The organism is Sanguibacter sp. TS_SC_8, assembly GCF_055361235.1.
This window is the reverse complement of sequence record NZ_CM143955.1, coordinates 2340356-2397542: the sequence shown is the minus strand read 5'-3', so window position 1 is coordinate 2397542 and position 57187 is coordinate 2340356. Positions and strand designations below refer to the sequence as shown.

Sequence of the window (57187 nt, the reverse complement as noted above, 5' to 3'; positions counted from 1 at the left end):
ATCGCTCGCAACCCTGCGGCGCTGGTGCGCCAACCGCGCATCGAGCGGACCGAGGCGCGGCACCTGTCCATGGTGGAGGTGTCCGCGCTACTGGAGTGTGCGCGGGGAACCCGGTACTACCCGCTGCTGCGTCTGGTCGCGACGACGGGGTTGCGTAAGGGCGAGGCGCTGGCGCTCACGTGGGACGCGGTCGACCTGGAGCGGGGTGAGCTCCTCGTGCGGGCCACACTGACCCGGGTCGAAGGCCAGCTCGTAGTCTCCGCGCCCAAGACTGCGCAGTCGCGGCGGGTGCTGCCCTTGGCGCCGGCGGAGGTTGCGATGCTCGCCGCGCACCGCGAGCACCAGGCGGCAGAACTATCCGGCGCTGGTGAGGCCCGGCAACAGGGCGGCTTCGTCTTCACCACGGAGTCCGGAGAGCCGATGGACCCGCGCAACGTCCTGCGCGCCATGACGACCGCGGCGGCGAAAGCCGGGTTGAGCGACGTCAACGTGCACACCCTTCGCCATTCTGCGGCGACGGCGTGGCTGGAGGCGGGTGTGAACGTCAAGGCGGTCAGCGCACTGCTGGGCCATGCGGACATCCGGATCACGGCCGACGTCTACGGCCATGTCTCCGAGGCGGTCTCGCGCTCCGCGATGGTCGTCCTCTCCGACAGCCTGCACGACCCTGCGCGGGACTAGAGAGACCGCCCCGAACGTCATCTGCGCGGCTCAGACGCGGTGCGTCATCGACGTGGCTATATGACGCGGGAGGCAGTGCGCCCCGTGGACAGGCTCAGTCGCCTTCGAAGGGGACGTCCATCTCTGGTGCGATCTCAACGTGCCATCCACACGTCACCCAAGCGCCAATTTATCCACAGAGCCCTGTTGTTCGGCCTTCTGAGAGCACCGGTGCGTGAGGCGCCCTGGGCGTGGGCGCCACCCGCACCAGGGCGCCTCGCGGTAGGGCGATGAGCGGCAGGTGGGTGACCGGACCTGGACCTACGTGCTTGGCACCCATGTCGCGGTGGTGGGGTCCCATGTCTGGCCGATGCTGTCTGCGTTCATGGCCGGGTCGAGCATCGCCGCGACGAGCTTGACGGCGGCTGCCGTGGTCGCGACGTCTGCGCTGGGCGGTGTCTGGCGTGCCAGCGGCGGGTAGGTGCTCTCCCAAGCCTCGGGCACGGTGAAGTGGGTGCGAGCTGGCAGGTGCCGGATGGCGCGCTCGGCGCGGATTGCCTCGTGCAGCGCGGTTCCGTCGATGCGCTGGGTGCGGGCGAAGATGACCAGGTCGACGAGGTCACGTGGGCGGCTTGAGCCTCGGCCGTTCCCGTAGGTCGTCTCGGTTGCGCAGACCTTGTCGGCGATGTGGTCGACGACTGGGTACAGCCGCACCAGAGGAGCCGCGATCCCGGGGAGGGTCAGCGGCGGATTCGAGGGCTCGACGTCGGGGACGGTGGTCATGAGAGAGCCGGTGACCAGGTCCACGCCGAACGCGTCCACCTTGGAGTTGCCGCAGTAGGCCTCGATGGCGACCCGGGCGCCGTTGACGTAGGGCTGTTGGTCGGTGCCGCCGGCCTCGCGGACGGAGAGCACGACGAAGCGGAAATGGTCCACCATGTCGGGGGTGAGTGTGGCGCGCAGCGCGTCGACGGCGTCGTCGAGGTCGCCCAGGCTGTGCATGAGGTCGATGTCTTTGCTGTGGCGGGCATCGTGGACGCGTACGAGGACGGCGGTTCCGCCCTTGAGGACCCACGGTGAATCCGGTTCGGCGAACACCCTGGCCAGGAAGCGGGAGAAGACGAACCGCCGGACGTACTCGCTGGCTGGTCGCCCGGAGTCGCGAGCTGCCGCGCGGGCGCGCTCAGTGACCGCCTGCCACAGGGCTCGACCTGAGGTGTACGCCTGCTCCGTCACTGGTCCACCCTCGTGTCGGTTCGCGTCAGCCTCTCGACCAGCGCCGCCCCGCTCGGCTCGCCGCGGCGGGCTGCGGCATTCTCGAGCGCCACCGCGAGTGTGCGGTGATCGGTGAGTCCGAGGCGCAGGGCATCGGCGGCGACAGTGGCGACGTGGTCGTCGTCGTGCCCGACGGCGAGCAGGTCCGCGATCGTGCGGGCCGCGGTCGTGACCGGGAGCCCGGAGGCGATGGTGACCTCGGATGCCTCGAGGACGGCGCGGCGCACCCGGACCCCGACGCGCCGGGACTGGAAGCGTTCGGGCAGGAGGAACTCGTGCTCATCGGCGAGGAGATCGCCGAGTCCGTGCAGCTGGGCTGCGGAGCCGTGGGAGACGACGCCAGCGCTGGGTAGGTCCGCGAGTCGCTCCTGGACCGAGCGGGCCGGCTGGAGGGCGAGCCACGCGGACCGCAGCGGGAGGAGATGGTCGCCCTGAACCGAGGGGGATGCGTAGACCCCGTACTCGAGCCGGTCGAGCAGGCCAACCTCGACCATCCGTGACAGCTGCATGCGAGACAGCCCCCGCGCCTGCGCCTGGGCAGCCGTGAATAGTCCCCACTGGGCCGCGGCGAGGTCGTTTGCTCGCACAATCACCGCCGTTCGCATGTTGCAACTGTAACAGTCAGAGTGTTACAGAAGAAGAGCCTGCCGCGACTCGCGGGTTAGCGGCAGGAACGTGTGGATGGGATCGGGCGCGGGCGGTCGGCCTCTCCCGCAGCCCTTCGAAAGACCCCGCAGGCCGGGTGCCTGCTCTCCGGCCAGTACTGTTCACCACCCAGATCCACCCCCGTCCAGGGAAGTCTTTGAAATCCGGTAGGGGTACAGGTAGGGGTACGAGACCCCCGAGCAACGCAAAAGACCGCCTCGAATTCCTCCGAGACGGCCTCTGACCTGCGGTGATGCTGGTGGGCGATACTGGGATCGAACCAGTGACCTCTTCCGTGTCAGGGAAGCGCGCTACCGCTGCGCCAATCGCCCATGTGAAATTAGACTGCGAGGTGGAGACGGGATTCGAACCCGTGTGGACGGCTTTGCAGGCCGCTGCCTCGCCTCTCGGCCACTCCACCGTTCGAGATCGATCGTCCGGCTTACGCCTGACAACTTCTCTCCGAGCGGACGACGGGATTTGAACCCGCGACCCTCACCTTGGCAAGGTGATGCTCTACCACTGAGCTACGTCCGCACGCTCACGAAGGCGCTGGCATCTCTCCAGCGTTTTCGGCGCGTCACAGACTCTAATGGAACTTTGCCGTCGGCGTCCAACTGGCCTCTGCCTGCCCGAGAGTTGCCGCGGAAACCTGCGGAAGCGCACCGTTGGTGCGTGGGTGATCCAGCGGTCGGTAGCGTTGAGGGGTGGACGGATACGCGCGTTTTGCAGGCGTCGAGGCTGGCAGGCCGGTCGAGATGGTTGATTTGCTGACCGACCCGGAGGTGATCACCCGCGGGGGCGTCTGGTTCGTCGTCGCGGAGTTCGCGGGACCTGCCCGAGCGTGGCGGTTCACCGACGTGACGCGCGCTGCCGCCCTCGGGCCGAAGGCAGCCTCACCCGGCGTGACTCCCACCTGGGTCGGCCCGGACCCGTCACGGTGGGTCACGTCGCTCTCCCGGACCGGATACACCGCCGCGGTGTCCACCGTGCGGGACTACATCCGCGACGGCGAGGTCTACCAGGCCAACATCTGCCGGGTGCTCAGTGCCCCCTTGCCGCGCTCGGCGGACGGCGACGAGCCCGACCCCAGCGCCCTTGCCCGAATCCTCGCGGCCGGCAACCCCGCCCCGTACCAGGGCGTCATCCATGTCCCCCGCGCCCCCCGCGTGGAGGGCGAGGACGAGTCTCCCGTCCTCGACCCGGTGTGGGTCGTCACTGCCTCACCCGAGCTCTTCCTCCGGGTCGACGGCCTCATGGGGGAGGGGCCGGCCACCATCACGTCCGGACCGATCAAGGGCACCGCGTCGACGGTCGCGGGCCTCGCGCCCAAGGACGAGGCGGAGAACATCATGATCACCGACCTGGTCCGCAACGACCTGCAACGCATCTGCGTCCCGGGGACGGTCGCCGTGACCGGACTGCTTGAGGTGGAGCAGCACCCCGGCCTGGTCCACCTCGTCTCCACCGTCACCGGCGAGCTGCTCCCGGGTGTCACGGCCGCGCCCGACGCCTGGCGCACCATTCTGGGCGCGACGTTCCCGCCGGCGTCGGTCTCCGGGGCGCCGAAGTCCTCCGCCCTGCGCATCATCGACGAGCTCGAGACCGCCCCGCGTGGTCCCTATTGCGGCGCGGTCGGCTGGATCGACGCCGACCGCGGCACGGCGGAGCTCGCCGTGGGCATCCGGACGTTCTGGTGGAGCGAGGACGCCGCCCCGGGCGCCGTGCCCGACGCCGCCGTCGGGCACCTGCGCTTCGGCACCGGTGCGGGCATCACCTGGGGCAGCGACCCGCAGGGGGAGTGGGAGGAGACCGAGCTCAAGGCCGCCCGGTTGATCGCCCTGGCCTCAGCGGACACACTGGGGCCATGACTGTGGTGATCTGGAAGGACGGGCGCTTCCTGACGCCTGAGGAGCCCGCGCTCAGCGCCGTCGACCATGGGGTCACGGTCGGGGACGGGCTCTTCGAGACCTGCGCAATCTACGACGGCCAGGCCTTCGCGCTCAGCCGGCACCTGCGCCGGCTGGCCCGCTCCGCGGCCGGCCTGGGCCTGGTGGCGCCCGACGAGGCCATGGTGCGCGACGGCGTCGGGAAGGTGCTGGAACGGGCGGCGGGGCAGGCCGGGCGGCTGCGGATCACGGTGACCGCCGGGGCGGCGCCGCTCGGGTCGATGCGGGGCGGGGGCCCGCTGTCGGTCATCGTCGCCGCCGGGCCGGTCGGGCCCGCGGTGGTGACCAACCGTGTGGTGCGTCTGCCGTGGGTGCGCAACGAGCGGTCGGCCGTCGCGGGGCTCAAGACCACCTCCTACGCCGAGAACGTCGTCGGCTTCGCCTACGCCGCCGAGCGCGGCGCGGACGAGGGGCTGCTGGCCAACACCGTCGGCGCGCTGTGCGAGGGGACCGCCTCGAACGTCTTCGTCGAGCGTGACGGCGAGCTGCTGACCCCGCACCTGAGCACCGGTCCGCTCGCAGGCATCACCCGGGAGCTCCTGCTCGAGTGGGGTGCCCAGGAGGGCCTGCCCGTGCGCGAGGCGCACCCCGACGAGCTCCCCTTCACCGTGCTCGACGACGTGGGGTCCGGGGGCGTGCACCTCGCACTGGCCGGCAGCATCCGCAACGTCGTCCCGGTCGTCGCCCTCGACGGCCACGAGTGTGCGCCGGGTCCGCTGTCCCTGGCTGCGCACGAGCTGTTCACGCGGCGCGCGGGCGAGCAGATCGACCCCTGACGAGCCCCGGTTCGCTTCTGAGGGTGGATTACGGTTACGATCTTCCACGGATACCGCACACGCGGAGTTCACTGGTACGAACGGTGCTGGTGAGCGTTCGCGTGAGGTGTTCGCCAATCGGGCGATTGGCGCAGTGGTAGCGCGCTTCGTTCACACCGAAGAGGTCACTGGTTCGAACCCAGTATCGCCCACCAGTAGTACCGCAGGTCAGAGGCCGTTTCTGGAAGATGCAGAGACGGCCTTTTGCGTGTCCGAGAGGGTCCGTACCCCAACTCGTACCCCAACTGACTCACACCCGGTGGCGATGATGGTCCTACTCCCCGGCTGCGATCGGGGTTGGCGAGGACGCTGCGTCGTCATCGGATCGATGCCGCAGGGGAAGCACCTTGCCGAGTGCGGTCATGGCTCCGACCGCCGTCCGGCGAGACACGTGGGAGTACGTGTCGCCGGTGATCTGCACCCCGGCGTGGCCGAGCATGTCGCTGACGGCCTTGAGATGGATGCCACCGTCGAGCATGGTGGTGGCTGCCGAGTGCCGGAGTGTGTGGAGGGTGACCTTCGCCGGCAGACCAGCCGCGGCCGCTGCCACCTTGAACGCCCGCAAGGAGTTGCGAGGATCCATCGGGCCACCGAACTCGGTGGTGAACACGAACCCGCTGTCCTCCCACCTGTTGCGGGCGAGCATCCGGTCCTTGCGCTGCTGACGACGAGCAGTCTCCAGCTCGGCCATCAGCTCCGGTGCCGGATAGAGCACCCGGGCAGACGTTGCCGACTTCGGGGACGAGGTCTTGAGCTCGCCACCCAGCCGGTACAGCGTCCGGCAGATGGTGACCGTCCCCATGGCGAAGTCGATGTCCTCCCACCGCAGACCCAGGGCTTCGCCCTTGCGTGTGCCAGTCGCCGCGATGAAGGCGAAGAGCGTCCAGTACCGAGAGCTCTCCGCGGTGACGAGGAGCAGCGCCACCTGCTCGGGGGACATGAAGAGCGACTCCGTGCGCTGAGCGGTCGGAGTCTTCACCGCGTGGACCGGGTTCTTCCCGAGCAGCCCGTCGCGTACTGCCCCCTCGATGCAGACCCGCAGGACTTGGAAGCACCTGACGATGCTCGAGTCGGAGAGCACTCGCACCTCCTCTGTGACCGTCGGCGACACCTTCACGGTCCGCATCTTGGCGCGCAGCTCGAGCACCCAGCCGTCGATGGCGGACGGCTTGATCCGGTCGAGGCGCATCTGCCCGAGGTTGGTCGGTGCGATGTGCTTGCGGATCAGTGAGGCGTAGAGGGCTTTCGTGTTCTCCTTCCGACTGCTGGCCGCCAGCGCGGTCTCCACCCATTGCAGCGCCCACTTCTCCAGCGTGATGGAGGCATCGCTGGCCGGCTGACCGTCCTCCAGGCGCGCTTGGATCTCCTTGAGCTTGGTTCTGACTGCACCCTTCGTCTTGCCGTAGACGGACGTGCGCTTGAAGGTGCCGGTTGCGGGGTGGGACTGCTGCACGAACCGGTGACACCTGACTTGTGGTGCCTGTGGGCACTGCTGGGAGGATGTTGACCATGCCCAGACCCCATCCCAGGGAGTTCCGCGACGACGTCGTGGCGATCGCCCGGCGCGGCGAGGCTCCGATCTCACAGATCGCCAAGGACTTCGGTATCTCAGATTCGTGCCCGCGGAACTGGCTCCAGGCCGCGGACGTCGAGGCCAGCAAGCGTCCTGGTGTGACCGTGTCGGAGTCTGCCGAGTTGTGTGAGGCCAAGGAACGTGTTCGGTTGTCGGAGCAGGAGAACGAGGCGCTGCGCCGAGCGGCGGCGTACGTCGCTCAGGTCCATCTGCCGGGAAGATGAGCTACCCGCTGGTCCGTGACCATGCCGCTGAAGGGATCCCCGTCACGGCGACCTGCCAGGTCCTCAACCTATCCAGAGCGCCCTGCTACCGGTGGCTGGCCACCCGGTGCCCGCAGCCCTTGTCGTGGCAGGAGCCGCGCGTCTCCTGCGACCGGACCGGCTGTGGCCGGTGTCCGGGCGCGCGAGTGTGGAGCTTCAGGGAGCGGTGTGCGGCTCGGCGTCGAGCGTTTCTTCCTCGTTCGGTTCGTCGGTGGCTCCTGCCTTGCGCCTGGCGCGGCGGCGTTCGATGGCAGGCTGTACGCGGTTGTCCCACATGGGTTTTCCGTAACGCCGCGCGGCGACCACGACGGCGATAGTTGCGGTGACGATGGTGACACCTATGAGGATCGCTCGGTCGCTGGGGTTTGGGTGGCAATTGGGGTCTTGTTCGGCTGGTTCGTACTCGTACTCGGCGCCGGAGGGCGTGGGGTCGTTACAGGGTCCGACGGGTGCTGCGGTAGCGGCCGGTTTCGGGGGCGCCGTCTCGTCGACGTCGTCCAGGTCGAGATCGTAGAGGTGCTGGCGCAGGTACCGAAGGGTGGCGTCCTTGTCGGCGACGAACTCGTTGTCGTACCGGCTGTCCGCCCACGAGGTCTTGCCCGTGGCGCGGATCCGCAGTTCTCCGCCTGTGATCGTGTACGTGCGGGACTCGCTGGAGTTCTTGCCCTCGTAGTACGTCTGCGTGGTGAAGCCCTCGTTCAATTCGAGCACTTGCCTACGCACGTGTTCCGTCAGCCTCATGGTGTCCCACCGCTCGTTGCCGTCCCCCACCCGGGGTGCAGTTATCCTACGGTCTGCGCCGCACCAGGGGGGGGCAAGGTGGAGGGGTCAAGTTGCTGGCCACCGGGGCGCCGAGCACTCCAGGCAGTGTCACCACCTGCGCGCCGTCCTTACCCGGCGGGCGTGGAGGAGGAGTCAGTAGGGCGCGATAGGTTCTCGGTCACGACAGGAGAACACATGCCCACGGTCAAGCAACGCGCCCAGCAGTTCAAGCAGCCTCGAGGGGGCTTCATCAACCCGAAGGCGATGACAGTGGTCCAGCTCGAGGACGACCACTCCTCACCTCTGGACCTCAATCGCGAGAACATACACGCCTCGCTCGTGGGCATGGCCGTGGATTACCTCGTGCGACTGTCCCTGGGAACGGCTCCGCGCGAGGTATTCGCCTACTCCCTATTCGGGGCGCGGAGCCTTGGCGAGGAGATCCTTGCCAGCGCCGAGGCAGAGGTGGAGACGCTGACGGCGGGCGTAGTGAACGACGCTGCGATCGTGGTGGCGTGCAGGCTGTCGGGGTACGACGTGGCCTACCGGTCGACGTCGGTTCCGTACAACCCAGACACGGTGACTACCCCGGATGCAGTCACAACGAGGCACATCGCGGTCATGGTCGAGCGTTCGCTCGAGTTCTTCCGCGAGCATGGGCCGATCACCCTCTCCGGGTTCACGTTCCGGGGTGCGTTCACCGACGTCGCCGTCAACGGCGACGGGGACTACTTGACGGCGGACACGTTGTGGGACTTCAAGGTGTCCGTCAGTGGGCCGACGAAGGACCACACCCTGCAGCTGCTGATGTACCTCCTCATGGGGCAGCGCTCGGGACAGGTGGAGTTCGAGTCCGTCACCGACCTGGGGGTGTTCAACCCGCGTCTGAACACCGTCTACCGAGTGGCGGTGGCTGACGTCCTAGTTGACGTGATTGCTGAGGTGGCTCGCGACGTGATCGGCTACGAGTAGGGCGAAGGGTGAAGGTAGCCGGCGCTGCGCCGCGGAGTGCGTGCGGACCGGGTGTTGGATGGCACTCCCTGAGTCGGCTGAGCGGCCGTTCTTTGGGGTGGACAAGCCGCAGGGCCGAGCCGCTCGCGAACGACGAGCTCAGTTCACGTCCGCTCGAGCGTGTCACGGCGCTGTGCACCACGACGCTTCTCAAGCTGTCGGGGACGTCGACCTCCATAGCCCGGGGCGAGCAGCGGGCTCAACCGTCACCCTGTTGCCTTTCGTTTCGTTCGAGTTACACTGGTTCCATGAGCATGCTCCTGGAACACACGGTGCTGCCCCCGGCGGCTGGATCGACATTGCCCGACCTGTCGGCGGCGCTAGAGAAAGCTAGTTCGTCCTCGCTCGTGGGGCCGGACGGGGCGCAGATCGCCTTGCCCGACGAGGTGTTCGAGGTGCTGCGCGATGCTGTGCGCGCGATGGCTCATGGTCAGGCGATCACGTTGGCTCCTCACGACACCGTCATGACGACTCAGGGCGCGGCTGAGTTCCTCGGGATATCGCGCCCAACTCTGGTGCGGCTGCTGACTGCCGGGGAGATTCCATTCACACAGCCCAACCGGCATCGACGAGTTCGCCTCTCGGACCTGGTCGAGTATCAGGCTCGGTCACGACATGAGCGCCGCGAGATCCTGGCCGATCTCTCGCGCGATGCCACTGCTGACGGGGCCAGCGGCGGCGGGTTCGAGACGACTCGCTAAGCGATGACCTTCCCCGTTGTCCTAGACGCCTGCGTCCTGGTCCCTCACCCGTTGTTCGACACGTTGTTGCGCTTGGCCGACGTCGGCCTCTTTCGTCCTCTGTGGTCGGACCAGATCCTCGTGGAGGTCGAGCGGACCCTGACGGGGAAGCGCGGGCTGAGTGCCCAGAAGGTGCGACACCGGGTCCGGCAGATGGCCCGCGCGTTCCCGGATGCCATAGTCGAAGGCTACGAAGACCTGATTCCGGCGATGACCAACGATCCCAAGGACCGCCACGTCCTCGCGGCGGCGGTCCGGTCAGGGGCGAGCCTGATTGTGACGGCCAACCTGAAGGACTTCCCGCCGAGCTCGATGCACGAGTACGAGATCGAGGCGGTCCACCCCGACGCGTTCCTGCTTGACCAACTTGCCCTAGATCCCGAGCTGGTCTTGGGGGCATTGCGTCAGCAGCGGGCCGACTACACGGACCCGACGCTGTCGGTCCCGGAGTTCTATCAGACGTTCATGGCGACCGTCCCCGGGTTCGCCCAGGCGGCAGAATCGCTCGAGCGCGGTCCCCAACGTGAAGCCCTGGCTGGGGCCGAGAGACCGTCGCTGGCGCAGTTGCCGCTACCGCTGGAAGCCGTCGCTGGCGATGAGGTGCACGCGGCGTTCTTCCCCGAGGGGGAACCTGACCCCTCAACTGCCCTCGGTGCGGCCTTCATGTGGTGGGTGGCCTTGCTCGACATGGACAACTACCAGACTGTCCTGGAGGACCTCACCTGGCACTCTCCGGCGTGGGACGGTTTCACACATGCGCGCGAGGAACTCGAGGGCTGGGCGTTGGCGCAGAACGTCCACGCGAACGTGGAGCGGCCCGACCAGGTGGCGTACGTTAAGTTCATCCCTGACTCTGGCGTCAGCGCGAGACTGTTTGCGGATGCGGTCCTGCCCGACGTGCAGATCCTGACGTTGGTCCGCTGTGATGACGGCTGGTGGCGAGTTTGGGGACTTTCACGCAATCGCATGCCCAGCTACGAAGAGGTCACCGGAACCGCGGCATCAAGTTGATGCTGGACGCGCAACTGCGGAGCCACAACTCGATCCTGGCGAGCAAGTTCAAGCCTTGCAGCAGTACCTGCCATTGGGCCCCAAGATGGGCAGGTGTTCTACATCCAGAAGCAGATCCGCCAACGGTCTCCGTCCACCCCCGTATCCCTGGTAGGCATCATGGAATACATCCTTGTCCTTCAGTGGCCGGCCGCTTCAGAGGCCGACTACGACGCTCTCATCGCGATGGAGGAGGCCCTAGAGACTGATCTCGCCGAGGCTCATGGCTACGTCGACGGTCACGACTTTGGCTCTGGGGAGATGAACCTCTTTGTCCACACGGATCTACCCCTCGCAGCCTTCCGGGACGCGCAGGCACTGCTTAGCGCTGGTTCGCGCTGGTCAGCCGTGCGAGCTGCGTACCGGTCGACCGATGGGGATGAGTACTCGGTCGTCTGGCCCGCGACGCTTCAGGACTTCTCGGTCTCGTGATACGTCGTCTACTGGTTGTCGTTATCGGCCTGCTTCTGGCTTGGGTCGGTCTCGCGAGTGCGGCTGAGGCGTCGGCCGTCGTCCCTGGCGTTCACGGACCGAGCTACACCTACGATGCTCCGAACTACTTCGCAGTTGAGAACGACACCGCGCCCGGGCGTGGCCCGCCTGTCGCGATCCACAACCCCAGCCATCCCTTCACCGTCGACTCAGGGCTGAGCGGTGTTTCGGCGCGCTCGGGTGGAGCCGCACCCCGCGCGACCGCCAGGACCGCTACCACCTACGACGCTGCTGCCATGTTCGCGCGGAGTGCACAGGCCTGGGGGACGACCGCTGAGTCAGCTCGGCTGACTGACGGGGACCTTTTATCGCCTCAGCGGACGCATGTTGCCGCAAAGACCGAGGCGACTATAGCGCAGGCTTCGCTCCCTCAAGAGGCAGCAGGCGGGCGCGCAACGGAATCACAGTCTGATGAGGTCGGATGAGGTGGACCCGCAGTCAGAGCGCCACTGGACTGGTGAAATTCACCGACAAGACCGGAGTCGAACGATTCACAATCACACAAGGAAGCGCCCGGACACCTGGGAGCGGGGGTCCGCACGTAGAGATCAGGAATTTGGACGGCACGAGAATCGACCCCTTCGGAAATCTTGTGACACGCAAGCCCAGAAAATCACACGCCCATCGTGTGGGATTGGTGAACATCATGTCTGACTACTGGGAGATCCCAGGGTTCGAAGGACTCTACCTCGAAGACAGTTGGGTTCTCAGTGTCGTAGCCCAGCCGGGGGTCCTCGAACTTGTCGTGGACCTAGTGCTGCACGAATACCATCCGTCCTGCAGGCCCCCGTCTGCTGATGAGCAGTATTGCTATCGTCGCGGAGTTGTGCGATTTGAAAGCGTTTCTAAGCTCACATGGGAGGAACAGGGAGGTGTGCCATCAATCGACGCGGCAGGCGAAATTGACTATGGCTCCATCGATGCACTTCGGTCCACTGAAAATGGCTATCTGCTCGAAGGAGGCTTCGGCCGAGTTGCGGTTTCGTCCGTGGCGCCCGTGGTCGAGTTCGTGCCCTGAATTTCGTTCGAAATCAATCCTGATCTATCTGGCCGTGACATTAAGTTCCGACAGGAGGTCGTCGTTCTGGTTCGCGCAAGGAAAGCTACCGACGACACCTTCGACGAGTGTCGCGGTGAGCCGTGAATGCCCTCTCTGGCAACCCGGCTCTTCAGGATCGCGGTGAGAGGAGCGTGCAACAGGATGGATGGGATCGCACGGATGTTCGCGCCGGCTATCTCGATGGTTCGATTTTCTCGGGTTGTTGTTGAGGACCTCATAGTTCTGGAAGGGATCCTGCGTCCTTCCCGGGGTCCTTGCGTGCGAGGAGTTGGTCCATCGCGCCGACGTGGGCTACGCGGATGGGTGCGATGGGGTGGCGGTAGATCTCGGCGGTGACCATGACGGATCGATGCCCGAGGGTGTCGGAGATGTCCTCGAGCCGCATGCCGGCTGCGGACATGAGGCTTGCTGCTGCGTGGCGCAGGAGGTGGGGATGGACATGCCCAATGCCGGCGCGCTTGGCCACTGAAGAGAGCGCCCGGCGGACGTTCGACGGGTCGAGCGGCTCGCCTTCCTCGTTGGCAAAGACGAGCTGCAGCGGGTTGAAGTTCCGTTTGGAACTGGCCCCTCGTTCCAGTTCTTGAAGTTCCTTCTGTTCGCGAAACGCACTGACGGCGGACTGAGGGAGTCCCAGCGTTCGCACGCTTGTGGGTGTCTTGGGCTTCGTGAGTCGCATCGTCTTGTCGATCCGCTGCAGGCTCGCGACGATGTCGACCGTCGGGACGTCGTCGTCGAGGTGAAGCGCCAACCACTTCAATGCGGCCGCTTCCCAGGGGCGCAGTCCGAGCAGTAGGGAGATGCGGAACAGGTTGCCGAGCCGTGAGGTGCGAGCAGCACGGAGCAGTGCTTGGGCTTCCTCGGGGGTGAGCCCTGCCCGGGTTGCGGTGGGCCCCTCGGGTGTCTCCACGAGCGAGGCGGCGTTGCGGACGACGAGCCCTCGGCGTTCGGCGAACTTCAGGACGCGCCGGGTGAGGTTGAGGGCTTGGCGCATGCTGGCGGCGGAGCGGCCTTTGACGGCCATCTTGTCGAGGGCGAGCTCGACGTCGTCGGGTCGGATGTCGAGGAGCTTCATCTGCCCCAGGACCGGCAAGACGTGCACCGTCAGCAGGGTCGTGTAGTTGTGTTCGGTGTTCTCGCTCAGTGAGCTTGAGAGTCCCCGCGCGAGCCAGAGGCTGGTTGCTTCGGCGAACGTCGTCGAGCGGGTGGAGAGGTCGACGTGAGCATCCCGGATGGAGCGGAGCTCCTTGAGCTTGCCGGCGACCTCGGCACGGGTGCGGCCTTGGACGGAGGTGCGTCGCCGATGGCCCCTTGAGTCGAGTCCGGTCTCGACTCGGGCGACCCAGCGATTCTTGCTGGCGTCGTAGAAGATTGCGCCGTCTCCACCAGCACGTTTTTGCGTACCCATGACTTGTACCTGGTCTCTAGCAGGTCAGAAACTGGTCTAGATTCCGGCCATCCCTTCTAGGGACCCTACTAGGGACCCAAGGATCCCGGATAGAGCGTGAATCAGGGTTGACAACCGTGGACGTTCATGTATAAAAACTAGCGCTCGACCTGCGATGACGTTGCTTGGGATCGAGACAGGCCAACACTATCGGCAACCCTGGGGGTCAAGAGGTCAAGGGGTCGCAGGTTCAAGTCCCGTGATCAGGGCCGACGTTCGGTGCGGGCCGGTTGGGCACGCTGAGTGGGCGCGCGGATGGGTCCGTCTGGTCGAGCCGGTGAACATCGACCCCGCCGAGGAAACTCCGGAGCGCAGACGTGCAGGGTGCTCAACATCGGTCACTATTGTGACGCCGTCGACGCCATGGCCTCGTACCCCAACTCATACCCCAACTGGTACCCCAACGGGCGGGGTTCGGAGCGATTCGCAGGTGTCCAGAAGTGAGGCGTAGCGCCATTTCCGAACACCTGCGAACCGCGTTGAACCGGCAAAACTTCGTTCACACCGAAGAGGTCACTGGTTCGAACCCAGTATCGCCCACAGTTGTTGATGCAGTTCAGAAGTGAAGAGACCGGCGAGCTACAGTCGCTGCACGCCGCGGTGGCGCCAGAACGCCTTCTCCGCCTCGACGGCGAGGAACTTGGCGCTCCCCAGGCCGAGGATCGCCGTCCAGGACGCCCATCCGAGCCCCTCGCTCGCAAAGACCTCTTGCAGCGGCGGGGCGTAGGTGAAGGCTAGCTGCAGCACGACCAGCACGCCGGTGACGAGCAGCGCGACCCGGTTGCCGGTGAACGCTTCGGCGTTGAGGGCGGACCGGGTGAAGTGACGGACGTTGAACAGGTACAGCATCTCGCCCACGACGAGCACGTTGACAGCCGCCGTCCGGGCCGTCTCGATCGAGCTGCCCCGTGAGACCTCCCACTCGAAGGCGACCAGGGTGATGACCGTCATCAGGACGCTCACGTAGGCGACCCGCAACGCGAGCGGCCGGGTGATCAGGGGCTCCTTCGGCGCTCGCGGTGGCTGCTGCATGACGCCGGGCTCGGCTGGCTCGAAGGCCAGTGCCAGCGCCAATGTTACTGCGGTCACCATATTCACCCACAGGATCTGGCCGACGGTGACCGGCATCGTCAGCCCGAGCAGCAGCGCGACGAGGATCAGACCCGCCTCGCCACCGTTGGTGGGCAGGATGAACAGCAGCGACTTCTTGATGTTGTCGAACACCACGCGGCCCTGCCTGACGGCGCGGGCGATGGTCGCGAAGTTGTCGTCAGTCAGGACCAGGTCGGAGGCCTCCCGTGCGGCGTCGGTGCCGCGGCGCCCCATCGCCACGCCGATGTCCGCGGCCTTGAGTGCGGGTGCATCGTTGACGCCGTCGCCGGTCATCGCGACGTAGTTGCCGCGGGCCTGCAACGCGGTCATCAGGCGCATCTTGTGCTCCGGGCTGGCCCGAGCGATGACGTCGCTGTGGGCGGCGGCCACCTGCAGCGCCTCGTCGTCCATGGCCTCGATGGTCTCGCCGGTGAGCGCCACCTCGGCGTGCAGGCCCAGCTCCCGGCCGATCGCCGCCGCAGTGACCGCGTGATCGCCGGTGATCATCTTGACCCGGATCCCGGCGGCCTGGCACTCGTCGACCGCCGTGACCGCCTCGGTGCGCGGCGGGTCGAGCAGGCCGACCATCCCCAGCAGCTCGAACCGGGGCAGCCGCTCGAGGTCGAGGTGGTCGGTGTCGGGGGCGACGTCGGCCCGGGCCAGCGCGAGGACCCGCTCGCCCTCGGAGGCGGCGCGGGCGATGCGGTCGTGCCAGTCCTCGTGACCGGCCATCCCACACAGGTCGAGGACCCGCTCCGGCGCGCCCTTGAGGAAGACGAGCGCATGCCCGTGGTGGTCGTGGTGCAGGGTGGCCATGAACCTGTTCTCGGACTCGAACGGGACCTCGTCGACCCGGGGGAGGTCAGCCGGTGCGTCGTGCTGGTCGAGACCTGCCTTGAGCGCCAGCGTCACCAGCGCCCCCTCGGTGGGGTCTCCGGCCACGCTCCAGGAGTCGTCGTCGTGGTGGTGCAGCACCGCGTCGTTGCACAGCAGGCCCGCGGTGGCCAGCCGCTGCAGCGGGGCGTGCTCCCGCGAGTCCACCACGCCGTCGCCGTCAGTGAACCCGCCGTCGGGCACGTACCCGACACCGCTGCAGGTGAGGTCACCTGCAGGGAGCATCACGCGTACCGCGGTCATCTCGTTGCGCGTGAGCGTCCCGGTCTTGTCCGAGCAGATCACCGTGACCGACCCGAGGGTCTCCACCGCCGGGAGCCGCCGGACGATCGCCGCGTTGCTGGCCATCGCGCGGGTGCCGATCGCGAGCACGATCGTGATGATCGCCGGCAGACCCTCGGGGATCGCGGCCACCGCCAGCCCCACGACCACGAGGAACGCCTCCAGCAGGTCCATCCCGCCGACGAACCGGACGTAGACGAACGCCAGCGCCGCGACGATGAGGATGAATCCGGTGATCTGGCGTGCGAACTGGTCCAGCCGCCTGGTCAGCGGCGTCGCCAGCGACGCCGCCTCACCGACCAGCGCACCGATCTGGCCCACCTCGGTGTCGGTCCCGGTCGCGACGACGAGGCCGCGGGCCTGCCCGTAGACGACCAGGGTCCCGGAGTAGACGAGGCAGGTCCGGTCACCGAGGCTCGCGTCCTCCGCCGTGGCGTCGACGGTCTTCTCGACGGGGACGGACTCCCCGGTCAGCGCCGATTCCTCGATGCGGAGGTTGTGCACGCGCAGCAGCCGGAGGTCCGCCGGCACGCGGTCACCGGACTCGAGCAGCACGACGTCGCCAGGGACGAGGTCGGAGGACTCGACCTGCTGTCGGGAACCCTCGCGCAGGACGGTGGCGTGGCTGGCGAGCATGGCCCGCACAGCCTCCAGTGCGCTCTCGGCCTTGCCCTCCTGGACGAACCCGATGATCGCGTTGATGACGACCACACCGAAGATCACCGCGGAGTCCAGGTAGTCCTGCAGGAGGGCGGTGACTGTGCCGGAGACGATCAGCACGAGGATCAAGGGGTTGTTGAGCTGGGCCAGCGCCCGGGCCAGCGGACTGCGCCGTCGGGCCTTCGGAAGCCGGTTGGGCCCGTGCTCCTCGAGGCGGCGGCGAACCTCGTCCGCGCCGAGCCCGGTAGCGGCGTCGGTCTGCCAGAGCTCCACGACCTGCTCGACCGTGCGCGCGTGCCAGGCCACGGCGGACGTACCTGTCGGGGGAGGTATGCCGGGGGTGATCGCCATGGTGTCGCCTCCTCGCGGGTACCTCCACCCTGCGGTGACCGGCGGCGCCGGCATAGGGCCAGAAGTCCCTCCTGCGGTCCCGACCTGCACTGGCATACTGGGCAGCACCACGATCGATGACTCCCGACACTCTCGCCCTTGTCCACGGAGGCCGGATGAGCGACCATCTCGACTCTCGCCCAGCGGACCACGACAAGCCCGCCGACTTCGGCTGACCTGGCGATGGAGAGCACCTTTCAGGTCACCGCGGCGGTGCTGGCTGTCGCCGCGGCGGTGGGCCTGATCGCCAACCGTGCCCGGCAGCCCCTCATCGTCGCCTTCATCGCGGTCGGGGTGATCGTCGGTCCGTCGGCGCTCGGCTGGGTCGAGGACAACGAGCCGCTGGAGCTCTTCGCTCAGATGGGCATCGCGGTCCTGCTCTTCCTCGTCGGTCTCCGCCTGGACCTCCATCTGGTCCGCACGACCGGTCGGGTCGCGGTGATCACCGGGCTCGGCCAGGTGGTCTTCACCTCGGTGATCGGATACGCGCTCGCGGTGCTGCTCGGCATGGAGCCGGTGACCGCGTTGTACGTCGCGGTCGCTCTGACCTTCTCCTCGACGATCATCATCGTCAAGCTGCTCTCAGACAAACGCGAGATCGATGAGCTGCACGGTCGGATCGCTCTCGGGTTCCTCATCGTGCAAGACATCGTGGTCGTGCTGCTGATGATCGTCCTGGGATCCTTCGGGGGAGAGGACGAGGGATCCGTGGGCCTCCGGATCGCCCTCGTCGCCGCGCAGGGTGTGAGCCTTCTCGTGGTGCTGGCGATGCTCATGCGGTGGGTGCTACCACCCCTGATGGCGCTCGTTGCGCGCTCCCAGGAGCTGTTGATCGTCTTCGCGGTGGCCTGGGCGGTGTCCGTCGCCGCCCTCGGTGACTGGCTCGGCTTCTCCATCGAGGTCGGTGCGTTCCTCGCGGGCTTCGCGCTGGCGTCGACGCCGTACCGTGAGTCGCTGGCCTCCTCGCTCACGGGCCTGCGTGACTTCCTGCTGCTGTTCTTCTTCATCGAGCTCGGCTCCCAGCTGGACTTCGCGGAGATCGGGTCGCAGATACCGGCCACCATCGCGCTCTCAGCGTTTGTGCTGATCGGCAACCCGCTCATCGTGCTGGTGATCATGGGGCTCATGGGCTACCCGAAGCGCGTCTCGTTCCTCGCCGGACTGGCGGTCGCGCAGATCAGCGAGTTCTCTCTGATCCTCGTCGCGCTCGGGCTGAGCCTCGGCCACATCGGCAACGAGGCCGTCGGACTCGTGACTCTGGTCGGCATGGTCACCATCGGCACCTCCACCTACCTGATCATCTACTCCCACCAGATCTTCGAGCGGCTCGCACCGCTGCTCAGCGTCTTCGAACGCAGGCATCCCCTCGATGCCCCGCCGCCCGAACACCCGCCCGTCGACGTGATCGTCTACGGCTACGGTCGGTACGGGCGACACATCGTCCGGCGGCTCGCTGCCGACGGGCAGCGTGTCCTCGTGGTCGACTGGGATCCGTTCGCCCGGATCGACCCCTCCCTCGAGACATCGGGGCTCGTTCGCATCGTCTTTGGTGATGCCGAGGACCCGGAGTTCCCTGCGAGCCTCCCGCTGGCGTCGGCGAGGTGGGTGGTCAGCACCATCCCGCGGGTCGACGTCACGCGCGTGCTCGCCGCGGCGCTGAAGCGCCGGCACTTCCCCGGCAGGCTCGCCGTCACCGCGCACACCGATGCCGAGGCCGCGTCTCTGGCACAGGAGGCGGCGGCCGGGCGGGTGGACCTCGTGCTCCACCCCTTCGACGACGCCGCCGAGCAGGCTGCCCGGGCACTGAAGCCGAAGGCGTGACCCCGAGAACCTCCGGTGGTCATCCGATGCGGATGATCCCCAGGACGGCCGAGCAGGCCCAGGATGGCCCCATCGCGGGTCGATCGCGGGTGGACATGGCGAGATGATCTGGGCGATCTTGGTGCTGCTGGGGGTGCCGCGCTGGGTGTGCGCTACAGGACCTGAACGGCGGACCGGGGCCATGCGCCGACGGGGCCCTCAGACCCAAGGGTCGTAGTTGAAGACGTCCGGGTCGTAGCCCTGGTACATGTTCTCCAGGTTGTCCGGGACGATGTGGGCCAGTCCCTTGGTGTCGACGACGAGATCCCGGTCGAGCTCCCTCGCCGTGAACTCCCACCCCACGGGCAGCAGCAACCGCTCGGCGAGCCTGGGGAGGTCTGACTCGGTCAGCGTGTCGTCGATGTGGTTCGTGTAGGTCTGCATCACCCACGTGATGCCGTCCGGGGACCGCAGGAGGAACACGAGGCTGCCCGCGTCGTACTCGTAGACGGAGACGCGACGGATCTGCATCGGTGCGTAGGCCATGCCCGACTGGCCTAGAGCAGGGTCGAAAGTCGCCGGCATGGTCATCTTCGCGACGCAGTTGAAGGCCAGCCCCTGGAACTCCGCGGGCTCGCCGACCAGGTCGACCTGCAGGTGGTCCTGCATCCAGAACCGACGGGGGTTCTTCCAGACCATGTCCGCGCCGGTCTCCTCACGCAGGACGTCGACATCGATGGACTCGAACTGATCAGCCGGGCACCGGTTGAGGCCCGTGGTGTTGTAGACGACGGCCTCGTAGCCTCCCGGCTTGCCCCTGAGGAAGAACAGCTCCCCCTGGGGATAGGCGCGGGCGTCGTCGATACGGCACAGGGTCTCGGTCATGGTGTGTCCTCTCGAGGGTGTTCTTCGGTTCCGCGACGGTTCGTGCGGAGGGGGATGACCGGCACCGGACCGCCGGGCTCCGGCCCGGCTGCGGCAGCCGCCTGCCCGTAGCGCCTGGCCAGAGGCCCGGCGCTGAGGCCGTGGACGACGACGCTGAGCAAGACCGTGACCGCGACGAGCGCCACGGCTTCGTCAGCGACTGCCCCGAGGGCTTCCAGGGCGAGGAGGGCGAACACGAGCGAGGCCAGTCCGCGTGGACCGAACCAGCCGACGAACAGGACGGTGCTGCGGTCCAGCTTCGTCCCGATGAGGGCCAGCGCCACCGGCAGCATGCGCACGAGTGTCAGGCTGAGGACGGCGTACACGACCGTGAGGACGTCGATGCGCTCCAGCATGATGGGGACGGCGATCGCACCGAAAGCCAGCCACACCAGCAAGGAGACCACGGCGCCTGTCTGCTCGAGGTACAGCAGCTCGGCCGGCGCTCGGCGCCCCGCGAGCGCCCCGAACGCCAGACCGCCGCAGAAGGCCGCCACAAACCCGTTGCCCTGCAGCGCCAGTGCGGCGGCGTAGGCGAGCAGGGCCAAGGCCAGGACTGCGATCCCAGCAAAGTCGTCGGCGGCGATGCCGCGTCGACGCGCCCGGCGGAGCACCCAGCCGCCTGCCCCGCCCACGGCGACCCCGACCGCCACCCCGATGAGCAGGTCGACAGCAGCGCGACCCGCACCTTCGTCGCTCTCGAGGCCCGCGACGGCTGCAGCGCCGGCGATCGCGACCATGACGACCGGGGTGGCGATGCCGTCGTTGAGTCCGCTCTCGACCGTGATGAGCTGTCGGATCCGGGAGGGCACGACGGGGTTGGTCACCACGGGCACGCCGAGGGCGGCGTCCGTGGGGGCCAGTGCCGCGCCGACGAACAACGCCAACCACATGCCCATCCCGGGGAAGAGCCATGCCGCCAGCCCCCAGCCGAGAAGGACCGACAGGGGAAGGCCGACGAGGAGGAGCCGCGCGAAGCGGCCGGCGTCGCGCCGCAGCTGCTGCGCGGGGAGCCCGGCTGCGTCGGAGAACAGCAACCACACCAGGGTGACCTCGAGCAGCGGAAGCAGGGTCTCCGGTGCGGACGGGCGGTCGATCAGACCGAGTCCGGCGACGCAAGCGCCGAGGGCGACGAAGATGATGGGCGCAGTCAGGTTGGCCGCTTCGAGCCGCTTCGACACGAGCCCCCAGCCGAACAGGGCGGCGGCGACCACGAGGAGAACTGTGACGTCCATGCCGCGCTCAGGAGACGGCCGTCAGCGGGGGTGGGTTCCACCGACCGTCCAGGGCTTCGGGCCTGGGCGCGTACAGGCGCATGCAGAGGCTGAACGCTCCAGCCGGGGTGGGCAGCCAGTTGGGTGTGCGGTCCTCGTCCGGAGCGTCCACCTGCACGTGGAGGGTGAGCGTCCCGTCCGCGTCGTAGACGAGCGGGTCCCGGTCGCCCAGGGCGAACCGGTTGAGGGAGTTCGCGACCTGGTAGCCGTCCGCGTCGTAGAGGGTCACCGACCAGAACGCGTCGGCCGGCGGCAGTGCGTCGGCTGCGAAGCGGAGCACGTACCGACGCGCACCGGTTGCCGGGTGCCCGTCGGCGTCGGCGATCTGCAGCGGGTAGATGGCGTCCTCGGGCGCGTTGGCCCCCAGGCCGATCATCGCCACGATCGCGCGCTTGAGGTAGGAGTTGCCGTAGACGCCCATCGTGTCGGTGTTCATGGTCCAGCCGTTGGCGACCCGGGCCATGGTCGGGACCAGAGTGTGCAGTCGGTCCAGCGCTTCCTCGGGCACCGAGGCCAGAGCTGCGACTGTGTCCTGCGTCAGCGCGCCCGGGTCGAAGGGGAGCCCCGGGACGATCCCGATCCGGGCGATGCGCTCGAGGACCGACCAGTCCGTCAGCGCGGGACGGTGGACACCCATCAGGCGGGCGCCCAGCTCGAAGAAGTCAGCCGTGGTCATGGCGTTGACCTGGTGCAGCGGCTCCGTCTCCATGTCCACGTCTGGATCCACCGCGGCCCGCACCGCGGCCTGCCCAGCGCCCCCCGTTCCCCACGCGTCCAGGGGCACCACGGCGAATCCGTCCTGGATGTCGTGGACCGCCGCATAGTCGTCCGGGCCGTTGGTCTGGGTCCGGCCGATGACCCACACGGTCGGGGTGGGCGCGGCGATCGCGCGGACTCCGTCCGGAAGGGTGCCGGACCATCCCGGCGGGGTCACGGCCCAGTGCGCTGCGCGGGTGCCCGACGTGCGCCACCCCGGTGCGGCGAAGGCGTTGCTCCACATGTCGTACATGGCGAGCCCGTAGTAGCGGCCGCGGGTGTCCGGAGCGGTGACCACGACCGGTCCGTGCGACAGGTCGAGCCATGCCACGGAGTACAAGGTGTCGAAGTTGGGTCGCACGACGGCCCGGAAGTCGGCGGTCGGGAACGCACGGACGTGGGTGAAGGTGTTCATCGGGCCGTGTCCGGGGAGCGTGCCCGGCGGAGCGTTCGTCATCTGCCGGCGCGTGGTCTCCATGGTCACCAGCGGGTAGAGGTAGGCGTAGGCCTCCACCCCGAGCAGGTGGGGGTCGAAGGGGCTCGCCGTGGTGGCTGCTGTGGTCATGGCGCCCGCTCCTGTCGACTCCGGACACCCGCCGACGGGGCCCGATTCGACGGTAGGACCGCCCCCGGGGCAGCGCCTCATCCGGGCAGGGTGATGCCCTCGCACGTCCCGTCGCGCATCGTGCTGAGTGAAGACTCTCCAGGAGGCGGAAACCATGACACGTGACTTCGCAGGCAAGATCGAGCTGGACATCCGGGACTCGGTCCCGGACTGGGCGCCGTACCTGGCGCCGAAGGCACCGGCGGGCGCACCCAACGTGGTCTTCGTGGTGTGGGACGACGTGGGCTACGGCACGATGGACTGCTTCGGCGGCCCGGTGCGCACCCCCACGATGAGCCGCATCGCCGAGCAGGGGGTGCGGTACTCGAACTTCCACACGACCGCGCTCTGCTCACCCACCCGCGCCTCCCTGCTCACCGGCCGCAACGCGACGTCCAACGGGATGGCGACCATCGCGGAGTTCAGCTCGGGGTTCCCTGGGATCTCCACCCGCATCCCCTTCGAGAACGGCTTCCTCTCGGAGGTGCTGGCGGAGAACGGCTACAACACGTACTGCGTGGGCAAGTGGCACCTCACCCCGGGGGAGGAGACCGGCATGGCCGCATGGAAGAAGCGCTGGCCGCTGGGTCGAGGGTTCGAGCGCTTCTACGGCTTCCTGGGCGGGGAGTCCTCCGGGTGGTACCCCGACCTGGTCCACGACAACCATCCGACGGAGCCCCCGGCCACGCCGGAGGAGGGGTATCACATCGCCAAGGACCTCTCCGACAAGGCGATCCAGTTCATCCGTGACGCCAAGGTCGTCGAACCCGAGAAGCCGTTCTTCCTCTACTTCTCCCTCGACGCCGCTCACGCCCCGCACCACGTCTTCCAGGAGTGGGCGGACAAGTACAAGGGTGTCTTCGACGACGGCTACGAGGCGATCCGCGACAGGATCCTCACCCGCCAGAAGGAGCTGGGCCTCCTGCCCCAGGACACCGAGCTCTCCGGCATCAATCCGCATGGGGAGCCGGGCGTCACCGGGCCTGACGGCCAGCCCTGGCCGATGCTCGACACGGTCCGACCCTGGGATTCGCTCAGTGCCGACGAGAAGCGCCTCTTCGTCCGGATGGCAGAGGTGTTCGCGGGCTACGTGGAGTACACCGACGACCAGGTGGGTCGCGTGATCGACTTCCTGGAGTCCTCGGGAGAGCTGGACAACACGATCGTCGTGGTGATCTCGGACAACGGCGCCAGCGGCGAGGGCGGTCCCAACGGGACGTTCAACGAGTGGCGGTTCTTCAACGGGGTGCCCACGCCGCCTGAGCTGACCCTGCAGCACATCGACGAGCTCGGGGGGACGCAGTCCTACAACCACTACAACACCGGGTGGGCGTGGGCCTTCGACACCCCGTTCCCGTACTGGAAGCGCTGGGCGGGCTACGAGGGCGGCGTCGCGGACATGTGCCTGGTCTCCTGGCCGGCGAAGGTCGCGGCGGACGCCACGCCGCGCTCGCAGTACGTGCACGCGGTCGACGTCGTCCCCACGATCTACGACCTGCTCGGCATCACCCCTCCCGACACGCTCAACGGTTTCCAGCAGAGCGCCATCGAGGGTGAGAGCTTCGCAGCCTCGTTGACCGACCCCGGTGCGGCCGGGAAGCGGACGCAGTTCTACGCGATGCTGGGGCAGCGGGCGCTCTACGAGGACGGCTGGCTGGCCTGCACCGTGCATCCCCCACTCAGCGGGTGGGGCAAGTTCGACCAGGACGTCTGGGAGATCTACCACGTCCAGGTCGACCGGTCCCAGTCCGTCGACCTCGCCGGACCTGAGCACGAGCGGCTCGAGCGCATGAAGGCACGCTGGTTCGAGCTCGCCGAGCAGTACAACGGCCTCCCCCTCGACGACCGGACCGCCCTCGAACAGACCCTCGCCGAGCGTCCCAGCGGCTCGCCCGCACGTGACCGATACGTCTACTACCCCGACTGTGCCCCGGTACCTGAGCAGTCTGCGGTCCTCATCAGCGGCAGGTCGTACACGATCGCTGCCGGTGTGCACATCCAGACACCGGATGCGGAGGGCGTCATCTTCGCCCACGGCGGTATGGCTGGGGGGCACAGCCTCTATCTCCAGGACCGGCGCCTCAACTACGCGTTCAACTGGGTGGGCACCACCGTGCAGACGATCACCGCCGACCGCGACCTAGCGCCGGGCGCCCACGTCCTCACGGCCGAGTTCGTCGCCGAGGGGCGCAGTGAGGACCCGATGATGGCCGGGGCCAAGGGCACCTTGACCCTGTACGTCGACGGCGACGTCGTGGGCAGTGACGTGATCGTCACCCAGCCCGGGTTGTTCTGCGCGGTCGGTGACGGCCTGTGCGTGGGCCGCGACGACGCCTCGCCGGTGACACCGGTGTACACCGCCCCCTTCACCTTCACAGGAGGAATCATCGACAAGGTGGTCGTCGACGTGTCCGGTGAACGCTACGTCGACCACGAGGCGCAGGTCCGTGGCTGGTTCCTGCTCGACTGAGGGAGCGCCATGACGAATCTGACAGCAGCGCGGGCATTCCACGTCATGTCCAAGCCCACCGGCGCGATCTGCAACCTCGACTGCGAGTACTGCTTCTTCCTCTCCAAGGACGTGCTCTATCCCGGGAGCCGCTTCCGGATGGACCCGAGCGTGCACGAGGCGTACGTCCGCCAGCTCCTCGCCGCCCATCGCGGCGTCGAGGAGGTGGTGGTCGCCTTCCAGGGCGGGGAACCGACGATGATGGGGCTCGACTTCTTCCGCCGCACCCTCGAGCTCGAGGAGCAGTACGCCGCCCCCGGTCAGCGGATCCTCAACACGGTCCAGACCAACGCCACCCTGCTCAACGACGAGTGGGCGGAGTTCTTCCGCGAGAACGACTTCCTGGTCGGGGTCTCCATCGACGGACCCAGGGAGATGCACGACGCCTACCGGGTCGACAAGGGCGGCAAGCCCACGTTCGACCGGGTGATCCGCGGCCTGGAGGCGCTCAAGCGGCACGAGGTGGACTGGAACGTGCTGACGACCGTGAACGCGGCCAACGGCGACCACGGCCGCGAGGTCTACCAGTTCCTCCGCGATGATCTCGGCGCCTCCTTCGTGCAGCTCATCCCGATCGTCGAGCGCGTCACCGCGGACCTCCTCGAGGCATCCGAGACGGGCTGGGGTGACCGTCGCGGGAAGCGCCGGCTGTACCGGCAGGAGGGGAACCTCGTCACCCACCGCACCGTCGGGGCCGAGCAGTACGGACGCTTCCTCATCGACGTCTTCGAGGAGTGGGCGCGGCACGATGTCGGTGACGTCTTCGTGTCGATGTTCGACACAGCGCTCGCGCACTGGATGGGGATGGACCAGGCCGGCCTGTGCGTCCATGCGCGCACGTGCGGGGACGCCGTCGCCCTGGAGCACACCGGTGACCTGTACTCCTGCGACCACTACGTCGAACCCGGTTACCTGCTGGGCAACATCACCGAGGGGCGCACACTGCTGCAGATGGTCGACTCGCCGCAGCAGCGCGCCTTCGGATCGGCGAAGCTCGCCACCTTGCCGGACTACTGCCGCAGGTGTGACGTGCGTTTCGCCTGCAACGGCGGCTGCCCCAAGGACCGTTTCATCAGCACCCCCGACGGCGAGCCCGGTCTGCACTACCTCTGCGAGGGGTACCAGCTCTTCTTCCGCCACGTCGACGAACCGATGCGCCTCATGGCCGGGTTCCTGCGGCAGGGGAGAGACGCGGTGTCGTTGCGTGACTGGTACGCCACCGCCGACGCGAAGCGCGACCCAGGTGCGGCGTGCACCTGTGACAGCGGGGTCGCGTGGGGAGCCTGTCACGGAGACTGACGGGCCATATCTATTGACTTTCGATCGTTTAGTATCGATGATCGATTTATGAGTCGTGTCGTGACGGTCCTGCTTCGCGCGCTGCTGGTGGTCCTGTTCGGTGGAGTGGTGCTGGCCCAGGTGCTCACCCCGGTGCAGGCGACCTGGGTGGGCGAGGACTTCCCTGAGGTCGCCCACCTTGTCGTTCCCTACTCCGCGGCGGCGATCCTTGCGCTCGTCTGTGTCCAGGTGGCGCTGGTCGCGGTCTGGCGACTGCTGTCGATGGTGACCGGTGATCAGATCTTCAGCGTGCGCGCGCTGACGTGGGTGGACGTCATCCTCGGTGCCACAGCGGTGGCGACCTCCCTGGCGACCGCTGTGACGATCCACCTGCTCGCTGTCGTGCGGACCGGGGGACCGGGCGAGCTCCTCGGACTGCTGGGCACTGTCGCAGCGGGCAGCGCCATGGTCCTCACCATGGTGGTCATGCGCGGGCTGCTGACGTCGGCGATCTCCTTTCGCGGTGAGCTCGCCGAGGTGATCTAGGACTCCACAGCCTTGATGATCTTCTCGTCGCCCTCGTTGACGGCCTTGACCACGGCGTCGTAGTCTCCCTTGTCGATCGCCTTGCGCACCTTCTTGGTCGCCTTCGCGACTTCGTGGTCCACGCGGTCCAGGTACAGGTCGTCGACGACCGCGACGATGGCAGACGATCCTGCCGGCAGCCACTCTTCCGCGTCGACCCCGATCGCTTTCTCCTGGTGGCGTTTCGCGATGGCACCGGCGCCGGCGCCGATCCCAGCGCCGATCACGGTGGCCGCCAGCAGCGGGGGAGCGAACAACCCGACCACGAGCCCCCCGATGGCGCCCAGTGCACTGCCTCCACCCACGAGGCCTCCACCGTGCTCCTTGACCGTGACCTCACCTGACTCATCGCGGGACAGGACCACCGCAGCCACGACGGCCGTGTCGTCCATGCCCTTGATCAGGGTGAAGTCCTCCGCCGCTGCCGACGCGTCGCCGCCGTAGGCGGCAACCAGCAATGTGTAGTTCGGATCCATCATCATGCATCCTTCCCGTGGACTGGCCGGGCCCGATCTGGACGGGCGAGGCCCTCATCACGTCCAGTCTGGCTCCGGGGCCGGCCCGCGGACATCACTCGCTCTGGGTGAGGCAGCGGCGCGCCAGCGGCTCAACACTGAAGACGTGATCCTTCGACGCCCCGCATACGCCCTGGCCGGTTCGGCCGTCCTGCTGACATCACTGGCGCTCGCCGGCTGCGGTGGAGACGGTGGAGACGGTGGTGACGATGCGCCCCCCGCGGTGTGCTCCTCGGTCGACTCGCTCAAGACGTCGGTCGCGAATCTCAAGGATCTGGACATCGACCAGGGTGCTCTGACGACGCTGCAGGACGACGTCGACCAGATCCAGTCGGACCTGAGCCAGGTCAAGAAGGACGCCCAGGACGAGTTCGGCGACGAGGTGGACGCCGTCGACCAGGCTGTCTCGTCCGTCGGTCAGAGCCTCGACACGGCGGCTGCGACCCCCTCGGTGGCGACGCTGTCGGCCGTCGGTACCGCCATCCAGGAGCTGGGCACGACGCTGACGGCCCTTGAGGATGCCGTCTCGAGCACCTGCTGACCGTCGATGGCGTCCGATGCAGCGACCTGACCACGGCAGACCCGGCGGATCGACGATCACCCACCCCGCGCGCTGGGTGCTCGGACAGGTGGACGGGACGGGCTGGTTCGCCACCCGGATGACGTGGCACCTGGCGGACGGGTCGACCGCGCACTGGGCCTCCCGGTTGGCGCGCCGACGTGGATGGATCGAGATCCGGGATGCGGCCGGGCAGGTGACCCGGATCGTCGCTTCGGAGCCGACGACCGCGCGTCGGCTGGCTCGCGTCAACTGGGTCGCGGGGATCGCGTTCATCCTGGGAGGTTCGCTGTTTGCCCTCGGCGCCGTGCTCGCGAACCAGGACATCGGCAGTGTCCGTGACGAGGATCTGGTCTACCTCGTCGGGGGCGTCTGGTTCAGCGTGGGTGGCTACGCCTCTGTCGTCCAGGCGTCGAATGCCCCGAGCGACATCGACGAGCACGGATCGTTGCGGTCGGTGTCGTGGCGATGGTGGGCGTGGCGGCCTCGGCAGATCGGCTGGGTCAGCGCCGCGGTGCTGTTCGTCGGCACCGTGTTCTTCGGCGTCAGCCTGGTCGCCGCTTACGCCTCGGACCTGACGGCGCGTCAGTCCAACGGTTGGATCTGGCTGCCGGACATGATCGGGTGCGTGTGCTTCCTCGTCTCGGGACACCTGGCCCTCCTCGAGGTCTGCCACGGCCACCCCGGCGTCCGGTTCGACGAACTCGGCTGGTGGGTCGTCGCGGTCAACCAGCTGGGATCGCTGGTGTTCTTCCTCGCCGGACTCGCGGCCTTCACCCGTCCGGCGACCTCCGCGGCGGTCAACCTCAACCTCGTCGACTGGGGCACGTTCGCCGGTGCGGTGTGCTTCGTCCTCGGGGGCGCCCTCCAGCTGGTCGAACGCCCGGGCGTCAGCTCGGCCTAGCCCGCAGCTGCTCCCGAAGGCACCCACCCACATTCACCCCTGGGGGGTGAGCCGCGGTGCGCGCTCGCGGCATGAACTGGAAGGGTCCTCCGTCCCCGGTCGATGAGTAGATGGAGAGTGGACATGTGTCGTTGGCTCGCGTACTCCGGTTCCCCGGTGCTCCTGGAGGACCTTCTCTTCAAGCCTGAGAACTCGCTCGTGGTCCAGAGCAGGCATTCACGTCTGGGTGCGGAGACGATCAACGGTGACGGCTTCGGTGTGGGCTGGTACGGCGCCCAGGAGGTGCCAGGCATCTACAGCAGCACCGAGCCGGCGTGGAACGACCGCAACTTGCGAGAGCTCTCGGCGCACGCATCCGGCGGACGCGTCTTCGCACACATCCGTGCCTCGACCGGCACCGCTGTCCAGCAGACCAACTGTCATCCGTTCCGGCACGGCCGCTGGCTCTGGATGCACAACGGTGCCATTACGGGCTTTCCGTCGGTCAAGCGTGACCTCGCGCTGACGGTCGCCCCGAGCCTGTTCCCAGACATCGAGGGGTCGACGGACTCCGAGCTCTTCTTCTTCCTCGCCCTGACGTTCGGGCTCGCCGACGATCCCCCCGGCGCGGTGGCTCGGGCCGTCGGTCTGATCGAGGAGACGGGTCACCGTCACGGGATCCAGCACCCGATCCAGATGACCGTGGCCACCACCGACGGAGACACCACCTGGGCGTTCCGCTATTCCAGCGAAGGCAGGTCCCGGTCGCTGTTCCACAACGAGGACGTCGAGACCCTCCGGCTCCAGTACCCCGACCACCCAGTGCTCCAGCAGCTGTCCGAGGACGCGCGGCTGGTGGTGTCCGAACCGCTCGGGGACCTGCGGGGAGCCTGGCGGGAGGTGCCGGAGTCCACGTGCCTCACGGTCCACGGTGGTCACGAGACGCTCCACGACTTCGTGCCTGCAGGTGCTGGGGAGCGATGAGCGGCGCCGTACGGGTCAGCTCCGGCGCTGTCCGCCGGAGCGTGACCTCTTCGGCGGGCCGCCGCTACGGGCCGGGCCGGGGCCACCCGACGCCGGACGGCCACCCGGCGCCTGAACACTCGGGGAAGGGGCCTCGTCCGACGCCCCCGACGCCCGGGCCGAGCGGACGGCCTGACCGGCCCCCGTCTTCGACGATGGCCGCACGAACGCGGCAGCCTCACCCACGAGCCGCCTGATGGCGGCTGCCCCGACGGACACGGGCTGGGGCTTCGCGCTGATCTTCGCGAGCCGGATGAGGTCGCGCATCTCGCCGTGCTGCTCGGGGAGGATGATCGTGACGACGTCGCCCCCGAGCCCGGCGCGCGCGGTGCGGCCCGACCGGTGCAGGTACGCCTTGTGCTCCGTGGGAGGGTCCACGTGAACGACGAGGTCGATCTCGTCGACGTGGATCCCGCGCGCAGCGATGTCGGTGGCGACGAGCACCCGCACCGCCCCCGAGGAGAACGCCGCGAGGTTGCGCTCGCGGGCGTTCTGGGCGAGGTTGCCGTGCAGCTCCACCGCGGGGATGCCCTGCGCGGTGAGGTTCTTCGCTAGGTTCTTGGCCTCGTGCTTGGTGCGCGTGAACAGCACCCGGCGTCCAAGACCCGCGGCCAGCTCGGCGATGACGGCGTTCTTCTCGGCGGCGTCGCGCACGGCGAAGATGTGGTGGGTCATGGCGGCCACCGGAGACTCGGCGCTGTCGACGGAGTGGGTCGCCGGCCGGTCGAGATAGCGGTCGACGAGCTGGTCGACACCGTTGTCCAAGGTGGCGCTGAACAGCATGAACTGGCCACGCCGCGGGGTCTTGTCCACGATGCGCCGGACGCTGGGCAAGAACCCGAGCTCGGCCATGTGGTCGGCCTCGTCGAGGACGGTGATCTCGATGGAGTCCAGCGTGAGGACCTTCTGCTTGAGCAGGTCCTCGAGACGGCCGGGACAGGCGATGACGATGTCGACGCCGCCGTTGAGCGCGGAGACCTGACGGTTCTGCGAGACACCGCCGAAGATCACCGTGGTGACCAGGCCGAGAGCCCGGGCGAGCGGCTCCACGGTGGCGTTGATCTGGTTGGCGAGCTCGCGCGTGGGGCACAGCACGAGACCGCGCGGACGGCGGACCGGACGCTTGGTGCTTGATGCGCCGAGCCGCGTCACCAGGGGGAGCGCAAAGGCGAGCGTCTTGCCTGAACCCGTGCGTCCCCGGCCGAGCACATCCTTGCCGGCGAGGGTGTCCGGAAGGGTCGCGACCTGGATGGGGAACGGGCTGGTGATGCCCTGGTCGGTGAGCTCCTGGCGCACGGCGGCGGGCAGGGGGAAGTCGTGGAAGCTCGTCATGGTGCCTCCATTGTGCCCGACGCACCCTGCCTCAGACGGTGAGGGAGACCTCGTCGAAGCCCAGCCGCGACTGGCGCGGGTGCGAGGCGCCCTCGCCGGCCGGCGTGCCCACGTTGAGGACGAGCACCGACTTCCAGCCGTTCTCGACGAAGAACTCGGCGTCGACGCCGGCGGCGTCGAAACCGCCCATCGGCCCGACGTGCAGACCGGCCGCGCGCAGACCGACGATGAAGTACCCGACCTGGATGAGGGCCGACGTGCGAGCCATCTCGGCGCGCTTCTCCTCACCCGCCGCGTCGAAGCGTTCCCGGGCGCCCTCCAGGTGCGGGGCGAGAACCGCGAGGTGCACGTGGAAGTTGGGGTCCGCGGCCGCGACGATGGTCAGTGGAGCGGCCAGGGCCCTGGCCTTGTTGCCCTCGCCCAGGTGCTCGACCAGGCGCGCTCGCGCACCGGCGTCGCGCACGAGGAAGAGGCGCAGCGGCAGGGTGTTCATCGCCGTCGGGCCCCATCGCACGAGGTCGTAGGCGGCCTGGATCTGCGCGTCCGTCACCTCGGTGTCCTCGAAGGAGTTGACCGTGCGCGCCTCGCGGAAGAGCAGGTCAGCGGTGGCAGCGTCGATCTCGAGGAGGTCGTCGAAGGCGGCGTCGAGCGGGGCGGAGGTCTCGGTGGTCATGCTCGAGACAACCTGGGGACAGGCCACCACCCTTCCCGGACCGCGGGTGATGTTCCCCACACGCGCGCCGTCAGAGCAGGCCGCGGTCGGTCGCGACCCGCACCGCCTCCCGGCGCCCCTCGACCCCGAGCTTGCGGTAGATCGCCCGCTGGTGCGTCTTGACGGTGTTGATCGAGACGAAGGCCGCCGAGGCGATGTCCGCGGCGGTCATCGTGGAGCGCAGGTACTGCAGCACCTCGTGCTCGCGCGGGGTGAGCGACCAGTAGGAGCGGACGGCGGGAGCGGCGGGTGCGGACGGCAGGTGGTCGAGCAGCGCGACGGTGAAGGCCGCATGCTCACCTCCCCAGGCCAGGTGCTCCGCGAGCAGCGGAAGGATCTCCTGGCCGCGATCGGTGAACGGACGGCGCACGTCCTCCGGCTCGGCGGCGGCCAGCGCGTCCTCGAGGAGCTGGTGACCACCGTCCCGGTCGCCGCCGGCGACCGCCAGCAGCGCGTCTACGAGCAACCGGCGCACGAGGAGGTGGCTCGCCGGACAGTCGGGTGGGAAGGAGCGCAGCACCTCGCGGGCCCCAGCCGCATCGCCCACCCGGCGCAGGATCTCCGCCACCCACACCACGGACCCGGGGTGACCGGCCGTCTGCGGCCGGGTTCCCAGGCCGGTCACGATCTCGACCGCGGCGTCGATCTCGCCGTGGGCCAGGTGCCGGCGCGCGTCGAGCACGGCCGCGAAGACCGGCCAGTAGGGTGGCAGTCCCGACGGTGCCTCGGACGCCAAGGCTGCGGAGTGCTCCTGGGCGGCGGCCGGGTCTCCGGCGGCCAATGCGATCTCCAGGAGGGCCGCCCGGGCGAGTGCGCACAGGGCGCGGTCCCCGCGCTGAGCGGTGCGCAGGGCCCGGGTGGCCCAGCCCTTCGCGGCGCTGAGGTCGTCGCGGTCGTACTCACCCAGGGCCAGCGTGAGACAGGCGGGGGCCAGGATGGGCGCGCCCTCCCAGCCGAGGTGTCCTGCCGCGTCGAGGACCGCGCGGGCGGCGCTGCGCCCCGGCCCGCAGCCCTCGCGCTCGCGGACCAGGAGGGAGAGCTCGGACTCACCGGCCAGGCGCAGCGCTGTCATCGATCGCGACGTGGCGACCGCGGTCGAGGCCTCGAGGAGAGCGGTCGCCGTGGTGGGCCGCCCGGCCCGCGCCAGCAGCTGGCCCACGATGTGCTCCGCCCCGGCCACGACGACCGCGTCCTGCCTGGGGGACTGGGTCCGCAGGAGGTCTTCCCCGAGGGTCGCCATCGACCCCAGATCAGGGTGGCTCCCGGTCATCACGACCCCGAGCAGCTGCTCGAGGAGAGCGAAGGGGTGGTCCTCGCCGGCGCGCTGGCCGGGCAGCCGGTGGGGGAGGGCGGCCCGGCGCAGCAGCAGGTCGGCCTGGGTCTGGTCACCGCCGAGGTAGTGGCACACGGCCATGAGCAGGAGCAGCTCGGGGCTCTCGTCGAGGGGCGCCGGGATCCGGTGGCACAGCGTCAGCAGGAGGGCGTGGTCCCCGCGGAGCACCAGCTCGATCCATCGTTCCTGCAGGTACGTGGCGGCCAGGGCGGGCCGCCCCCCACGCAGGGCGTGCGTGACGGCCTCGTCGAGGTCGCGCTGGCGCCAGTAGTGCGCGGCGCTGCGGTGCAGAGCGCGCCAGTGCTGGGGGCGTGAGCCGGCCAGCTTGGCCTGGCACTGCGCCGCGAAGAAGTCCTGCCACCGGTAGGACACCGGCGCGGCTTCCTCGGTCGTCTGGCGGTCCAGGAACAGCCCGCGGTCCACGCACTCGGCGAGCAGCCGCGCCCCGCCGGACCCGCCGTTGAGGGCGTCGGCGAGCACAGCATCGACCGTGCGGCAGGTGGTGGCCCGCAGGACGAACTGCGCCAGCTCAGGGTCCAGGCTCGCCAGGATGTCGGAGACGAGCACGTCGGCGATCGGGCTCGTCGGGCTGAGCAGCGGCTTGAGGGTGAGGTCGGCCGGGGTACGGGCCATCGCGACGAGCGCCATTTTTACCGCGACCGGCCAGCCCCCCGTCGCGGTGTGCAGGTCCTGCTGGTCCTGTGCGGTCAGCGGGACCTGGCAGAGGTCGGCGAGGCGGAGCGTGTCAGGTGCCGAGAACCGCAGGTCGCCGTGGCGTAGCTCGGTGAGCTGACCCGCGGCCCGCACACGCTGGAGGGCCAGCGGAGGGTCGAACCGCCCGGACAGCACGAGCCGGAGACTGGGCGGGGCGTACCGCAGCAGCCGGTCGAGCACAGCGCGAGGTTCGGGGCCGCTGATCTCGTCCACGTTGTCCAGGACGAGCACGAGCGGGTGCGTGAGCCCGTCGAGCCGGGCCAGGAGGTCGTCGATCGCGGGGCCGGCGTCCCCGGGACGGCGGGGTGGGGCGGCGTCGGCCAGCTGGACGGAGTCCTCCTGGCCGCTGCGCACCAGGGCCGCCGTGAGGGCGCCGTGGATCCCGAGCCACAGGGTGCAGGCGTCGTTGTCGAGCTCGTCGAGGGTCAGCCACGCCACGGTCCGCGCGGTCGACGTGGCCCACGTCCCGAGCAGGGTCGACTTCCCGTACCCGGTCGGGGCCGAGAGCAGCGTGACCGACGTCGCCTCGACGCCGTCGTCCAGGCGCGCGGCGACGGCCGGCCTGGCGATGTGCACGGCAGGCGGCGGGGAGGGGTGGATCTTGCGGGCCGGGAGCCGGTGCCCGCCCGGATCGGTGGCCGGTGTCATCGTCGCCCCCCGCGAGGAGCGACCTCATCCGGTGTGCATGAGGTGGTGACCGCCTGGGAGCGGGCAGGGTGGGGCAGGAGAATCCACGCACGGTGAACCACGACGCGGTGAAGGAGGGGGCTGGTGTGCTCTACCTGATTCGAGTCGTGGGGCGGGTCGACTCGGTCATGCTCTACGACTTCGTGGACGTCACGGTGAGCCCCGACGGCAGCCACACCGATCTGGTGTGCCGGGTGCCGGACACTGCGGCGCTGAGCGGTGTCGTGGTGCTGCTCCATGATCTGGGCCTCCGGGTGAGCGAGATGCGATCGGTTCCGGACGCCCCAGCCACGTAGGACGTACTCCATATCGTGACTATCTCACCGTTAGTGGGTGATGTCCTGGCGTGCTGAGCGGCGCAGGCTGGTGGGACGAGCGTCCGGGCTGCCCGGGCGTGGCAGACCCTGCTGCGGAGGCGGGGCTCACCTGGGAGGGGATCGTGTGTCTGCTGCACCAGGGTCCGTCTCGCCCCCGTCCGAGCCCGAGCGGCGCCGGCTCCAGGGCTCGGGCGCCGGCGTGGCCGGGTTGGCCTTCGCGGTGCTCTTCACCGCCGGGTTCCTGCTCCTGGACCGTCGTCCCCCCGACGAGACCGACATCGATGCCGTCCTGGCCTTCTACCAGGGGACGAACGGCTGGATGCTCCTCCTCGCCGGGTGCTACCTGGTCCCCTTCGCCGGGGTGTGCTTCCTGTGGTTCGTCGCGGCCACCCGCCACCGCATGGGCCTGCTGGCCCAGCGAGAGGACACCCTGCTCGGGACCGTGCAGCTGGCCTGCGGTGTGCTGTTCGTCGCCATGATCTTCACCGGAGCGGCCGCGTCGGTCACCGGCGTGGCCGGGGTCAGGCTGGGCGGCGTCGACGACGCGACCACGATCGCCCAGCTGCTGACGATGACCACCCTCGGGGAGGCGATCCTCATGATCTTCGCGGTCCGCACCGCCGCGATCTTCATGATCGTCAGCACGACCCGGGCCTGGCGGGCGCACCTGTTCCCCCGGTGGTTCGCAGTCCTGAGCTACCTCGGAGCGCTGGCGCTGCTGGTCACCCTCACCTACGTCCGCGCCGTCGTCCTGGTCATCCCGCTCTGGGTGGCCGCCGCCGCAGCCATCGTCCTGTTCCGCCGCGCTCGCGGTGAGCTGGCAGTGGCCTAGTGGTGGCAGCAGCCAGCCGCCTGCGGTCGTGTGATGACCCCACGCGGGGTAGTTTCGCTTCGAGCGTCGTCGACCACGACGGCACCGAGCGGTGGGAGCCGACAATGAGCGAGCAGTCAAAGGGCGGACTGGGCGACTTCGCCAGCAAGGCGAAGGAGTTCCTCACCGACGACAAGATCGACGCCATCGGGGACAAGATCAAGTCGGCGACGCCCGAGTCGGTCGACGGGCACGTCGAGGCTCTGGTGGAGAAGGCCAAGAAGGCCAACGACTGACAGATTCACCGGACCGGGCGCCGCACGGGCGTGGTTGTGGCCCACGACGTGGGTCAACATCGGTAACATCGAGGGGCACGCTCGCACGAGCATGCCCCTCGAACGTTCTAGGAGAAGACCACCGTGTCCCAGCCGCCGTCGCTGCAGCCCCAGGTAACCATCACCCTCGACGGCGAGCAGACCACGGTGACCACGGGCGCGACCGCGGCGGAGCTGTTCACCGAGCGGCGCGACGTCGTCGTCGTGCGGATCGGCGGTGAGCTCAAGGACCTCAGCTCCGAGCTGGCCGCCGGCGACGTCGTGGAGTCGGTGACCATCGACTCCCCGGACGGCCTCGCCGTGCTGCGCCACTCGGCCGCGCACGTGCTGGCTCAGGCGGTCCAGCAGGTCAACCCGACCGCCAAGCTCGGCATCGGCCCGCCCATCAAGGACGGCTTCTACTACGACTTCGACGTCGCCGAGCCGTTCACCCCCGAGGACCTCAAGGCCCTCGAGAAGGCCATGATGCGCATCGTCAAGGAAGGCCAGACGTTCCGACGTCGCGTGGTCACCGATGCCGATGCGCTCACCGAGCTGGCGGGGGAGCAGTACAAGGTCGAGCTCATCGGCCTCAAGGGCTCGAGCGAGACTGCCGGCGAGGGCGCCGACGTCGAGGTCGGCGCGGGCGAGCTGAGCATCTACGACAACGTCCGGCGCAACGGCGAGGTCGCCTGGTCTGACCTGTGCCGCGGACCGCACCTGCCCAGCACCCGGCTCATCGGGAACGGGTACCAGCTCATGCGCACGGCCGCGGCGTACTGGCGGGGCAGTGAGAAGAACCCCCAGCTGCAGCGCATCTACGGGACCGCCTGGCCCACCAAGGACGAGCTCAAGGAGCACCTCGAGCGCCTCGCCGAGGCCGAGCGCCGCGACCACCGCCGCCTGGGCACCGAGCTCGACCTCTTCTCCTTCCCGGACGAGATCGGCTCCGGCCTGGCGGTGTTCCACCCCAAGGGCGGCATCATCCGCTCGGAGATGGAGCAGTACTCCCGCAAGCGGCACCTCGAGGAGGGCTACTCCTTCGTCAACACCCCGCACATCACCAAGGAGCAGCTCTTCCAGACCTCCGGGCACCTGGACTGGTACTCCGAGGGCATGTACCCCCCGATGCACCTCGACGAGGAGCGCGACAGCGACGGCAACGTGCGCAAGGCCGGGCAGAACTACTACCTCAAGCCGATGAACTGCCCCATGCACAACCTCATCTTCTCCTCCCGCGGGCGGTCCTACCGCGAGCTGCCGCTGCGCCTCTTCGAGTTCGGCACCGTCTACCGCTACGAGAAGTCCGGCGTGGTGCACGGCCTGACCCGTGCCCGCGGCTTCACCCAGGACGACGCGCACATCTACTGCTCGCGCGAGCAGATGAAGAGCGAGCTGACCAACGCCCTGACCTTCGTCCTCGGCCTGCTCAAGGACTACGGGCTCGACGACTTCTACCTCGAGATGTCCACCCGCGACCCGGAGAAGTCCGTCGGATCGGACGAGGTGTGGGAGGAGGCGACCCGCACCCTCGAGGAGGTCGCCACCGAGTCCGGTCTCGAGCTCGTCGCCGACCCGGGCGGCGCCGCGTTCTACGGCCCGAAGATCTCCGTCCAGGCCAAGGACGCCATCGGGCGGACCTGGCAGATGTCGACCATCCAGCTCGACTTCAACCTGCCCGAGAAGTTCGACCTCGAGTACGCCGCGGCAGACGGCACGCGTCAGCGTCCGGTGATGATCCACCGTGCCCTCTTCGGCTCGATCGAGCGGTTCTTCGCCGTCCTCACCGAGCACTACGCCGGCGCGTTCCCGGCCTGGCTCGCCCCGGTCCAGGTCCTCGCGGTCCCGGTCGCCGAACCGTTCAACGACTACCTGGCCGAGGTCGTCGCACAGCTGCGCGCGAGCGGGATCCGGGCGGACCTCGACGACGGCACGGACCGGTTCGCCAAGAAGATCCGCACCGCGAGCACCCAGAAGATCCCCTTCGTCCTCATAGCGGGCGGGGAGGACGCTGAGGCTGGAGCGGTGTCCTTCCGGTACCGGGACGGCCGCCAGGACAACGGCGTGCCCGTCGCCGAGGCGATCGAGCGGGTCCTCGCGGCGGTGCGGGACCGGGTGCAGGTGTGAGCGAGTCCGCCGCCGAGCATCCCGGCGTCCCGGACGGGTTCGACCGGCTCTGGACGCCGCACCGGATGGTGTACATCGGCGGTCAGGACAAGCCGGCGGACGCCTCGCCGGAGTCCTGCCCGTTCTGCACCATCCCCGCCCGCGACGACGCCGACGCGCTGATCGTCGCTCGGGGGACGGTGGCCTTCGTGGTCCTCAACCTCTACCCGTACAACGCCGGTCACCTGCTCGTGTGCCCCTACCGGCACGTCGCGGACTACACCGACCTCACACCCGCCGAGGTGGCCGAGGTGGCCGAGCTCACCCGGACGGCGATGCGCGTGATGCGTGAGGTCTCCGCGCCGCACGGGTTCAACCTCGGCATGAACCAGGGTGAGGTGGCCGGGGCCGGGATCGCCGCGCACCTGCACCAGCACGTGGTGCCCCGGTGGGCCGGCGACGCGAACTTCCTGCCCGTCGTCGCCCAGACGAAGGCGCTGCCCCAGCTGCTGTCCCAGACCCGGGACCTGCTCGCCGCCCGGTGGCCCGTCGTGGCGACCGTCCCGACCGACATCCCGACCACCATCCCGACCGACACCGAGGAGTAGCTGCCGTGCTGAGCCGACTCAGAGGTGTCATGACGACCCTCTTCAACCCGTTGGCGCGCATCCTGCTGAGGATGGGCGTGTCCCCGGACGCCGTCACGGTGTTCGGGACCGTCGGCGTGGTCGTCACCGCGCTGTGGGCGTTCCCCACCGGTCATCTCGCGCTCGGCGCGCTCGTCATCGCGCTCTTCGCGCTCTCCGACTCCCTCGACGGGACGATGGCGCGCCTGGCCGGACGGTCCGGTCCGTGGGGCGCCTTCCTCGACTCCACCCTGGACCGGCTCGCCGACGCCGCGATCTTCTGCGGCCTCACCGGGTACTTCCTCCTCCAGACGGACGGGTCGGTCCGCACCGTCGGCGCGATCGTGGCGCTGAGCTGCCTCGTCCTGGGGTCGATGGTCTCCTACGCCCGGGCCCGGGCCGAAGGGCTGGGCATGACCGCGAACGTCGGGATCGCCGAGCGCGGGGAACGGCTGGTGGTCTCCCTCCTCGGCGCGGTGCTGGTCGGGTTCGGGCTGCCCGTCGGTGTGGCGCTCGTCCTGCTCGGCGTGCTCGCCGTCGCGAGCCTGATCACGGTGGGCCAGCGGATGGCCACCGTCCGTACGCAGGCCCGGGCGGTCCGCCCGGCCGCGACGACCCCGAGCGAGGCCTGAGATGGGGATGAGCGCGGCAACCGTCTTCCACCTCGCCTGGCGGCACGCCGGCAAGGTCCCCGGACCGGTCCTGCGCGGACTCATCACCCTGGGAGCCGACGTCGCGTCGCTGACCGGTGCGGGCGGCGTCGGGCAGCTGCGTGCGAATCTGGCCCGGGTGCGCCCGGAGGCGACCGAGCGGGAGCTCCGGGCGCTGACCCGCGCGGGCATGCGGTCCTACATGCGCTACTACGGCGAGGCCTTCGTGCTGCGCCACGCGACGCCGGCGCAGATCCAGGCGCGGGTCCGGGTGGAGAACTTCTCCGAGTGCTCCCAGTTCACCGAGGCCGGCATCACCCCGATCCTCGCGCTGACCCACCAGGGCAACTGGGACCTCGCGGGCGTCTACGCGAACGTCCACATCGCCCCCGTCCTCACCGTCGCCGAGCGGCTCGAGCCGCCCGAGATCTACCAGGAGTTCCTGGCCTTCCGCCAAGCCCTGGGCATGGAGATCCTCACCGCGGGGGACCCCGGCGTCTTCCGCGAGCTCATGCGCGCGGCGCGGGGCGGGGAGGCTGCGCGGATCATCTGCCTGCTGGCCGACCGGGACCTCACCCGCAACGGGGTCGAGGTGGACTACCTCGGGCACCGGGCGCGGGTGGCCGCCGGTCCGGCGGCACTCGCGGTCTCCTGCGGAGCCCCGCTCCTCCCGACCGGGCTCTACTACGAGCGTCTCACCGGTGCCCGACGCCGCGCGGCCGGCACCCCGTGGGGGGTCGTCATCCGCTTCCACCCACCGGTCGCGGCCGCCGTCGAGGGCACCAAGAGCGAGCGGATCGCGGCCATGACCCAGGGCTGGGTCAGCGTGCTCAGCGAGGACATCCGCGAGTTCCCCCAGGACTGGCACATGCTCCAGAAGGTGTTCATCGCCGACCTCGACGCCGATCGCTACGCCCGCACGACCGAGGCTGCACCGACCGAGGCTGCACCGACCGAGGCTGCACCGACCGACCAAGCCCTGCCGCTGACGCAGGAGACGGAGTGACGATGGCATCGCGCAGTCTTCGGGTGGGCATCGTCTGCCCGTACTCCTTCGACGTGCCCGGAGGGGTCCAGTTCCACGTCCGCGACCTCGCCGAGGCGCTCATGGCCCAGGGACACTCGGTGTCCGTGCTGGCCCCCGCGGACGAGGACACCCCGATCCCGGACTACATCACGTCCGCGGGCAAGGCGATCCCGGTGAAGTACAACGGTGCGGTGGCCCGGATGACCTTCGGCCCGCGGACCGCCGCCCGGGTGCGCCGCTGGCTCAAGGAGGGGGAGTTCGACGTGCTGCACCTGCACGAGCCGGTCACCCCGAGCCTGGGCATGCTCGCGCTGTGGATCGCCCGTGGGCCGATCGTGGCCACCTTCCACACCGCGCTCATCCGCTCCCGGGCCCTGCAGGCCGCCTACCCGCTCGTGCGTCAGTCGCTCGAGAAGATCTCCGCGCGGATCGCCGTGTCCGAGGACGCCCGCCGCACGCTCGTCGAGCACATGGGCGGCGACGCGGTCGTCATCCCGAACGGCGTCTACGTCGACATCTTCGCCGCCGCCGTCGCCAACCCGGCGTGGGTGGGCACGCTCGAGGCGCCGACCGTCGCGTTCCTGGGGCGCCTGGACGAGTCCCGCAAGGGTCTGCCGGTGCTGACCGCCGCGATCCCGGAGATCCTGCGGCAGGTGCCCGGTGCTCGGTTCCTGGTGGCTGGGCGCGGCGACGAAGGACGCGACCAGGCCCTTGCGGAGCTGGGACCCGAGCTGGCCGCCTCGGTCGAGTTCCTCGGGTCGATCTCCGACGAGGAGAAGGCCCAGCTGCTGTCCTCGGTCGACCTGTACATCGCCCCCCAGACCGGGGGAGAGAGCTTCGGCATCGTGCTCGTGGAGGCGATGAGCGCCGGCGCGTGCGTCGTGGCGAGCGACCTCGGGGCCTTCCAGCGGGTGCTCGACGACGGTCGCGCCGGATACGTCTTCCAGGCGGGCGACCCGGTCGACCTGGCCCGGGTCGTCATCCAGGCCCTGGCCGACCCCGACGAACGCGCGCGGCTGTCCGCGCTGGCCTCCGTCGCGGTCCGGCAGTACGACTGGTCGACGGTGACCGCTCAGGTGCTCACCGTCTACGAGATGGTCCTGGAGGCCTCGCGGGCCCTGGGCGGCGTCGAGGAGGACCCCTCCTCGGCGCGGCGTCGCGGATGGACGGAGGTCACGCGATGACGTGGTCGGAGATCTTGGTCGTGGTCGGCTGCGTGCTCCTCGTGGCGGGCTGGCTCGTCTGGGTCTCGGCGACCCGCCTGGACCGGCTGCACCGCAAGGTCGTCGCGTCGCGGCTTGCCCTGGACGCCCAGCTCGTGCGCCGCTCTGCCGCCGCGGCCGAGCTCGCGACGTCGGGTCTGCTGGACCCGGTGAGCTCGGTCCTGCTCGTGGAGGCTGCCCGGGAGGCGTCCTCGGGCGCGGACTCGGGGGAGCGTGAGCTCGTCGTCGCGGTTCCCGACCTCGCCGACCTCATCCTCTCCACCCGGTTGGACACCCAGACCCGGCGGGCGCCGTCGCGCACCACGGTCTCCCATGCCCTGGACAGCGGGCTGGGCGACCAACGGGCCCAGGCCGAGAGCGTGCTCTCGGCGACCCTGCGCACCGTGCTCGACGAGGCGGCCGAGACGGAGGAGCTCTACGCCTCTCCCGACAGTGCGGCCCTCCTCGACGCGATCGCCGCGGCCTGGTACCGGGTCCAGCTGGCGCGCAGGTTCCACAACGAGGCCGTCGACCAGGCCCAGCGCATGCGCGCCAAGGTCCTCGTGCGCGCGGTGCGCATGGCCGGGCACGCGGCCATGCCGCAGACCGTCGAGCTCGACGACGGCTGGCCGGCCGGGCTGCGCCGTCCCGGAACGTCCCCTGGACAGTCCGGCGGCTCGTCCGCGTCCGCGGCGTAGGATCGTCCCCACTGTCGTGGCCAACGGGCCGCGGCGCTCCGACCTGACCGAATGAGGTTTGTTGTGGCAAGCGAGAACACATCATCTGAGGCCACCAGCAGCGCGAACGACGCCGTCGTCGGCAGCGCCCGGGTCAAGCGCGGCATGGCCGAGATGCTCAAGGGCGGCGTCATCATGGACGTCGTCAACGCCGAGCAGGCCAAGATCGCCGAGGACGCCGGAGCGGTCGCGGTCATGGCCCTCGAGCGGGTGCCCGCCGACATCCGCGCGCAGGGCGGGGTGTCGCGGATGAGCGACCCCGACATGATCGACGCGATCATCGCCACCGTGTCCATCCCGGTCATGGCGAAGGCGCGGATCGGGCACTTCGTCGAGGCGCAGGTGCTGCAGTCGCTGGGCGTGGACTACATCGACGAGTCCGAGGTCCTCACCCCGGCCGACTACGCCCACCACATCGACAAGTGGGCCTTCACCGCGCCCTTCGTCTGCGGGGCCACGAACCTCGGTGAGGCGCTGCGCCGGATCAACGAGGGCGCCGCGATGATCCGGTCCAAGGGCGAGGCCGGGACCGGCGACGTGTCCAACGCGACGACGCACATGCGCACCATCCGCGGGCAGATCCGCAACCTCACCTCGCTCCCCGAGGACGAGCTGTACGTCGCGGCCAAGGAGCTCCAGGCCCCGTACGAGCTGGTCAAGGAGGTCGCGCGGACCGGGAAGCTCCCCGTCGTGATGTTCACCGCGGGTGGCATCGCCACCCCCGCGGACGCCGCGATGATGATGCAGCTCGGCGCGGAAGGCGTGTTCGTCGGCTCAGGCATCTTCAAGTCCGGCAACCCCGCCCAGCGCGCTGCAGCGATCGTCAAGGCAACGACGTTCTTCGATGACCCGGGTGTCATCGCCGAGGTGTCCCGCGGCCTCGGTGAGGCAATGGTGGGCATCAATGTCGAGGAGATCCCCGAGCCGCACCGCCTCGCCGAGCGCGGCTGGTGACGGAGGCGCACGCAGACGGCAGCGACCAGGCCCAGCTCGACGCGGGCTGGGTCCTGGGGCCGGACGGCATGCGCACCCGGCACGCCGCCCGCGTGCTGCTCGTCGACGCCGACGGCCGTGCGCTGCTCGTGCGTGGGCACGACGCGGACAATCCCACCCGGAGCTGGTGGTTCACGGTCGGGGGAGGGATCGACGCAGGGGAGACCTCACGCGAGGCTGCGCTGCGCGAGGTCCGCGAGGAGACCGGCATCGAGCTCGCTGACGCGCAGCTCGAAGGACCGGTCCTCACGCGGTCGGCGATCTTCGACTTCGCTCGCGAGCACTGCCTGCAGCACGAGGAGTTCTTCCTGGCCCGGATCTCGGGGGAGGACCACACGCTGACGCGTGAGGGGTGGTCCGCGCTCGAGGTGAGCTTCATCGACGAGATGGAATGGATGAGCCCGGCGCAGCTGCGCGCCGCGTCCCAGGAGATCTTCCCCCGGTCGCTGCCCGACCTCTTGGAAGAGCTCGTCGATGGCTGGGACGGCGTCGTCCGCGTGATCGGTGTGGAGCACGACGACTGAGGCGCTTCGGGTGCTTCGGATTGGACACTTCGGATAGGACCTGGGGACCTGATACCGGGTGGTCGGGTGAGGCGGCGATCCCGGGCTGGCGGCGTGGGTCAGGCTGCGTGGTCGCCTGCTGGGTAGGTGCCGGGGACGTCGATGTGCCAGGTGCCGAAGGCGCGGGTCATGGCAATGTTCTCTCCGTCGACGCGGTGGTGGTGGTGTCGGCAGAGCAGGGCCCCGTTGGACGGGGTCGTCTGACCGTTGTCGGCCCAGTGGCGTAGGGCGTGGTGAATCTCGCAGATGCGCGGTGGCGCGTCGCAGCCTGGCCAGACGCAGGTGGTGTCGCGGGCGATGATGGCGCGGCGATGCTCTTTGGTGAAGGTGCGTTTGGTGCGGGAGATGTTGAGGATCTGGGAGTCGGGTCCGAAGATGATCCGGGTCATCTCCCCGTCGCACGCGATGCGTCTGAGGACCGCGTCGGGGATGGGGCCGGTGCCGTCCTCCCAGGTCGCGTACCCGGCCTTGAGGCGAGCCTCGAAGGTTCTCGGGGACCAGGACCGGGAACCGGTGCCGTCTGAGGCAGTGCTGCTCGCTCCGCCGACCAGTTCACCAGCCGCGCCGGTGCCATCTGACTCACCGTCGGTGCTGTCAGCGTCTGCGTCGTCATCTGCGTCGGTGTGGGTGGCTTCGAAGACCCGGGTGAACTCCTCCCAGGACACGTGCACCGACAGGTGCGGGCGCACGTTCGCGCCCTTGCCGGCGGTCCCGGCGTCCAGGAACGCCTGACACAGCTCGACCAGGGCGTCGACCTTGCGCAGGTCCGCCGGGACGAGCGTGTCGGTGGCGGAGGGGACCCCGGCCACCGCGCGCAGCGCCGCCCCGATGAGCTGGCCGTGCTCGGTGGTGACGAACCCGCTGATCTGCATCCCACCCAAGGTCGGAGACACCTGGAGGAACTCCCGCTCGGCGGCGTCCTGGAACGCCTTCTCCTGCGCGACCGGGTCGGCGGAGACCGTGAACCCTTTGACCAGCCGGTTGAACTCCGTCACCGACCACGCCGCGGTATGCACCAACAACGCTTCCTCACCGGTGCACACCGGGACCGCACCGGGCGCCGGGTCGGCCAACGACTGCCGCAATGTCGGGGTCTTGGCCGCGTGCACCATGATGCCCACGTGCTCCCCGGTGATCGACCCTGCCCGCGCCGCTGCCCCCGTGGCCGGCAGGTGCTCACTCACCGCCCGCGCCGACGCGACGGTGCGCTGGGCCAGTCCTTTCGAGAGGTTCTCCGCCTTCTCCAACCACGTCGTGAAGGAATGCATCGTCTCCTGGTGCCACGACCCCTCGGACTCGGTGCGGGCGATGCACCCGAGCCGCTGAGCCTCAAGGCGCCCCACCGCGACGTGGATCCGCTGGGAGACCTCCGCCGCCACCGCACCCGGCAACGACGCGGGGTCGACCGACGTGATCACCTCGACCAACGACTCCACCTGGTCCAGCAGGGCCAACACATTCACCGGGGTGTCCGCTGGGACGTCTGCCGGGACGTCCGCCGGTCCCATGAGCAGACCGTCATCGGCGGAGACTGCCTGTCCGCAGACCTCCCCGCGCAACACCCGCCCGCGAGACACCCTCCCGCTTGGCGAACGCTCCTCCGAGTCCGACCCAGGCTCCGCCGAGTTCGCCTCGTGAGCCGCGGCGGGCCAGTTCGCGCGGATCAGGTCCTCGAACGCATCCTCGACCATCGTGCTCACCGGCCAGGACGCCACATCACCCCACACGCAGGGAGCGAACTCGACACGTTCCGGCGACGGGCAATCGGAGGCGGGGCCGCGGGAGAACGGTGCCCTCGATCCCATGTCACCCCTCCGCCGACGCTCGAACTGTCCGGTTAACTGACGATAAGTCTATCGAACAGACGTCCATCCAGCAAGGTCTACGAGGGATTTCGTGAGTGCTCGCTGGGCAGCCGACACGCAACCGTTGGCCGGCTCAGCGAGGGGCAGGCAGGCTCGGCAAGAGGGGCCGGTGAGCTACTGCGACATCTGCCCGTAGGCCGGCGGCGCGCCAGGTCCCGAGGGCCCCTGGGTCGTCGATCCAGGCCCCACCGACCCAGGTCCCCCCGGCCACGGCCCCGTACCGACCCGTGCGCGGTTGTTGCGGCGCACGTTCCACCAGACCGCCCCGCCGATGGCCAGCCCCAGGCCGAGCACCCCGCACATGACCGCCGCGACGATGAGGAAGACCCCGAGGGCCGTCTTGCCGAAGATCGTGGCGAGCTCGGAAGCGTTGATGGCCGCGATGCTGCCGGGCACGTCCGCGGAGGCCCCTGTCACGGTCACGGTGTAGATGCCGTCCGAGGGGGCGGTGAACGTCACGGCACGGGACGACGACCGGGACCCGTTGGTGTCCTCGTCGAAGGAGAAGCCGCTCAAGGAGAGGTCGACCTGGTCGCCGTCCGGGTCGGTGACCTCGATGTCGTCGGTGTCGATCTCCTCGCCGGACGTGCTGTTGGTGAGGATGGCGTAGTCCTCCCCGGAGCTCCCGCGGAACTCCAGCTCGCCGGGGAGCGTCGTGTAGGCGATCGCGTAGGGCGAGGCGGTGGGGTCCCCGGTCACCCGCGAGACTGCGTTCGTGACGTTGGCGATCCCGACGATGATCGCGATGATCGACACCACCATGAGGCCGATCCCGATGTAGGTCATGATCTTGGGCCCGGTCGTGGAGGTGGCGACCGGAGGTGACGGGAAGCCGGGTCGCGCGTACTGGCCCGGACCGCCATAGCCCGGACCGCCATAGCCCGGACCGCCATAGCCCGGACCGAACTGGCCAGGACCGGGATACTGCCCGCCGGGGTACTGACCTTGCGCGGGGTACTGACCTGCCCCGGGGTACTGACCTGCCCCCGGGTACTGACCCGACCCGGGGAACTGGCCACCAGGATGCTGGCCCGGCACCGGTGTCCCCGCAGGCCACGGCGCCCCGGACGGCCCGGGGACCCCGGACTGCCCGGGGGTGCCCGAGGGCTCGGGCTGGTCGGGGCTCTTCGGTGCTGGGAATTCTTGGCTCATCTGCCCAATTCTCCCACCCTGGGATGATCGCGGCAACGCCGCCCGACGGTGGGGCGGTCCGCGCGTACAGTTGCTCCCCGTGAAGCCACAGATCGGGGTCCTTGCCCTGCAAGGTGATGTCCGCGAGCACGTCGTCGCCCTCGAGGCAGCGGGCGCGAGCGCCGTGACGGTGCGTCGGGTCAGCGAGCTCGCCCAGGTCGACGGGCTGGTGCTGCCTGGCGGGGAGTCCACGACGATCGACAAGTTGCTCCGCATCTTCGACCTCTTCGACCCGCTGCGCGCGGCGATCGCGGGCGGGCTGCCCGTCTACGGGTCCTGTGCCGGGATGATCCTGCTCGCGGACCGGGTGCTGGACGGCGCGGCCGGCCAGCAGACTCTCGGTGGGATGGACCTCACCGTGCGTCGCAACGCCTTCGGGCGGCAGGTGGACTCCTTCGAGACCGACGTCGTCGTGGAGGGGGTCCCCGGCCCGCCCGTGCACGCGGCCTTCATCCGCGCACCGTGGGTCGAGTCCGTGGGCCCCGCGGCTCACGTGATCGCGACGATCTCTTCCGGTCCCGCCGCCGGTAGGATTGTCGGAGTCCGACAAGATGCATTGTTGGCGACGTCGTTCCATCCGGAGATCTCGGGGGACGGCCGCATCCATGAACTGTTCGTATCGATCGTCCGTAGGGAGTTCTAAGCGATGTCAGGTCACTCCAAATGGGCCACCACGAAGCACAAGAAGGCTGTAGTCGACGCCCGGCGTGGAAAGCTCTTTGCCAAGCTCGTCAAGAACATCGAGGTCGCGGCGCGTACCGGCGGCGGCGACGTCATCGGTAACCCGACGCTCTTCGACGCCATCCAGAAGGCCAAGAAGACCTCGGTCCCCAACGACAACATCGACCGCGCGGTCAAGCGCGGGTCCGGCCAGGAGGCCGGCGGCGCCGACTACCAGACCATCTTGTACGAGGGCTATGCCCCCGGCGGTGTGGCGATGCTCGTGGAGTGTCTGACCGACAACCGCAACCGTGCGGCGGCCGAGGTGCGCATCGCCTTCAGCCGCAACGGCGGCCAGATGGCTGACCCCGGATCCGTCGCGTACCTGTTCTCCCGCAAGGGCGTCGTCCTCGTCCCCAAGGAGGGGACCGATGAGGACTCCGTCCTGGAGGCCGTGCTCGACGCGGGCGGCGAAGAGGTCAGCGACGTCGGTGAGGTCTTCGAGGTGCTCTGCGAGGCCACCGACCTCGTCGCGGTCCGCACCTCGCTCCAGGAGGCCGGCATCGAGTACGACTCGGCCGACGTCGTCTTCCACCCGGCCATGCAGGTCGAGGTGGACGCCGACGGCGCGCGCAAGATCCTCCGCCTCATCGACGCGCTCGAGGACTCCGACGACGTGCAGAACATCTTCACGAACTTCGACGCCTCCGACGAGGTCATGGCCGAGCTCGAGAACGACGAATAGCGCTCGGTGCGAGTTCTTGGCGTTGACCCCGGGCTGACCCGCTGCGGCATCGGCGTCGTCGACTCCCTGCCGGGTCGGCGCGCCGAGCTCGTCGCGGTCGGGGTGGCCATGTCACCCCCGGCGCTCTCCGTGGACCAGCGGCTGCTGCAGATCGCCGTGGAGCTCGACACGTGGATGGACGCGCACGTCCCCGACGTCGTCGCGGTCGAGCGGGTCTTCGCCCAGCACAACGTCTCCACGGTGATGGGCACCGCGCAGGTGGCCGGGCTGGCGATGCTCGCCGCCGCCCGGCGCGGGGTGCCCGTCGCGATGCACACCCCGAGCGAGGTCAAGGCCGCGGTGACCGGGAGCGGGCGGGCACCGAAGGAGCAGGTGCAGCGCATGGTCGCGAGCATCCTCGGCCTGGCCGAGGTGCCCCGCCCGGCCGACGCCGCGGACGCGCTCGCCATCGCGATCTGCCACCTGTGGCGCCCCTCGGCGATCATGGACAAGGCCGAGCGCTTCGCCCAGACCCCGGCGCAGCGTGCGTGGGCGGCCGCGGAGCAGGCGGCGCGTCGCGCCAAGGGCGTGCGCTGAACCCTTGCTACGGTAGAACTCGTACAGGTGTTCGCAAGAGTTGGTCCGAGCACGTCACAGAGAGTGAGTTGTCAGTGATCGCGTCCCTCAGCGGAACCGTGCAGGCCCTGCGGCTGGACAACGCCGTGCTCGAGGTCGCCGGGATCGGCTACCTCGTGCATGCCACCCCGGCCACCCTGGCCGCCCTGCGCGTGGGGTCCCCGGCGACGCTCGCAACCTCGCTCGTGGTCCGCGAGGACTCCCTGACTCTCTACGGCTTCACCGACGACGACGAGCGGCTGATCTTCGAGGGTGTGCAGTCCGTGAGCGGCGTCGGCCCGCGGATGGCCTTGGCCATCCTCGCCGTGCACACGCCCGACGGCGTGCGCCGCGCCCTCGTCGGCGGCGACGTCAAGGCACTGACCAGGGTGCCCGGCATCGGGCTCAAGGGTGCCCAGCGGATGATCCTCGAGCTGGGGGACAAGCTCGGCAAGCCGAGCGTGCAGGTCGTGGCGGGTGGAACCCCCGCCCAGGTGGTGGCCGAGACGGACCTCAGCTGGCAGGTGGTCGAGGCCCTCGTCGGGCTCGGCTGGTCGGCCAAGGTGGCCGAGGATGCCGTCGCGACCGTCGTCGCCGACTCCGGCCTCGACGTCGTCGAGGTGGCCCAGGTGCCGGTCGTCCTGCGCGCGACGTTGAGGTCGCTCGGCGGCCCTCGTGGCTGACGAGCTCGGCGTCGACAGGCTCGACGACCCGGACGAGCTGGACGCCTTCGGCATCGAGCTCACCCCGGCGCGCTCGACCGGAGCCGACGAGCTCGAACGCGCGGCCGAGGCCGCGCTGCGCCCGCGCCGCCTCGACGAGTTCGTCGGGCAGCGGGTGGTCCGCGACCAGCTCTCCCTCGTGCTCGACGCCGCGCTGGGGCGCGGTGCCCCGCCCGACCACGTGCTGCTCTCCGGCCCGCCGGGTCTGGGCAAGACCACCCTGGCGATGATCATCGCGGCCGAGCTCGGTGCCTCGCTGCGGGTCACCTCCGGGCCGGCGATCCAGCACGCCGGGGACCTGGCAGCCGTGCTGTCGTCCCTGGAGGAGGGTGAGGTCCTCTTCATCGACGAGATCCACCGCCTGGCCCGCCCGGCCGAGGAGCTGCTCTACGTCGCCATGGAGGATTTCCGCGTCGACGTGATCGTGGGCAAGGGAGCCGGGGCGAGCGCGATCCCGCTGAGCCTGCCGCGGTTCACCGTCGTGGGTGCCACCACCCGTGCCGGGTTGCTGCCCGCGCCGCTGCGCGACCGCTTCGGCTTCACCGGGCACCTCGACTTCTATTCCCCGGCAGAGCTCGAACGGGTGCTCACCCGCTCGGCCGGGCTGCTCGGGGCAGAGCTGGCCGCCGACGCCGCGAGCGAGATCGCCTCGCGGTCACGGGGGACGCCGCGCATCGCGAACCGTCTCCTGCGCCGGGTGCGCGACTGGGCCCAGGTCCGCGGCGACGGCCGGCTCGATCTGCGCGCGGCCCGTGCCGCGCTGCTCGTCTACGAGGTCGACGACCTCGGTCTGGACCGGTTGGACCGCGCCGTCCTCACGGCGCTCTGCGTCCGCTTCGCCGGCGGTCCGGTCGGACTGACGACCCTCGCGGTAACCGTGGGGGAGGAACCGGAGACCGTCGAGACCGTCGCCGAGCCCTACCTCGTCCGTGAGGGCCTCGTGGGCCGGACCCCGCGCGGGCGGGTGGCCACCCCGGCCGCGTGGCGCCACCTGGGACTCACCCCGCCCGCCGACGCCGCGACGCTCTTCTCCTGATCGCTCGGGCACGAATCCTGGGTCTGAGACGTTAGTTACTTAGGCGCAAGTGCGCCTAGACTCCGGTAGTTCCCTATGCAGAACAGGAGACGTGATTCCACGTCATGGATATTGTCATCATCGTTGTGCTGGCAGCCGGCGCGATGTACCTCATGTCGCGCAGCTCGCGGAAGAAGCAGAAGGAGGCCATGTCCTTCCGGGACAACCTCCAGATCGGCCAAGAGGTCATGACCGGTTCTGGCTACTTCGGCACGGTCGTCGCGGTTGACGACGACGCCATCACGCTCGAGTCCACCCCGGGGAACACCTCCCGGTGGCTGCGGGCAGCGATCGCGAAGATCGTCGAGGCACCTGTCACGGACGACTCCGGCGACGCCGAATCTGACGCCGAGGGCGTCATGACCAGCTCGACCGCAGCTGCCGCGCAGATCGACGCGGAGAACAAGCGGGCCTTCAACATCCCGGACGACATCTCGGGGCTGATCGACAAGCCGAACCTCGAGAAGCCCAAGCCAGACGACTCCCAGAAGTAGGTTCCCTGGCGTCACGGCCCCCTGTTCCGGCGGGTCACAGTCCCGCACCCGGGTCGCGAGAGCGACCTGGGCGCGCGCACGAGAAGAGACACTCTGTTGGCTACCACCAACCGCAAGAAGTCGCGATCGACCCGGTCGCTCATCGGCCTCGGGCTCATCATCGTCGCCATCTTCGGATCCATCTTCGCCGGGACGCAGCTGTCCGACGCCGAGTGGACTCCCAAGCTCGCGCTCGACCTCGAGGGTGGCACGCAGATCATCCTGCGGCCGGTCACCTCGACGAACGAGGAAGTGACCTCCGAGGCCATCGACCAGGCGATCGCGATCATCCGGCAACGAGTCGACTCTTCCGGCGTCGCCGAGGCGGAGATCACGAGCCAGGGCGGGACGAACATCGTCGTGGCCCTGCCGGGCACCCCGAGCCAGGCGACCCTGGACCTCGTGCGCGAGTCCGCCCAGATGCAGTTCCGACCGGTGCTCTTCTTCGGGTCCGGAACGGGCACCGACGCGATCACCGGGACCGAGCCGTCGACCGTCGGTCCGCTCGCTGAACCCACGATCGAGCCGACCGACCCCGCGGCCGTGCCGCCGGAGGCGACGAACCCGTCGGACTTCGCCCAGGTCACCCCCGAGCTGCAGGCCGAGTTCGCCGCGCTCAACTGCCTGGACCCCGCCAACCTCACCGGCGGCGGCACGAAGGACTCCTCGACGCCGATCGTGGCCTGCGCCGACGACGGTTCGATGAAGTACATCCTCGGCCCGATGGAGATCCCCGGCTCCGACATCGACAGCGCGAGCTCCGGCCTGCAGGTCAACTCCCAGGGCGTGCAGCTCAACACCTGGGCTGTGAGCATCAAGTTCACCGGCGCAGGCACCGACAAGTTCGCCGCGACGACCGCTCGGTTGTCCAAGCTGCCCACCTACGAGATGTGGATGGCCACCGAGCCTCCCACGCAGGCCCCCGGCATGTTTGCGATGGTGCTCGACAACCTCGTGATCTCCGCCCCCGGTGTCGACGAGGTCATCGCCGACGGGCGGGCCGAGATCACCGGGAACTTCACCCGTGAGAGCGCCACGAGCCTGGCCAACCAGCTGAACTTCGGTGCCCTGCCGCTGACCTTCGAGGTGCAGAGCGAGTCGCAGATCTCCGCCACCCTGGGCAGCGAGCAGCTCCAGAAGGGGTTGCTGGCCGGACTCATCGGCATGCTCCTCGTGGTCCTGTACTCCCTCATCCAGTACCGCGCCCTCGGCCTGGTCACGGTGGCCTCGCTGCTCATCGCCGGCCTCATCGCCTACGGCGTCATCACCCTGCTGTCCTGGACACAGGGATACCGGCTCTCGCTGCCGGGTGTCACCGGCCTGATCGTCGCGATCGGCATCACCGCGGACTCGTTCATCGTGTACTTCGAGCGCATCCGGGACGAGCTGCGCGACGGCAGGTCCCTCACCTCGGCCGTGGACACCGGCTGGGACCGCGCCCGGCGCACCATCCTGGCCTCGGACGCCGTGAACCTCCTCGCCGCCGCGGTGCTCTACTTCCTCGCCGTCGGCGGGGTGCGCGGCTTCGCCTTCACCCTCGGTCTCACCACGATCATCGACGTCATCGTCGTGTTCTTCTTCACCCACCCGCTCATGAAGCTCCTCGCCAGGACGAAGTTCTTCGGCGACGGACACCCGGCCTCGGGTCTCGACCCGCACCGCCTGGGTGCCACGAGCGTGCGCTACGGCGGACGCGGACGCGTGGTCCGTGTCGACGCGGAGTCGAAGGCTCCCGCCGAGACACCCGCGGTGACCAAGCCGCGCAAGGGCGCCAAGGAGCTCGTCGGAGCGTCGACGACCGGCATGACCATCGCCGAACGACGCGCCGCACGTGCGCTGGCCGAGAAGGAGTCGCAGGCCGACGGCACCGACTCCGGGCTCGATACGGCCTCTGACGAGAACAAGGACGGAAAGCTCTGATGGCTGCCGGATTCGCCCAGTGGGGCAACGACCTGCACACAGGTCGTAAGTCGTACGACATCGTCGGCCAGCGACGGAAGTTCTACACCGTCTCGATCGTGCTCGCGGTGATCTTCCTGGTGATGCTGTTCAAGCCGGGCTTCAACCTCGGCATCGAGTTCCGCGGCGGCTCGGAGTTCACCGTCTCCGGCGTGACCACCCAGAGCCAGCAGCTGGCCGAGGAGGCCGTGGCCTCCGTCGCGCCCGAGGAGGTGCCCCGGGTCTCCACCGTGGGCAGCAACGCCGTCCGCATCCAGACCGCCGAGCTCACCACCGAGGAGGTCGCCGCCGTCCGCGGCGCCCTCATGGAGTCCTTCAGCGTCGGTGAGGACCAGGTCACGAGCTCCTTCGTGGGCCCGTCCTGGGGCAAGGACGTGTCGCAGAAGGCGATCACCGGGATCGTCGTCTTCCTCGTCCTCGTCGGCCTCGTCATGACCTTGTACTTCCGGGCCTGGCGGATGGCCGCCGCAGCGCTCATCGCGCTCTTCCACGACCTCATCATCACCGCCGGCGTCTACGCCCTGATCGGCTGGGAGGTCACCCCGGCGACGGTGATCGGCTTCCTGACGATCCTCGGATACTCCATCTACGACACCGTGGTGGTCTTCGACAAGGTCCGTGAGAACACCGACGGCGTGCTCGCCCAGACCCGGAGCACCTACGCCGAGCAGGCGAACCTCGCCGTCAACCAGACGCTCGTGCGCTCCATCAACACCTCGGTCGTGGCCCTGCTCCCGGTCGCCTCGATCCTCTTCATCGGAGCGTTCCTGCTCGGTGCGGGCACCCTGCGGGACATCGCCCTGGCGCTGTTCGTCGGGATGGCCGTGGGGACCTACTCCTCGATCTTCCTCGCCACGCCGGTCGAGGTCAGCCTGCGCTACCGCGAACCGGTGATCCAGGCGCACACCGCCAAGGTGCTCGCCGCGCGGGCCGCAGCGGTCTCGGGGGAGGGTGAGGGCACCGCACCGGTGACCTCGCTCGCCTTCACCGGTGCCCTGCAGCCCGGTGCGCACCAGGGGAACGCGGCCCAGCCGCGCAAGCGCAAGGGATCACGATGAGCGTCGCGTTCGGCCTGGCCCAGGAGCAGCTCTCAGAGCTGGGCATCGACCTGGCCTCGTTCATCCGGGACGTGCCGGACTACCCGAGCCCGGGCATCCTCTTCAAGGACATCACGGGCCTGCTCGTCGACCCGCTGGCCTTCGCCGCGGCGGTCGAGGCGCTCGTCGCCTTCGTGCCGACCGACGCGGACCTCATCTCCGGCATGGAGGCACGCGGCTTCATCGTCGGCGCCGCCCTCGCCTCCCGCCTCGGTAAGGGGTTCGTCCCCATCCGCAAGGCTGGCAAGCTCCCGCCGCCGACCCGCCGCCTGACGTACTCCCTGGAGTACGGCGAGGCGTGCGTCGAGATCCGCGAGGGCACGGTCGAGGCCGGCGCCCGGGTCATGCTCATCGACGACGTGCTCGCCACCGGCGGGACCGCTGCGGCGGGCGCCGAGCTGCTCGAGCAGCTCGGCGCCGACGTCGTCGGGCTCGGGTTCGTGCTCGAGCTCGAGGGGCTGGGTGGGCGCGAACGCCTGTCCGGCCGCACGGTGTCCACCGTGCTCGCGACGGCGTCGTAGAATCGCTTCGTCGGAGCAGAGCGCTCCCGAGGTGAGGAGGCGCGCATGAGTGACGACACCCGGACGTCGGCGGCGTCGACATCGGCGTCGTCGAGCGAGACCACCTCCACCGCGGCGCCGGACACCCAGGCGGCCGACGACGCGCAGACGGCCGGCCCGCCCACCCCGCCGCTGGGCATCAGCTCGGCGAGCCGGGTCCGGTCGCGGCTGGTCCGGTTCGGCTCCCGGCACGCGGTCGGCACGCCCGCCCTCGAGCCGCTGCTGCGCGCGGTGCGGTCCAACCACCCCAAGGCCGACGTCGCGATCATCGAGCGCGCGTACGTGACGGCCGAGAAGGCGCACCGCGGGCAGATGCGCAAGAGCGGCGACCCGTACATCACCCACCCCGTCGCCGTCGCGACGATCCTGGCCGAGCTGGGCATGACCCCCCAGACCCTGGCCGCGGCGCTGCTGCACGACACGGTCGAGGACACCGACTACTCCCTCTCCCAGCTGCGCACCGAGTACGGCGACGAGATCGCCATGCTCGTCGACGGCGTCACCAAGCTCGACAAGGTGACCTACGGCGACGCGGCCCAGGCCGAGACGGTGCGCAAGATGGTCGTGGCCATGGCCCGCGACATCCGGGTGCTGGTCATCAAGCTGGCCGACCGCCTGCACAACGCCCGGACCTGGAAGTTCGTGCCGTCGAGCTCGGCCCAGCGCAAGGCCCGCGAGACCCTGGAGATCTACGCCCCGCTGGCCCACCGGCTCGGGATGAACACGATCAAGTGGGAGCTGGAGGACCTGTCCTTCCAAGCGCTCTACCCCAAGGTCTACGACGAGATCGTGCACCTGGTCTCCGAGCGCGCGCCGGCCCGCGAGGAGTACCTCGCCCTCGTCCGCGAGCAGGTCTCGGCGGACCTGCGCACGGCGAAGATCAAGGCGACCGTGACCGGGCGGCCCAAGCACTACTACTCGATCTACCAGAAGATGATCGTCCGCGGCCACGACTTCGCCGACATCTACGACCTGGTCGGCACCCGTGTCCTCGTCGACTCGGTGCGGGACTGCTACGCGGCGCTCGGCGCCCTGCACGCGCGATGGAACCCGGTCCCGGGCCGGTTCAAGGACTACATCGCGATGCCGAAGTTCAACATGTACCAGTCGCTGCACACGACGGTGATCGGCCCCGGCGGCAAGCCCGTGGAGATCCAGATCCGCACCCACGAGATGCACCGCCGGGCCGAGTACGGCGTCGCGGCGCACTGGAAGTACAAGGAGGTGGACAAGAAGCCCGGTGAGGAGGGCGGCTCCGACATGCAGTGGCTGCGCCAGCTCGTGGACTGGCAGCGCGAGACGGCCGACCCCTCGGAGTTCCTCGACTCCCTGCGCTTCGAGATCAGCGGCGCCGAGGTGTACGTGTTCACCCCCAAGGGCGACGTCGTGGCGCTGCCGGCGGGATCCACCCCGGTCGACTTCGCCTACACGGTGCACACCGAGGTGGGGCACCGGACCATGGGCGCCCGGGTCAACGGGCGCCTGGTGCCCCTGGACTCCGCCCTCGAGAACGGTGACGTCGTCGACGTCCTCACCTCGAAGTCGGAGACCGCCGGGCCCAGCCGGGACTGGCTCAACTTCGTCAAGAGCCCCCGGGCCAAGAACAAGATCCGGCAGTGGTTCTCCAAGGAACGTCGCGAAGAGGCGATCGAGCAGGGCAAGGACGCGATCGCGAAGGCGATGCGCAAGCAGAACCTGCCGATCCAGCGGATCTTGTCCCACGAGTCGATGGTCACCACCGCGCACGAGATGCGCTTCCCCGACGTGTCGGCGCTGTACGCCGCGATCGGGGAGGGGCAGGTCTCCGCAGCCAACGTCATCCACCGCCTCGTGCAGTCGATGGGCGGGGAGGAGGGCAACGCCGAGGACCTCGCCGAGTCGGCGCGCCCCGGGCACGCCGCGCGCAGGCCGCGCACGGGGGACCCGGGCGTCGTGGTCAAGGGTGTGTCCGACATCTGGGTCAAGCTGGCCAAGTGCTGCACGCCGGTCCCCGGCGACCAGATCGTCGGGTTCATCACCCGTGGCCAGGGTGTGAGCGTGCACCGCTCGGACTGCGCCAACTTCGAGGCGCTGCGGTCCCAGCCCGAGCGCATCGTCGAGGTCGAGTGGACGGTCGGCGGCAACGCCCTGTTCCTCGTGCAGATCCAGGTGGAGGCGCTCGACCGGTCACGGCTGCTCTCGGACGTCACACGGGTGCTCTCCGACCACCACGTGAACATCCTCTCGGCGACCGTGTCGACCTCGACCGACCGGGTGGCGCTGTCCCGGTTCGTCTTCGAGATGGCCGAGCCGGGT

Annotated in this window: 51 protein-coding genes, 5 tRNA genes and 1 pseudogene (2 of these 57 cut by a window edge); 39 read left to right on the top strand and 18 right to left on the bottom strand. The window is 69.1% G+C overall.

What is annotated here, in order from left to right; all coding sequences use genetic code 11:
- Positions 1-681 carry the 3' portion of a tyrosine-type recombinase/integrase gene (locus ACWA15_RS10915; protein WP_464055202.1) on the top strand. It extends 126 nt beyond the left edge of the window, so the window shows 681 of its 807 coding nt (coding positions 127-807); the start codon falls outside the window, past its left edge; it ends in the stop codon at positions 679-681.
- Positions 682-981: 300 nt separating this feature from the next.
- On the opposite strand, the gene ACWA15_RS10910 is transcribed toward ACWA15_RS10915, so the two are convergent.
- The 5 genes from ACWA15_RS10910 to ACWA15_RS10890 form a co-directional block, all read right to left on the bottom strand.
- Positions 982-1896 carry a nucleotidyl transferase AbiEii/AbiGii toxin family protein gene (locus ACWA15_RS10910; RefSeq protein ID WP_464055200.1) on the bottom strand — a complete coding sequence of 305 codons (915 nt, stop codon included), beginning with the start codon at positions 1894-1896 and terminating at the stop codon, positions 982-984.
- Complete coding sequence (locus tag ACWA15_RS10905) at positions 1893-2528, bottom strand: type IV toxin-antitoxin system AbiEi family antitoxin domain-containing protein (protein ID WP_464055198.1); 636 nt, start codon at positions 2526-2528, stop codon at positions 1893-1895. Before ACWA15_RS10905 ends, ACWA15_RS10910 begins: the two co-directional genes overlap by 4 nt.
- A 309-nt stretch (positions 2529-2837) precedes the next feature.
- Positions 2838-2912, bottom strand: a tRNA-Val gene (locus tag ACWA15_RS10900).
- Positions 2913-2930: 18 nt separating this feature from the next.
- A tRNA-Cys gene (locus tag ACWA15_RS10895) sits at positions 2931-3001 on the bottom strand.
- A 44-nt stretch (positions 3002-3045) separates the two neighbouring features.
- A tRNA-Gly gene (locus ACWA15_RS10890) sits at positions 3046-3117 on the bottom strand.
- 221 nt (positions 3118-3338) lie between these two features.
- Here ACWA15_RS10890 and ACWA15_RS10885 point away from each other — a divergent pair.
- The 3 genes from ACWA15_RS10885 to ACWA15_RS10875 all read left to right on the top strand — a co-directional run bounded on the left by ACWA15_RS10885 (position 3339) and on the right by ACWA15_RS10875 (position 5499).
- Positions 3339-4451 carry a chorismate-binding protein gene (locus ACWA15_RS10885; protein WP_464055196.1) on the top strand — a complete coding sequence of 371 codons (1113 nt, stop codon included), beginning with the start codon at positions 3339-3341 and terminating at the stop codon, positions 4449-4451.
- Complete coding sequence (locus ACWA15_RS10880; RefSeq protein WP_464055195.1) at positions 4448-5305, top strand: aminotransferase class IV; 858 nt, start codon at positions 4448-4450, stop codon at positions 5303-5305. Before ACWA15_RS10885 ends, ACWA15_RS10880 begins: the two co-directional genes overlap by 4 nt.
- A 119-nt stretch (positions 5306-5424) precedes the next feature.
- A tRNA-Val gene (locus tag ACWA15_RS10875) sits at positions 5425-5499 on the top strand.
- A gap of 119 nt (positions 5500-5618) precedes the next feature.
- Here the strand turns inward: ACWA15_RS10875 and ACWA15_RS10870 are convergent.
- On the bottom strand, positions 5619-6797 hold the full coding sequence (locus ACWA15_RS10870) for a tyrosine-type recombinase/integrase (protein WP_464055193.1): 1179 nt from the start codon (positions 6795-6797) through the stop codon (positions 5619-5621).
- Between the two features lie 227 nt (positions 6798-7024).
- On the opposite strand from ACWA15_RS10870, the pseudogene ACWA15_RS10865 reads away from it, so the two are divergent.
- Positions 7025-7242: pseudogene (locus tag ACWA15_RS10865) on the top strand (IS3 family transposase); the annotation flags it as partial.
- Positions 7243-7336: 94 nt separating this feature from the next.
- Here ACWA15_RS10865 and ACWA15_RS10860 read toward each other — a convergent pair.
- Positions 7337-7951 carry a hypothetical protein gene (locus ACWA15_RS10860; protein ID WP_464059557.1) on the bottom strand — a complete coding sequence of 205 codons (615 nt, stop codon included), beginning with the start codon at positions 7949-7951 and terminating at the stop codon, positions 7337-7339.
- A 186-nt stretch (positions 7952-8137) separates the two neighbouring features.
- Between ACWA15_RS10860 and ACWA15_RS10855 the strand changes: the two genes are divergently transcribed.
- The 5 genes from ACWA15_RS10855 to ACWA15_RS10835 all read left to right on the top strand — a co-directional run bounded on the left by ACWA15_RS10855 (position 8138) and on the right by ACWA15_RS10835 (position 12253).
- Positions 8138-8914, top strand: coding sequence for a hypothetical protein (locus ACWA15_RS10855; RefSeq protein ID WP_464055191.1), 777 nt, complete (start codon positions 8138-8140; stop codon positions 8912-8914).
- A 287-nt stretch (positions 8915-9201) separates the two neighbouring features.
- Positions 9202-9654 (top strand): helix-turn-helix domain-containing protein, encoded by a 453-nt coding sequence (locus tag ACWA15_RS10850; protein WP_464055190.1) that lies wholly within the window; start codon positions 9202-9204, stop codon positions 9652-9654.
- A gap of 3 nt (positions 9655-9657) precedes the next feature.
- Positions 9658-10704, top strand: coding sequence for a PIN domain-containing protein (locus ACWA15_RS10845; protein ID WP_464055188.1), 1047 nt, complete (start codon positions 9658-9660; stop codon positions 10702-10704).
- Between the two features lie 93 nt (positions 10705-10797).
- Positions 10798-11175 carry a hypothetical protein gene (locus ACWA15_RS10840; protein WP_464055186.1) on the top strand — a complete coding sequence of 126 codons (378 nt, stop codon included), beginning with the start codon at positions 10798-10800 and terminating at the stop codon, positions 11173-11175.
- 517 nt (positions 11176-11692) lie between these two features.
- Positions 11693-12253: a hypothetical protein gene (locus tag ACWA15_RS10835; protein ID WP_464055184.1), complete on the top strand. Its 561-nt coding sequence runs from the start codon at positions 11693-11695 to the stop codon at positions 12251-12253.
- A gap of 256 nt (positions 12254-12509) precedes the next feature.
- On the opposite strand, the gene ACWA15_RS10830 is transcribed toward ACWA15_RS10835, so the two are convergent.
- On the bottom strand, positions 12510-13700 hold the full coding sequence (locus tag ACWA15_RS10830; protein WP_464055182.1) for a tyrosine-type recombinase/integrase: 1191 nt from the start codon (positions 13698-13700) through the stop codon (positions 12510-12512).
- Between the two features lie 509 nt (positions 13701-14209).
- Between ACWA15_RS10830 and ACWA15_RS10825 the strand changes: the two genes are divergently transcribed.
- A tRNA-Ser gene (locus ACWA15_RS10825) sits at positions 14210-14279 on the top strand.
- Between the two features lie 39 nt (positions 14280-14318).
- Here ACWA15_RS10825 and ACWA15_RS10820 read toward each other — a convergent pair.
- Entirely contained in the window at positions 14319-17018 is a 2700-nt protein-coding gene (locus ACWA15_RS10820; RefSeq protein WP_464055181.1) for a cation-translocating P-type ATPase, read from the bottom strand.
- A gap of 222 nt (positions 17019-17240) precedes the next feature.
- On the opposite strand from ACWA15_RS10820, the gene ACWA15_RS10815 reads away from it, so the two are divergent.
- Positions 17241-18878 (top strand): cation:proton antiporter, encoded by a 1638-nt coding sequence (locus ACWA15_RS10815; protein WP_464055180.1) that lies wholly within the window; start codon positions 17241-17243, stop codon positions 18876-18878.
- A gap of 198 nt (positions 18879-19076) precedes the next feature.
- On the opposite strand, the gene ACWA15_RS10810 is transcribed toward ACWA15_RS10815, so the two are convergent.
- The 3 genes from ACWA15_RS10810 to ACWA15_RS10800 are packed head-to-tail and all read right to left on the bottom strand — an operon-like array spanning position 19077 to position 22376.
- Complete coding sequence (locus tag ACWA15_RS10810) at positions 19077-19742, bottom strand: hypothetical protein (RefSeq protein ID WP_464055178.1); 666 nt, start codon at positions 19740-19742, stop codon at positions 19077-19079.
- A complete protein-coding gene (locus ACWA15_RS10805; RefSeq protein ID WP_464055176.1) occupies positions 19739-21016 on the bottom strand; it encodes a cation:proton antiporter domain-containing protein in 1278 nt (425 codons plus the stop codon). The genes ACWA15_RS10810 and ACWA15_RS10805 overlap by 4 nt, the downstream gene beginning before the upstream one ends.
- 7 nt (positions 21017-21023) lie before the next feature.
- Complete coding sequence (locus ACWA15_RS10800; RefSeq protein ID WP_464055174.1) at positions 21024-22376, bottom strand: DUF1254 domain-containing protein; 1353 nt, start codon at positions 22374-22376, stop codon at positions 21024-21026.
- A 154-nt stretch (positions 22377-22530) separates the two neighbouring features.
- Between ACWA15_RS10800 and ACWA15_RS10795 the strand changes: the two genes are divergently transcribed.
- From ACWA15_RS10795 to ACWA15_RS10785, 3 genes are read left to right on the top strand one after another with little or no spacing between them, the layout of a single operon-like run.
- On the top strand, positions 22531-24885 hold the full coding sequence (locus ACWA15_RS10795) for a sulfatase-like hydrolase/transferase (RefSeq protein WP_464055173.1): 2355 nt from the start codon (positions 22531-22533) through the stop codon (positions 24883-24885).
- A 9-nt stretch (positions 24886-24894) separates the two neighbouring features.
- Positions 24895-26223 (top strand): anaerobic sulfatase maturase, encoded by a 1329-nt coding sequence (locus tag ACWA15_RS10790; RefSeq protein ID WP_464055171.1) that lies wholly within the window; start codon positions 24895-24897, stop codon positions 26221-26223.
- Positions 26224-26271: 48 nt separating this feature from the next.
- Complete coding sequence (locus tag ACWA15_RS10785; RefSeq protein WP_464055169.1) at positions 26272-26748, top strand: DUF2975 domain-containing protein; 477 nt, start codon at positions 26272-26274, stop codon at positions 26746-26748.
- On the opposite strand, the gene ACWA15_RS10780 is transcribed toward ACWA15_RS10785, so the two are convergent.
- Positions 26745-27269, bottom strand: coding sequence for a DUF1269 domain-containing protein (locus ACWA15_RS10780; RefSeq protein WP_464055167.1), 525 nt, complete (start codon positions 27267-27269; stop codon positions 26745-26747). The two genes, ACWA15_RS10785 and ACWA15_RS10780, sit on opposite strands and share 4 nt — an antisense overlap.
- Positions 27270-27408: 139 nt before the next feature.
- On the opposite strand from ACWA15_RS10780, the gene ACWA15_RS10775 reads away from it, so the two are divergent.
- From ACWA15_RS10775 to ACWA15_RS10765, 3 genes are all read left to right on the top strand, one after another.
- Complete coding sequence (locus tag ACWA15_RS10775; RefSeq protein ID WP_464055165.1) at positions 27409-27843, top strand: hypothetical protein; 435 nt, start codon at positions 27409-27411, stop codon at positions 27841-27843.
- Positions 27844-27859: 16 nt separating this feature from the next.
- Complete coding sequence (locus tag ACWA15_RS10770) at positions 27860-28765, top strand: hypothetical protein (protein ID WP_464055163.1); 906 nt, start codon at positions 27860-27862, stop codon at positions 28763-28765.
- A 123-nt stretch (positions 28766-28888) separates the two neighbouring features.
- Complete coding sequence (locus ACWA15_RS10765; RefSeq protein ID WP_464055161.1) at positions 28889-29728, top strand: class II glutamine amidotransferase; 840 nt, start codon at positions 28889-28891, stop codon at positions 29726-29728.
- 15 nt (positions 29729-29743) lie between these two features.
- Here the strand turns inward: ACWA15_RS10765 and ACWA15_RS10760 are convergent, their stop codons facing one another.
- From ACWA15_RS10760 to ACWA15_RS10750, 3 genes are all read right to left on the bottom strand, one after another.
- Positions 29744-31099 (bottom strand): DEAD/DEAH box helicase, encoded by a 1356-nt coding sequence (locus ACWA15_RS10760; RefSeq protein WP_464055159.1) that lies wholly within the window; start codon positions 31097-31099, stop codon positions 29744-29746.
- Positions 31100-31130: 31 nt separating this feature from the next.
- Positions 31131-31772, bottom strand: a complete 642-nt coding sequence (locus ACWA15_RS10755; protein ID WP_464055157.1) for a malonic semialdehyde reductase — start codon at positions 31770-31772, stop codon at positions 31131-31133.
- Positions 31773-31842: 70 nt separating this feature from the next.
- On the bottom strand, positions 31843-34506 hold the full coding sequence (locus ACWA15_RS10750; RefSeq protein WP_464055155.1) for a helix-turn-helix transcriptional regulator: 2664 nt from the start codon (positions 34504-34506) through the stop codon (positions 31843-31845).
- A 125-nt stretch (positions 34507-34631) separates the two neighbouring features.
- On the opposite strand from ACWA15_RS10750, the gene ACWA15_RS10745 reads away from it, so the two are divergent.
- The 11 genes from ACWA15_RS10745 (at position 34632) to ACWA15_RS10695 (ending at position 43852) form a co-directional block, all read left to right on the top strand.
- Entirely contained in the window at positions 34632-34841 is a 210-nt protein-coding gene (locus ACWA15_RS10745; RefSeq protein ID WP_464055152.1) for a hypothetical protein, read from the top strand.
- A gap of 145 nt (positions 34842-34986) precedes the next feature.
- Positions 34987-35694 (top strand): hypothetical protein, encoded by a 708-nt coding sequence (locus ACWA15_RS10740; RefSeq protein WP_464055151.1) that lies wholly within the window; start codon positions 34987-34989, stop codon positions 35692-35694.
- A 104-nt stretch (positions 35695-35798) separates the two neighbouring features.
- Positions 35799-35969 (top strand): hypothetical protein, encoded by a 171-nt coding sequence (locus tag ACWA15_RS10735; RefSeq protein WP_464055149.1) that lies wholly within the window; start codon positions 35799-35801, stop codon positions 35967-35969.
- A gap of 123 nt (positions 35970-36092) precedes the next feature.
- Entirely contained in the window at positions 36093-38114 is a 2022-nt protein-coding gene (thrS, locus tag ACWA15_RS10730; protein WP_464055147.1) for a threonine--tRNA ligase, read from the top strand.
- Positions 38111-38701, top strand: a complete 591-nt coding sequence (locus tag ACWA15_RS10725; RefSeq protein ID WP_464055145.1) for an HIT family protein — start codon at positions 38111-38113, stop codon at positions 38699-38701. The genes thrS and ACWA15_RS10725 overlap by 4 nt, the downstream gene beginning before the upstream one ends.
- 5 nt (positions 38702-38706) lie before the next feature.
- Complete coding sequence (pgsA, locus tag ACWA15_RS10720) at positions 38707-39351, top strand: phosphatidylinositol phosphate synthase (RefSeq protein ID WP_464055143.1); 645 nt, start codon at positions 38707-38709, stop codon at positions 39349-39351.
- Between the two features lie 7 nt (positions 39352-39358).
- Complete coding sequence (locus tag ACWA15_RS10715) at positions 39359-40375, top strand: phosphatidylinositol mannoside acyltransferase (protein WP_464055141.1); 1017 nt, start codon at positions 39359-39361, stop codon at positions 40373-40375.
- A 2-nt stretch (positions 40376-40377) separates the two neighbouring features.
- Complete coding sequence (locus ACWA15_RS10710) at positions 40378-41580, top strand: glycosyltransferase family 4 protein (RefSeq protein WP_464055140.1); 1203 nt, start codon at positions 40378-40380, stop codon at positions 41578-41580.
- Positions 41577-42296 carry a hypothetical protein gene (locus tag ACWA15_RS10705; protein WP_464055139.1) on the top strand — a complete coding sequence of 240 codons (720 nt, stop codon included), beginning with the start codon at positions 41577-41579 and terminating at the stop codon, positions 42294-42296. The genes ACWA15_RS10710 and ACWA15_RS10705 overlap by 4 nt, the downstream gene beginning before the upstream one ends.
- A gap of 51 nt (positions 42297-42347) precedes the next feature.
- A complete protein-coding gene (pdxS, locus tag ACWA15_RS10700; RefSeq protein ID WP_464055138.1) occupies positions 42348-43289 on the top strand; it encodes a pyridoxal 5'-phosphate synthase lyase subunit PdxS in 942 nt (313 codons plus the stop codon).
- On the top strand, positions 43286-43852 hold the full coding sequence (locus tag ACWA15_RS10695) for an NUDIX hydrolase (protein ID WP_464055137.1): 567 nt from the start codon (positions 43286-43288) through the stop codon (positions 43850-43852). The genes pdxS and ACWA15_RS10695 overlap by 4 nt, the downstream gene beginning before the upstream one ends.
- A 98-nt stretch (positions 43853-43950) precedes the next feature.
- Here ACWA15_RS10695 and ACWA15_RS10690 read toward each other — a convergent pair whose 3' ends face one another.
- Together ACWA15_RS10690 and ACWA15_RS10685 are read right to left on the bottom strand one after the other, a co-directional pair.
- Positions 43951-45399: an HNH endonuclease signature motif containing protein gene (locus tag ACWA15_RS10690; protein ID WP_464055135.1), complete on the bottom strand. Its 1449-nt coding sequence runs from the start codon at positions 45397-45399 to the stop codon at positions 43951-43953.
- 471 nt (positions 45400-45870) lie between these two features.
- Positions 45871-46908 (bottom strand): hypothetical protein, encoded by a 1038-nt coding sequence (locus ACWA15_RS10685; protein ID WP_464055134.1) that lies wholly within the window; start codon positions 46906-46908, stop codon positions 45871-45873.
- A 79-nt stretch (positions 46909-46987) separates the two neighbouring features.
- Between ACWA15_RS10685 and pdxT the strand changes: the two genes are divergently transcribed.
- From pdxT to ACWA15_RS10635, 10 genes are all read left to right on the top strand, one after another.
- On the top strand, positions 46988-47590 hold the full coding sequence (gene pdxT, locus ACWA15_RS10680; RefSeq protein ID WP_464055132.1) for a pyridoxal 5'-phosphate synthase glutaminase subunit PdxT: 603 nt from the start codon (positions 46988-46990) through the stop codon (positions 47588-47590).
- A 3-nt stretch (positions 47591-47593) separates the two neighbouring features.
- On the top strand, positions 47594-48352 hold the full coding sequence (locus ACWA15_RS10675; protein ID WP_464055131.1) for a YebC/PmpR family DNA-binding transcriptional regulator: 759 nt from the start codon (positions 47594-47596) through the stop codon (positions 48350-48352).
- Positions 48353-48358: 6 nt separating this feature from the next.
- Entirely contained in the window at positions 48359-48928 is a 570-nt protein-coding gene (gene ruvC / locus ACWA15_RS10670; RefSeq protein ID WP_464055130.1) for a crossover junction endodeoxyribonuclease RuvC, read from the top strand.
- A gap of 74 nt (positions 48929-49002) precedes the next feature.
- Positions 49003-49629 carry a Holliday junction branch migration protein RuvA gene (ruvA, locus tag ACWA15_RS10665; protein ID WP_464055128.1) on the top strand — a complete coding sequence of 209 codons (627 nt, stop codon included), beginning with the start codon at positions 49003-49005 and terminating at the stop codon, positions 49627-49629.
- A gap of 37 nt (positions 49630-49666) precedes the next feature.
- Positions 49667-50704: a Holliday junction branch migration DNA helicase RuvB gene (gene ruvB / locus ACWA15_RS10660; protein ID WP_464059485.1), complete on the top strand. Its 1038-nt coding sequence runs from the start codon at positions 49667-49669 to the stop codon at positions 50702-50704.
- A 104-nt stretch (positions 50705-50808) separates the two neighbouring features.
- Entirely contained in the window at positions 50809-51237 is a 429-nt protein-coding gene (gene yajC, locus ACWA15_RS10655; RefSeq protein ID WP_464055127.1) for a preprotein translocase subunit YajC, read from the top strand.
- A gap of 96 nt (positions 51238-51333) precedes the next feature.
- Entirely contained in the window at positions 51334-53196 is a 1863-nt protein-coding gene (gene secD, locus ACWA15_RS10650) for a protein translocase subunit SecD (protein WP_464055126.1), read from the top strand.
- The gene (gene secF / locus ACWA15_RS10645; RefSeq protein ID WP_464055124.1) at positions 53196-54293 is read left to right on the top strand and encodes a protein translocase subunit SecF; all 1098 of its coding nucleotides are present in this window, start codon (positions 53196-53198) and stop codon (positions 54291-54293) included. Before secD ends, secF begins: the two co-directional genes overlap by 1 nt.
- A complete protein-coding gene (locus ACWA15_RS10640) occupies positions 54290-54853 on the top strand; it encodes an adenine phosphoribosyltransferase (RefSeq protein WP_464055123.1) in 564 nt (187 codons plus the stop codon). The genes secF and ACWA15_RS10640 overlap by 4 nt, the downstream gene beginning before the upstream one ends.
- A gap of 45 nt (positions 54854-54898) precedes the next feature.
- Positions 54899-57187, top strand: partial view of a RelA/SpoT family protein gene (locus tag ACWA15_RS10635; protein WP_464055121.1) — the 5' portion only. It continues 93 nt past the right edge of the window; the window shows 2289 of its 2382 coding nt (coding positions 1-2289); the start codon lies at positions 54899-54901; its stop codon lies off the right edge, out of view.

Bases quoted from the DNA above. Each gene is read 5' to 3' on its own strand.
- ACWA15_RS10885 (WP_464055196.1), top strand. From the start codon at position 3,339: ATGGTTGATTTGCTGACCGACCCGGAGGTGATCACCCGCGGGGGCGTC.
- ACWA15_RS10880 (WP_464055195.1), top strand. From the start codon at position 4,448: ATGACTGTGGTGATCTGGAAGGACGGGCGCTTCCTGACGCCTGAGGAG.
- ACWA15_RS10855 (WP_464055191.1), top strand. From the start codon at position 8,138: ATGCCCACGGTCAAGCAACGCGCCCAGCAGTTCAAGCAGCCTCGAGGG.
- ACWA15_RS10850 (WP_464055190.1), top strand. From the start codon at position 9,202: ATGAGCATGCTCCTGGAACACACGGTGCTGCCCCCGGCGGCTGGATCG.
- ACWA15_RS10845 (WP_464055188.1), top strand. From the start codon at position 9,658: ATGACCTTCCCCGTTGTCCTAGACGCCTGCGTCCTGGTCCCTCACCCG.
- ACWA15_RS10830 (WP_464055182.1), bottom strand. From the start codon at position 13,700: ATGGGTACGCAAAAACGTGCTGGTGGAGACGGCGCAATCTTCTACGAC.
- ACWA15_RS10820 (WP_464055181.1), bottom strand. From the start codon at position 17,018: ATGGCGATCACCCCCGGCATACCTCCCCCGACAGGTACGTCCGCCGTG.
- ACWA15_RS10815 (WP_464055180.1), top strand. From the start codon at position 17,241: ATGGAGAGCACCTTTCAGGTCACCGCGGCGGTGCTGGCTGTCGCCGCG.
- ACWA15_RS10810 (WP_464055178.1), bottom strand. From the start codon at position 19,742: ATGACCGAGACCCTGTGCCGTATCGACGACGCCCGCGCCTATCCCCAG.
- ACWA15_RS10805 (WP_464055176.1), bottom strand. From the start codon at position 21,016: ATGGACGTCACAGTTCTCCTCGTGGTCGCCGCCGCCCTGTTCGGCTGG.
- ACWA15_RS10800 (WP_464055174.1), bottom strand. From the start codon at position 22,376: ATGACCACAGCAGCCACCACGGCGAGCCCCTTCGACCCCCACCTGCTC.
- ACWA15_RS10795 (WP_464055173.1), top strand. From the start codon at position 22,531: ATGACACGTGACTTCGCAGGCAAGATCGAGCTGGACATCCGGGACTCG.
- ACWA15_RS10790 (WP_464055171.1), top strand. From the start codon at position 24,895: ATGACGAATCTGACAGCAGCGCGGGCATTCCACGTCATGTCCAAGCCC.
- ACWA15_RS10785 (WP_464055169.1), top strand. From the start codon at position 26,272: ATGAGTCGTGTCGTGACGGTCCTGCTTCGCGCGCTGCTGGTGGTCCTG.
- ACWA15_RS10780 (WP_464055167.1), bottom strand. From the start codon at position 27,269: ATGATGATGGATCCGAACTACACATTGCTGGTTGCCGCCTACGGCGGC.
- ACWA15_RS10770 (WP_464055163.1), top strand. From the start codon at position 27,860: ATGCAGCGACCTGACCACGGCAGACCCGGCGGATCGACGATCACCCAC.
- ACWA15_RS10765 (WP_464055161.1), top strand. From the start codon at position 28,889: ATGTGTCGTTGGCTCGCGTACTCCGGTTCCCCGGTGCTCCTGGAGGAC.
- ACWA15_RS10760 (WP_464055159.1), bottom strand. From the start codon at position 31,099: ATGACGAGCTTCCACGACTTCCCCCTGCCCGCCGCCGTGCGCCAGGAG.
- ACWA15_RS10755 (WP_464055157.1), bottom strand. From the start codon at position 31,772: ATGACCACCGAGACCTCCGCCCCGCTCGACGCCGCCTTCGACGACCTC.
- ACWA15_RS10750 (WP_464055155.1), bottom strand. From the start codon at position 34,506: ATGACACCGGCCACCGATCCGGGCGGGCACCGGCTCCCGGCCCGCAAG.
- ACWA15_RS10735 (WP_464055149.1), top strand. From the start codon at position 35,799: ATGAGCGAGCAGTCAAAGGGCGGACTGGGCGACTTCGCCAGCAAGGCG.
- ACWA15_RS10715 (WP_464055141.1), top strand. From the start codon at position 39,359: ATGAGCGCGGCAACCGTCTTCCACCTCGCCTGGCGGCACGCCGGCAAG.
- ACWA15_RS10710 (WP_464055140.1), top strand. From the start codon at position 40,378: ATGGCATCGCGCAGTCTTCGGGTGGGCATCGTCTGCCCGTACTCCTTC.
- ACWA15_RS10705 (WP_464055139.1), top strand. From the start codon at position 41,577: ATGACGTGGTCGGAGATCTTGGTCGTGGTCGGCTGCGTGCTCCTCGTG.
- pdxS (WP_464055138.1), top strand. From the start codon at position 42,348: ATGAGGTTTGTTGTGGCAAGCGAGAACACATCATCTGAGGCCACCAGC.
- ACWA15_RS10690 (WP_464055135.1), bottom strand. From the start codon at position 45,399: ATGGGACCGGCGGACGTCCCGGCAGACGTCCCAGCGGACACCCCGGTG.
- ACWA15_RS10685 (WP_464055134.1), bottom strand. From the start codon at position 46,908: ATGAGCCAAGAATTCCCAGCACCGAAGAGCCCCGACCAGCCCGAGCCC.
- ACWA15_RS10675 (WP_464055131.1), top strand. From the start codon at position 47,594: ATGTCAGGTCACTCCAAATGGGCCACCACGAAGCACAAGAAGGCTGTA.
- yajC (WP_464055127.1), top strand. From the start codon at position 50,809: ATGGATATTGTCATCATCGTTGTGCTGGCAGCCGGCGCGATGTACCTC.
- secF (WP_464055124.1), top strand. From the start codon at position 53,196: ATGGCTGCCGGATTCGCCCAGTGGGGCAACGACCTGCACACAGGTCGT.
- ACWA15_RS10640 (WP_464055123.1), top strand. From the start codon at position 54,290: ATGAGCGTCGCGTTCGGCCTGGCCCAGGAGCAGCTCTCAGAGCTGGGC.